Source organism: Streptomyces sp. NPDC044003 (assembly GCF_056435185.1).
Window position 1 is genome coordinate 1 of the sequence record NZ_JBWKFA010000011.1, and the last position, 57,671, is coordinate 57,671.

48 protein-coding genes and 2 pseudogenes are annotated in these 57,671 nt (G+C 69.6%); 17 read left to right on the top strand and 33 right to left on the bottom strand.

What is annotated here, in order from left to right:
• Positions 1-308: pseudogene (locus AC07AW_RS33140) on the bottom strand (hypothetical protein); the annotation flags it as partial.
• 80 nt (positions 309-388) lie between these two features.
• Here AC07AW_RS33140 and AC07AW_RS33145 point away from each other — a divergent pair.
• A complete protein-coding gene (locus tag AC07AW_RS33145) occupies positions 389-727 on the top strand; it encodes a tyrosine-type recombinase/integrase (protein ID WP_478819175.1) in 339 nt (112 codons plus the stop codon).
• Positions 728-815: 88 nt separating this feature from the next.
• Here the strand turns inward: AC07AW_RS33145 and AC07AW_RS33150 are convergent, their stop codons facing one another.
• Positions 816-1,115 (bottom strand): hypothetical protein, encoded by a 300-nt coding sequence (locus AC07AW_RS33150; protein WP_478819176.1) that lies wholly within the window; start codon positions 1,113-1,115, stop codon positions 816-818.
• Between the two features lie 89 nt (positions 1,116-1,204).
• Here AC07AW_RS33150 and AC07AW_RS33155 point away from each other — a divergent pair.
• Positions 1,205-1,655: pseudogene (locus AC07AW_RS33155) on the top strand (helix-turn-helix domain-containing protein).
• 121 nt (positions 1,656-1,776) lie between these two features.
• On the opposite strand, the gene AC07AW_RS33160 reads toward AC07AW_RS33155, so the two are convergent.
• From AC07AW_RS33160 to AC07AW_RS33170, 3 genes are read right to left on the bottom strand one after another with little or no spacing between them, the layout of a single operon-like run.
• Complete coding sequence (locus tag AC07AW_RS33160) at positions 1,777-2,175, bottom strand: hypothetical protein (protein WP_478819177.1); 399 nt, start codon at positions 2,173-2,175, stop codon at positions 1,777-1,779.
• An 18-nt stretch (positions 2,176-2,193) separates the two neighbouring features.
• On the bottom strand, positions 2,194-2,562 hold the full coding sequence (locus AC07AW_RS33165) for a hypothetical protein (RefSeq protein ID WP_478819178.1): 369 nt from the start codon (positions 2,560-2,562) through the stop codon (positions 2,194-2,196).
• A gap of 58 nt (positions 2,563-2,620) precedes the next feature.
• On the bottom strand, positions 2,621-5,470 hold the full coding sequence (locus AC07AW_RS33170; RefSeq protein WP_478819179.1) for a glycosyl hydrolase family 95 catalytic domain-containing protein: 2,850 nt from the start codon (positions 5,468-5,470) through the stop codon (positions 2,621-2,623).
• Positions 5,471-5,809: 339 nt separating this feature from the next.
• Here AC07AW_RS33170 and AC07AW_RS33175 point away from each other — a divergent pair, with 339 nt between their 5' ends.
• From AC07AW_RS33175 to AC07AW_RS33195, 5 genes are all read left to right on the top strand, one after another.
• On the top strand, positions 5,810-6,553 hold the full coding sequence (locus AC07AW_RS33175; protein WP_478819180.1) for a FadR/GntR family transcriptional regulator: 744 nt from the start codon (positions 5,810-5,812) through the stop codon (positions 6,551-6,553).
• Between the two features lie 166 nt (positions 6,554-6,719).
• Positions 6,720-7,487: a (Fe-S)-binding protein gene (locus AC07AW_RS33180; RefSeq protein ID WP_478819181.1), complete on the top strand. Its 768-nt coding sequence runs from the start codon at positions 6,720-6,722 to the stop codon at positions 7,485-7,487.
• Positions 7,484-9,064 carry a lactate utilization protein B gene (locus AC07AW_RS33185; RefSeq protein ID WP_478819182.1) on the top strand — a complete coding sequence of 527 codons (1,581 nt, stop codon included), beginning with the start codon at positions 7,484-7,486 and terminating at the stop codon, positions 9,062-9,064. The genes AC07AW_RS33180 and AC07AW_RS33185 overlap by 4 nt, the downstream gene beginning before the upstream one ends.
• Positions 9,061-9,693 carry a LutC/YkgG family protein gene (locus tag AC07AW_RS33190; RefSeq protein ID WP_478819183.1) on the top strand — a complete coding sequence of 211 codons (633 nt, stop codon included), beginning with the start codon at positions 9,061-9,063 and terminating at the stop codon, positions 9,691-9,693. The genes AC07AW_RS33185 and AC07AW_RS33190 overlap by 4 nt, the downstream gene beginning before the upstream one ends.
• 184 nt (positions 9,694-9,877) lie before the next feature.
• Positions 9,878-10,483 carry a GntR family transcriptional regulator gene (locus AC07AW_RS33195; RefSeq protein ID WP_478819352.1) on the top strand — a complete coding sequence of 202 codons (606 nt, stop codon included), beginning with the start codon at positions 9,878-9,880 and terminating at the stop codon, positions 10,481-10,483.
• Positions 10,484-10,523: 40 nt separating this feature from the next.
• Here the strand turns inward: AC07AW_RS33195 and AC07AW_RS33200 are convergent, their stop codons facing one another.
• From AC07AW_RS33200 to AC07AW_RS33250, 11 genes are all read right to left on the bottom strand, one after another.
• Positions 10,524-11,384 (bottom strand): amidohydrolase family protein, encoded by an 861-nt coding sequence (locus tag AC07AW_RS33200; RefSeq protein WP_478819184.1) that lies wholly within the window; start codon positions 11,382-11,384, stop codon positions 10,524-10,526.
• A complete protein-coding gene (locus AC07AW_RS33205) occupies positions 11,381-12,397 on the bottom strand; it encodes an aldo/keto reductase (protein WP_478819353.1) in 1,017 nt (338 codons plus the stop codon). Before AC07AW_RS33205 ends, AC07AW_RS33200 begins: the two co-directional genes overlap by 4 nt.
• A 65-nt stretch (positions 12,398-12,462) precedes the next feature.
• Entirely contained in the window at positions 12,463-13,224 is a 762-nt protein-coding gene (locus tag AC07AW_RS33210; RefSeq protein ID WP_478819185.1) for an SDR family NAD(P)-dependent oxidoreductase, read from the bottom strand.
• Positions 13,221-14,561: an enolase C-terminal domain-like protein gene (locus tag AC07AW_RS33215; RefSeq protein WP_478819186.1), complete on the bottom strand. Its 1,341-nt coding sequence runs from the start codon at positions 14,559-14,561 to the stop codon at positions 13,221-13,223. The genes AC07AW_RS33210 and AC07AW_RS33215 overlap by 4 nt, the downstream gene beginning before the upstream one ends.
• A 7-nt stretch (positions 14,562-14,568) precedes the next feature.
• Positions 14,569-15,429 (bottom strand): fumarylacetoacetate hydrolase family protein, encoded by an 861-nt coding sequence (locus AC07AW_RS33220; RefSeq protein WP_478819187.1) that lies wholly within the window; start codon positions 15,427-15,429, stop codon positions 14,569-14,571.
• A gap of 82 nt (positions 15,430-15,511) precedes the next feature.
• Complete coding sequence (locus AC07AW_RS33225) at positions 15,512-15,835, bottom strand: L-rhamnose mutarotase (protein WP_478819188.1); 324 nt, start codon at positions 15,833-15,835, stop codon at positions 15,512-15,514.
• Positions 15,832-17,385, bottom strand: a complete 1,554-nt coding sequence (locus tag AC07AW_RS33230; protein ID WP_478819189.1) for a sugar ABC transporter ATP-binding protein — start codon at positions 17,383-17,385, stop codon at positions 15,832-15,834. The genes AC07AW_RS33225 and AC07AW_RS33230 overlap by 4 nt, the downstream gene beginning before the upstream one ends.
• Positions 17,382-18,467: an ABC transporter permease gene (locus AC07AW_RS33235; RefSeq protein ID WP_478819190.1), complete on the bottom strand. Its 1,086-nt coding sequence runs from the start codon at positions 18,465-18,467 to the stop codon at positions 17,382-17,384. The genes AC07AW_RS33230 and AC07AW_RS33235 overlap by 4 nt, the downstream gene beginning before the upstream one ends.
• Positions 18,464-19,543: an ABC transporter permease gene (locus AC07AW_RS33240; protein WP_478819191.1), complete on the bottom strand. Its 1,080-nt coding sequence runs from the start codon at positions 19,541-19,543 to the stop codon at positions 18,464-18,466. Before AC07AW_RS33240 ends, AC07AW_RS33235 begins: the two co-directional genes overlap by 4 nt.
• The gene (locus tag AC07AW_RS33245) at positions 19,540-20,628 is read right to left on the bottom strand and encodes a mandelate racemase/muconate lactonizing enzyme family protein (RefSeq protein WP_478819192.1); all 1,089 of its coding nucleotides are present in this window, start codon (positions 20,626-20,628) and stop codon (positions 19,540-19,542) included. The genes AC07AW_RS33240 and AC07AW_RS33245 overlap by 4 nt, the downstream gene beginning before the upstream one ends.
• Before the next feature lie 53 nt (positions 20,629-20,681).
• Positions 20,682-21,770: a substrate-binding domain-containing protein gene (locus AC07AW_RS33250; RefSeq protein ID WP_478819193.1), complete on the bottom strand. Its 1,089-nt coding sequence runs from the start codon at positions 21,768-21,770 to the stop codon at positions 20,682-20,684.
• Between the two features lie 217 nt (positions 21,771-21,987).
• On the opposite strand from AC07AW_RS33250, the gene AC07AW_RS33255 reads away from it, so the two are divergent.
• Positions 21,988-22,632 carry a GntR family transcriptional regulator gene (locus AC07AW_RS33255; protein ID WP_478819194.1) on the top strand — a complete coding sequence of 215 codons (645 nt, stop codon included), beginning with the start codon at positions 21,988-21,990 and terminating at the stop codon, positions 22,630-22,632.
• Positions 22,633-22,852: 220 nt separating this feature from the next.
• Here the strand turns inward: AC07AW_RS33255 and AC07AW_RS33260 are convergent, their stop codons facing one another.
• Positions 22,853-23,884 carry a hypothetical protein gene (locus AC07AW_RS33260; protein WP_478819195.1) on the bottom strand — a complete coding sequence of 344 codons (1,032 nt, stop codon included), beginning with the start codon at positions 23,882-23,884 and terminating at the stop codon, positions 22,853-22,855.
• Positions 23,885-25,694: 1,810 nt separating this feature from the next.
• Here AC07AW_RS33260 and AC07AW_RS33265 point away from each other — a divergent pair.
• Positions 25,695-26,807 (top strand): tyrosine-type recombinase/integrase, encoded by a 1,113-nt coding sequence (locus AC07AW_RS33265; protein WP_478819354.1) that lies wholly within the window; start codon positions 25,695-25,697, stop codon positions 26,805-26,807.
• Between the two features lie 51 nt (positions 26,808-26,858).
• On the opposite strand, the gene AC07AW_RS33270 is transcribed toward AC07AW_RS33265, so the two are convergent.
• The gene (locus tag AC07AW_RS33270; RefSeq protein WP_478819196.1) at positions 26,859-28,091 is read right to left on the bottom strand and encodes a PucR family transcriptional regulator; all 1,233 of its coding nucleotides are present in this window, start codon (positions 28,089-28,091) and stop codon (positions 26,859-26,861) included.
• Positions 28,092-28,638: 547 nt separating this feature from the next.
• Between AC07AW_RS33270 and AC07AW_RS33275 the strand changes: the two genes are divergently transcribed.
• The 6 genes from AC07AW_RS33275 (at position 28,639) to AC07AW_RS33300 (ending at position 35,829) form a co-directional block, all read left to right on the top strand.
• The gene (locus AC07AW_RS33275; protein WP_478819197.1) at positions 28,639-29,526 is read left to right on the top strand and encodes an FAD-dependent oxidoreductase; all 888 of its coding nucleotides are present in this window, start codon (positions 28,639-28,641) and stop codon (positions 29,524-29,526) included.
• Positions 29,527-29,823: 297 nt separating this feature from the next.
• The gene (locus tag AC07AW_RS33280) at positions 29,824-31,197 is read left to right on the top strand and encodes an MFS transporter (RefSeq protein WP_478819198.1); all 1,374 of its coding nucleotides are present in this window, start codon (positions 29,824-29,826) and stop codon (positions 31,195-31,197) included.
• A 168-nt stretch (positions 31,198-31,365) separates the two neighbouring features.
• Complete coding sequence (locus tag AC07AW_RS33285) at positions 31,366-32,190, top strand: hypothetical protein (protein WP_478819199.1); 825 nt, start codon at positions 31,366-31,368, stop codon at positions 32,188-32,190.
• Between the two features lie 157 nt (positions 32,191-32,347).
• Positions 32,348-34,819 carry a SpoIIE family protein phosphatase gene (locus AC07AW_RS33290; RefSeq protein WP_478819200.1) on the top strand — a complete coding sequence of 824 codons (2,472 nt, stop codon included), beginning with the start codon at positions 32,348-32,350 and terminating at the stop codon, positions 34,817-34,819.
• A gap of 201 nt (positions 34,820-35,020) precedes the next feature.
• On the top strand, positions 35,021-35,182 hold the full coding sequence (locus AC07AW_RS33295) for a hypothetical protein (RefSeq protein WP_469534069.1): 162 nt from the start codon (positions 35,021-35,023) through the stop codon (positions 35,180-35,182).
• Positions 35,183-35,190: 8 nt separating this feature from the next.
• Positions 35,191-35,829: an HAD family hydrolase gene (locus AC07AW_RS33300; RefSeq protein WP_478819201.1), complete on the top strand. Its 639-nt coding sequence runs from the start codon at positions 35,191-35,193 to the stop codon at positions 35,827-35,829.
• 105 nt (positions 35,830-35,934) lie between these two features.
• Here AC07AW_RS33300 and AC07AW_RS33305 read toward each other — a convergent pair whose 3' ends face one another.
• The 15 genes from AC07AW_RS33305 to AC07AW_RS33375 form a co-directional block, all read right to left on the bottom strand.
• Positions 35,935-36,969 (bottom strand): phosphotransferase family protein, encoded by a 1,035-nt coding sequence (locus tag AC07AW_RS33305; protein ID WP_478819202.1) that lies wholly within the window; start codon positions 36,967-36,969, stop codon positions 35,935-35,937.
• The gene (locus tag AC07AW_RS33310) at positions 36,966-38,183 is read right to left on the bottom strand and encodes an acyl-CoA dehydrogenase family protein (protein ID WP_478819203.1); all 1,218 of its coding nucleotides are present in this window, start codon (positions 38,181-38,183) and stop codon (positions 36,966-36,968) included. The genes AC07AW_RS33305 and AC07AW_RS33310 overlap by 4 nt, the downstream gene beginning before the upstream one ends.
• 146 nt (positions 38,184-38,329) lie before the next feature.
• Entirely contained in the window at positions 38,330-38,692 is a 363-nt protein-coding gene (locus AC07AW_RS33315) for a cupin domain-containing protein (protein WP_478819204.1), read from the bottom strand.
• Positions 38,693-38,745: 53 nt separating this feature from the next.
• The gene (locus tag AC07AW_RS33320) at positions 38,746-39,546 is read right to left on the bottom strand and encodes an SDR family NAD(P)-dependent oxidoreductase (protein ID WP_478819205.1); all 801 of its coding nucleotides are present in this window, start codon (positions 39,544-39,546) and stop codon (positions 38,746-38,748) included.
• Between the two features lie 32 nt (positions 39,547-39,578).
• On the bottom strand, positions 39,579-40,337 hold the full coding sequence (locus AC07AW_RS33325; RefSeq protein WP_391816240.1) for an enoyl-CoA hydratase/isomerase family protein: 759 nt from the start codon (positions 40,335-40,337) through the stop codon (positions 39,579-39,581).
• Positions 40,334-41,221: an amidohydrolase family protein gene (locus tag AC07AW_RS33330; RefSeq protein ID WP_478819206.1), complete on the bottom strand. Its 888-nt coding sequence runs from the start codon at positions 41,219-41,221 to the stop codon at positions 40,334-40,336. The genes AC07AW_RS33325 and AC07AW_RS33330 overlap by 4 nt, the downstream gene beginning before the upstream one ends.
• Entirely contained in the window at positions 41,218-42,762 is a 1,545-nt protein-coding gene (locus AC07AW_RS33335; RefSeq protein ID WP_478819207.1) for a class I adenylate-forming enzyme family protein, read from the bottom strand. Before AC07AW_RS33335 ends, AC07AW_RS33330 begins: the two co-directional genes overlap by 4 nt.
• Before the next feature lie 70 nt (positions 42,763-42,832).
• Positions 42,833-44,842, bottom strand: a complete 2,010-nt coding sequence (locus AC07AW_RS33340) for an oxidoreductase (protein ID WP_478819208.1) — start codon at positions 44,840-44,842, stop codon at positions 42,833-42,835.
• A 121-nt stretch (positions 44,843-44,963) separates the two neighbouring features.
• Positions 44,964-46,067: a Zn-dependent alcohol dehydrogenase gene (locus AC07AW_RS33345; protein ID WP_478819209.1), complete on the bottom strand. Its 1,104-nt coding sequence runs from the start codon at positions 46,065-46,067 to the stop codon at positions 44,964-44,966.
• A 62-nt stretch (positions 46,068-46,129) separates the two neighbouring features.
• Positions 46,130-47,620, bottom strand: coding sequence for an aminobutyraldehyde dehydrogenase (locus AC07AW_RS33350; protein ID WP_478819210.1), 1,491 nt, complete (start codon positions 47,618-47,620; stop codon positions 46,130-46,132).
• 12 nt (positions 47,621-47,632) lie between these two features.
• The gene (locus AC07AW_RS33355) at positions 47,633-49,075 is read right to left on the bottom strand and encodes an APC family permease (protein ID WP_478819211.1); all 1,443 of its coding nucleotides are present in this window, start codon (positions 49,073-49,075) and stop codon (positions 47,633-47,635) included.
• 211 nt (positions 49,076-49,286) lie between these two features.
• Positions 49,287-50,441, bottom strand: coding sequence for an NAD(P)/FAD-dependent oxidoreductase (locus tag AC07AW_RS33360; RefSeq protein ID WP_391816226.1), 1,155 nt, complete (start codon positions 50,439-50,441; stop codon positions 49,287-49,289).
• Between the two features lie 146 nt (positions 50,442-50,587).
• Entirely contained in the window at positions 50,588-51,604 is a 1,017-nt protein-coding gene (locus tag AC07AW_RS33365; protein ID WP_478819212.1) for an alpha/beta hydrolase, read from the bottom strand.
• 47 nt (positions 51,605-51,651) lie between these two features.
• The gene (locus AC07AW_RS33370; RefSeq protein WP_478819213.1) at positions 51,652-53,208 is read right to left on the bottom strand and encodes a flavin-containing monooxygenase; all 1,557 of its coding nucleotides are present in this window, start codon (positions 53,206-53,208) and stop codon (positions 51,652-51,654) included.
• 228 nt (positions 53,209-53,436) lie between these two features.
• Positions 53,437-54,675: a PucR family transcriptional regulator gene (locus AC07AW_RS33375; RefSeq protein WP_392158980.1), complete on the bottom strand. Its 1,239-nt coding sequence runs from the start codon at positions 54,673-54,675 to the stop codon at positions 53,437-53,439.
• Positions 54,676-55,543: 868 nt separating this feature from the next.
• Between AC07AW_RS33375 and AC07AW_RS33380 the strand changes: the two genes are divergently transcribed.
• Together AC07AW_RS33380 and AC07AW_RS33385 are read left to right on the top strand one after the other, a co-directional pair.
• The gene (locus tag AC07AW_RS33380) at positions 55,544-55,924 is read left to right on the top strand and encodes a hypothetical protein (protein WP_478819214.1); all 381 of its coding nucleotides are present in this window, start codon (positions 55,544-55,546) and stop codon (positions 55,922-55,924) included.
• 4 nt (positions 55,925-55,928) lie between these two features.
• Positions 55,929-57,545 (top strand): sodium/solute symporter, encoded by a 1,617-nt coding sequence (locus AC07AW_RS33385; protein ID WP_478819215.1) that lies wholly within the window; start codon positions 55,929-55,931, stop codon positions 57,543-57,545.
• Positions 57,546-57,671 lie beyond the last annotated feature (126 nt).

The window sequence follows — 57,671 nt, forward strand, 5'->3', positions numbered from 1 at the left end:
GCGCCCGTCCGTTCGGTCATTTCTGGGGAGTGCGGTCCTGGGGTGTTGTGGGCCAGGAGGGCCAGGACGCGCCCCTGAGGCGCTCCAGGGGGATCCGCCGCGGCGCGCGGGTCGTCGGCCCGGGAGAGGTGCGCGGCGAGCGTGTCGACGGCGTCGGGACGGCGACTGCGCACGGCGTCCGCGTAGGAGGCGTGCAGCACCCGGCGGCGGGTGGCGGAGAGCCGCTCGTAGCAGGTCAGCCGGATAAGGGGGTGACGGAAGGCGATCGCCGGCGTCTGGTCCGACTCCGACCCGGCGCTGCCGCTCATGGAGCGCCTGGGCTGGCAGGCCGTCACGGCCGCCCTGTCCGCCGGGATGATCCGGGGCGTCGTCGTCAGCGGCCCGGCGCATGTCGCGTCTGACGCGGCCCAGTTCGCGGCTCTCGGCGTTCACGGAGAAGAAGACGACGGCGCCGTCGGTGGCGGCGGCCCGTCGGGAGTTGGGTCAGCTGACGGTCGAGGAGTACGCGAAGCAGTGGCGGCCCCGGCAGCGCAAGATGACGGATTACTCCACGGGCGAGCATGTCGACAGCTCGATCAATGCGCACATCATTCCGCGCCTCGGATCGCGGAAGCTGAACTCGGTCACACCGATCGTGGTCGAGCGCTTCCTGGACGAGATGGAGAGCGACGGGGTCGGCCGCGGAAACCAGATGAACATATTCCGGGTCCAGTGGAAACGGCCATGATTCGGCCAGGCCGCAGGTGGCTGGTCCGCGTATGGCCCGGATCTTGGTCGGCTCGGAGCGGGCTCCTTGGCCGATAGCCCGCGGCGGTTCACACAGGCAGCCAGTCCGGCCACCACGGCGGGGCATTGTCCGGAGAGCAGGCGCTGACTCCGACCGGATAGTCGGCGGGAGCATTCAGCGTCGCCATGAGCACCCAGTAGACGCACAGCGTGGCGAGCACGGCCACCCCGGCGGCGAGCAGCAGACCCCTTCCGCCGAGCACCCCGAACGCGATGGCCCAGATCAGCGCGACGACGACCCAGACGGCGAAGAAGACGGGAATCAGGGACCAGAAATTCGCTGCTGCGTTGATTCCTATTTCGCACTCGTCCCAAGCTCTTGCAAGCATCGTCATCCCGCCATAGCCGGCTATGGCCCCTATTACGGGACCGAGCACGCAACCGACGAGACGGCGGGCAGCCTGCGCATCTCCGGACAATTTCCGATTCCCCATTCCGAACGGGCTCGCTGGGCGTGAGGCGTCCCCGCGTCTTCGGCAGTTTGGTGACCGCGCTGCGTCGCGAGGGTGCCGACTCCCCGGGCCGAGGCCGGCCGTGGAGCCTGTCGTTGGAGGACCGGGTGCTGCTGGTCGCCGCTTACTGGCGGACGAACTTGACGATGCGACAACTGGCCCTGCTGTTCAAGGTGTCGAAGTCGGCCGTGGACCGGGTGATCAACGACCTCGGCCCGAGGTTTGCGCTGCGTCCCCCGGGCCATGAGGTGGCCGAGCAGTCGAAGAAGATCGCTATTCCACCAACCATCCGTCGAGCACGCCTTCGCCCGGATGAAGACCTGGAAGATCCTGCGCGACTGCCGCCTGAGGGGCGATGGAGTGCAGCACGCGATGCACGGCATCGCCCGCCTGCACAACCTCGCCCTCACCGGATAGCCCCACCTTGCAGGGGAGCGGTTCGCGGGTGGACCGTCTTGCTCGAATGGCGTCTCACGGTAGCTGTCCTCAGACAGTGAACTTGGACCGATTGTCATCGGAGTCGGATCCCGGGCTCTTGTCAGTCGAGTGCGCTTTCCTGTCCTCCATGGAGTTCACTCATTCGATGCTCAACAACCTGCTGGACCGGATCCCCCGGCCGAGCGGGGTTCTGTACCTCTCGCAGGACACCGACCCGCACGCGCTGGTCGAGAAGCTGGCTTCCCGTCACGGGGAACCACGGGCCCTGGTCCTGGACGGCATCACGGCCCCGGGCGTAAGCGAGGTTCATGGTATAAACCTCCTCGACCTCCTCGAAGACCGTGCACTGGATGCGCAGGGCGACATCGTGCCGGTGCTGGCGGTCACCCCGCGGCAGATCCAAGCACTGCCCGCGGGGATCGCCGGCCAGGACGAAGACTGGGTCGAGCGGCTCATCGGCATCACCGGCTGGATCCTGCCGTGGCCGGCGGCGCGACACCGGCGTCCTTTACGGCCTTCACGGCCTGTGGCCGACCGCCGGGTCCGGCACCACGACGCTGAGCCCGTTGCTCTGCTGCGTGATCGCCGACTGGATGTCGGTCACGGTCTTGTTGGCGTCGTTGCCCAGGTTCACCACCTTGAGGTCGATGCCGAGCTCCGCCGCCTTGACCTTGGCGCCGGCCGCCGCCCCACCGACGAAGTACCCCTGGTCGCCCTGCTTCTGGAGGTACGTGAGCGAGATCTTTCCGGTCACCTTTCCATCCGCCGGACCGGTGATGGAGCCGCCCTCCTCCTTGCCGGAAGAACAGCCGGTGAGACCGAGGGCCACGGCGGCGAGGACAGGGGCCGCCGCCGTGGCGATGAATCTGTGGTGGGACGTGCGCATGCGTGGCTCTCCCTTGCGCCAGGGCATGAGGGAGCCGACGTACGGCGGGTGCGGACGGTCAGATACCGACGCGGCGCCACTGCTGGCCGAGGTCGCCGCCGGGTGTGCGCTGCTCGATCGCCGTGCCGTCGGTGGTGGCCGCCAGAGCCTTGCCGCTGTGCGCGCAGGTGAGGGTGACGTATCCGCCGCCGGCGTCGGTGAGCCGGAACCGCTGGTTGGCGGAGTGCGCGAGCTGCCACTGGATCAGCCGGGCGCCGTCGGCCGTCGAGCCCCCGTTGATGTCCCAGGCCAGAGGGGTCGTGCCGTGGGTGGTGTGGATCTCGTACAGGCCGTCGCCCACGGGCACGAAGCGGAACTGCTGGCTCGCCGCGGAACCGGGTGCGGCCAGGGTGAGCCCCGTCCCTGCCGACGTGGCGCCGCCGGGCACCGTCGCGGCGGTACCGGTCCCGCGGTTGACCAGCTGGAAGACGGTGTACTGGGTCGGCGGAGCCACGGTGACGGAGCCGCTCGCCGGGACGGTCACCGCCTGGGACCAGTCGCCGAAGACGACCGTGGTGGAACGGCCGGCGGCGCCGTGCAGGGTGGCGCCGGTGACCTGGCCGGACGCCCAGGACAGGTCGAGCGTGAAGCCGCCCCGTACACCGACGCCCGTCACCGAGCCCGAGCCGGCCCACGCCTTCGGCAGCGCCGGCAACAGCTCGACACGGCCGGGACGGGACTGGACGAGCATCTCCAACATCGCCACCGGCGTACCGAAGTTGGCGTCGATCTGGAAGACCGAGCCGCCGGCCGAGAGCGAGTAGAAGTCGAACATGTTGATGGCGGAGCCGTTGCTGTGGTTGACGGTCGGCCGCATCACGTCGGTCACCAGCTGGTAGGCATTCTCCGCGTACTTGAGCCGGGCCCAGCACATCGCCCGCCAGGCGCTCGCCCAGCCGAAGCTCGCCATGCCCCGGGCTTCGAGGAGCTTGGTGGCGCCGGCGACGAGCGTGGCGGGTGAGTCCTGGAGGTTGATCCGGTCTCCGGGGAAGAGTCCGACGTGGGCGGAGAGGTGGCGGTGGGTGGTCTCGCCGAGGTTGGCGTCGGTCATCCATTCCTCGAGCCAGCCGCTGGTGGAACTGACCTGAGGCAGGTACAGCTTGCTCTGGAGGCCCGCGATGGTCGACGCGTACGAGGCGTCCACGCCGAGCGTGGCGGCGGCGGACCGGTAGTTCTGGAACAGCTGCCAGACCAGCTCCTGGGCGTAGGTGATGCCCTGGGCGTTGGCGGGTCCGTGCTCGGGCGACCAGTCGTGGTCGTCGATCAGCACCTGGCGCCGGGCGCCTGTGACGGGGTCGGTCACGGTCGTCGTGATCAGGCGGGCCTCCCAGAACTGGCAGGCGCCTTTTAGCAGGGGATAGATCTTCGCCAGGTGGGCGGCGTCCCGCGTGTAGTCGTAGTGCTCGTAGAGCGAGTTGCACATCCAGGCGTTGCCGGCCGGGTGCCACCACCAGCCGTTGCCGCCCCAGATGTTGGTGGAGATCGCCAGCGTCCAGCCGGCCGCCTTGGACTTGGAGTTGCGGAAGCCGTTGCGGGGGTCCTGGAAGAGGCTCTTGGTGGCCGCTTCCCAGCCGGGAAGCTGGGCGACGCAGTAGTCCGTGAACGCGTCGAAGCACTCGGCGAGGCCGGCCCGGTCGGGCAGCCAGTAGTTCATCTGGACGTTGATGTCGGTGTGGTAGTCGCTCATCCACTCGGGGGTGTTGGTGTCGACCCACAGTCCCTGGAGGTTGGTCGGCATCGCGTCGCGCGAGCCGCAGATCGTCAGGTAGCGGGCGAACTGGAGGTAGGAGGACTCCAGTTCGGGGTCGGGCGTGGCACCCGCCGCGCGTGCCGCGAGCCGGGAGGGGGTGTCCAGGGCCTTCTGCGCGGCCGTGGACGTGCCGAGGGCGAGGGTCATCGTGCCGTGGAGTCGCTGGTAGTCGGCGGTGTGGGTGGCGAGCAGCGAAGAGCCGGAGACCGCCGTGGCCGCCGCGGCCCTGGTGCGGGCGACGGTCAGCGGGACGAGGGAGGTGTCCTTGTACGCGACGGACGCGTCGGCCTTGTAGTTGGTGCCGCCCGAGACGACCAGGACCACCTCGCTGCATCCGGTGAAGGTGACCTGCGTGCCGGTCGCGGAGAGGGTGCCGCCGACGCCGGTGGCCTTCACCACGGTGGCGTACCTGAGTGTGTTGGGGAGCGTCGCGGAGAACGACACCTCGGCGGCGCTCGCGTCGGCGGTCACGGTCTCGCCACGGGTGCCGGCCAGGCTCATCGAGCCCGTGTGGGAGCCGCCACCGCTCTGGGTCAGGCGGACGAGGATGACGTCGTCGGGGTGGCTCGCGAAGACCTCGCGCCGGTAGGTGACCCCGTTGAGCCGGTAGGTGACGGTGGCCAGGCCGTTGCTCAGGTCGAGTGTGCGCCGGTAGTCGGTGATGGCGGAGGCGGTGTGCGCGGGCAGGTCGAGGTAGACCTTGGCGAGCATGCCGAACGCGCCGAAGTTGGCCGTGTCGTACGAGAACTGGCCGTCGGAGCCGAGGGACGTGTTGGCGTTGCCGGTCCACAAGGTGCCGTCGGTGACGATCAGCGTGTCGTGGCTCGGGTCGCCGCTCGTCATGGCGCCGAGCCTGCCGTTTCCGACGGGGAGGCCCTCGTTCATGATCAGGCTCGCTCTGCCCGGCTGGGTGTACCAGAGCGTCACGGCCTCGGCCTCCGGCACCAGGGACAGGGTGCCGGGGCGGGTCACCGCGCCGGCGGGCGAGGTGAACTCGGGCAGCGAGGAGAGGGCCAAGAGGGCGCCGACGGACGCGGCGGCGCGCAGCAGGCCTCGGCGAGACACCCCCATCGGGGCGTCGGCGGAGGCGGGCGGCAGGGAGGCGGAACGTTCGGACATGGACTGCTGGCTCCTTCGAGGTGGGATTGCCGGCGCCCCGGCGACAAGCCAGCAGTGCAGCGGTGCTCGCACGGGCTGTCAAGGGATTGCGCACGAAATTCCTATAGGAATTGCTTCTTTGTGATGGTGAGCGCTCTCAATGGTTGAACCTATCGGGCTACGGGGTGGGTCGTATCTGCCCGCTTTGATGGGGTTATGCGGCGCTGTCCAGGGAGGGGAGTGATCGCGGGTCGGCTTTGAGGGTTGGCTGTTTCCTATCTGATTCTGATGTTCGGGTACGTGGCGAGCGGAAGGTCGGTAGAGTTTGGTCGGACCACAGTGAGGACGTCGGGAGGCGCCGTGACCGCCGAGTGGCGGCCCGTGCAGCAGTCACGGACCCATGAGCTCGTACTGGAGAGCATCGAGCGGCAGGTGATGGCCGGTGACCTCAAGGCCGGTGACCGCCTACCGCCCGAGCGTGAGCTCGCGGCGGCGCTCGGCGTGAGCAGATCCGCCCTCCGCGAGGCGCTGCGTGTGCTGGAGAGCAGCGGGGTGCTCGTCGCCAACGTCGGACGTGGCCCGGACGCCGGGGCCAGGATCGTCCGCCACCCCGACGACGCGCTCGGACGGTTGCTGCGCATCCATCTCGCCCTCGGGAGTTACGGCATCGGCGACGTCGTCGAGGCCCGGGTCGTCCTGGAGCGCTCCAGCTTCGAGGCCGCCGCCCGTTCGGCGACCGCCGAGGAGCTGGCCGAGGCGGACGTGCTGGTCCGCAGGATGCGGGCGGCCGGCTCGGACGTGGCGCTCTACAACGAGCTGGACACCGCCTTCCATGTGCTCATCGCCCGCGCCTCGGGCAACCCGCTGATCTCGACGCTCACCTCAGCCGTCCGCGAGTCCGTACGCACGCTGATCCTCCGGGCGGAGCGGGAGGCCGAGGACTGGCGAGCCGTCGCCGAGGGGCTCGACGCCGAGCATGCCGAGCTGCTGCGCCTGCTCCGGGCCGGAGATGGCGCGTCGGCCGCCGACCTCGTCGAACGGCACATCCGCGGCTTCCACGGCGCCCTTGCCGAAGGGGGTCAGGGGCCCGCCGTCGGCGCCTGAGCTCCCCAGGTTCGCCCTGCCCTACGGTTCCCGCCCGACGGTGTGAAGGGCACGGTCTGGCCAACCGGCCGCCTTGGCAGTATGGTCCGACCATACTTAGGTTGGTCCTTTATCTGGCTTCCCTCTTTCCATACGGTCGGACCACACCCCGACCGTGGAGGTCCTCATGCGCATCGGACTCTTCGCCACCTGCCTGGGAGACTCGCTCTTCCCCGAAGCAGTGAAGGCGACCGCGCTGCTGCTCACCCGCCTCGGCCACGAGATCGTCTTCCCGCCCGGCCAGACCTGCTGCGGCCAAATGCACGTCAACACCGGCTATCAGCGCGAACCCGCGCCCCTCGTCCGCAACTTCGCCGAACAGTTCGGCGACCCGGACATCGACGCCGTCGTAATGTCCTCCGGCTCGTGCGCCGGCTGTGTGCGCCACCAGCACCGGATCGTCGCCGAACGGTACGGCGACCCCGCCCTGCGCGCCGGCGTCGCCGCTGTCGAGACCAAGACGTACGAGCTCTCCGAGTTCCTGGTCGACGTCGCCGGCACTGTCGACGTCGGCGCGTACTTCCCGCACCGGGTCACCTACCACCCGACCTGCCACTCGCTGCGGATGCTGCGCGTCGGCGACAAGCCACTGCGGTTGCTGCGTGCCGTCGAGGGCATCGACCTGGTCGAACTGCCCGAGGCCGACTCCTGCTGCGGTTTCGGCGGCACCTTCGCCGTCAAGAACGCCGCGACCTCCTCGGCCATGCTCGCCGACAAGATCGACCGGGTGACCTCCACCGGCGCCGCCGTGTGCACCGCCGGCGACTCCTCCTGCCTCATGCACATCGGAGGCGGACTCTCCCGCCTCCGTTCCGGGACGCGCACCCTCCACCTCGCCCAGATCCTCGCCGCCACCCGCACCGAGCCCTACTCCCTGACGGAGGCCGCACGTTGAGCAGCACCTTCCTCGGCCTGCCCGGCGTCCCGCCCCGCTCCCCGTATGGTGAGGGGCATCTGCGCGGCGAGGAGAAGTTCCCCGCGGCGGCTCGCACCGGACTGGGCAACGGCCAACAGCGAGAGACCCTTCGCAACGCCACCCACACCATCCGCGCCAAGCGCCTCGCCGTCACCGCCGAGCTGCCCGACTGGGAGGAACTGCGGACGGCCGGGGCGGCGATCAAGACCGACACCATGAACCGGCTGCCCGAGCTGCTCGAACAGCTGGAGGCGAAGGTCACCGAGGCCGGCGGCACCGTCCACTGGGCGCGCGACGCCGCCGAGGCCAACGCGATCGTCACCCGGCTCGTCGCCGCCACCGGCAGCCGCGAGGTCATCAAGGTCAAGTCCATGGCCACCCAGGAGATCGGCCTCAACGAACACCTGGAGATCCAGGGCATCGCCGCCTTGGAGACCGACCTCGCCGAGCTCATCGTCCAGCTCGCGCACGACCGGCCCTCGCACATCCTCGTCCCGGCCATCCACCGCAACCGGGAGGAGATCCGCCGGATCTTCCTCGACGAGATCCCCGGCGTCGACCCGGACCTCACGTCCGTCCCCGCCGAACTCGCCGCCGCCGCCCGCGCGTACCTCCGCGAGAAGTTCATGACCGTCCCGGTCGCCGTCTCCGGCGCCAACTTCGGCATCGCCGAGACCGGGACCCTCTCCGTGGTCGAGTCCGAGGGCAACGGCCGGATGTGCCTGACCCTTCCCCACACCCTGATCACCGTCATGGGCATCGAGAAGGTCCTGCCGCTCCATTCCGACCTGGAGGTCTTCCTTCAACTGCTGCCGCGCTCGTCCACCGGCGAGCGTATGAACCCGTACACCTCGCTGTGGACGGGCGTCACGCCCGGCGACGGGCCGCAGGAGTTCCACCTCGTCCTGCTCGACAACGGGCGCACGGCCGCCCTCGCCGACGCCGTCGGCCGCCAGGCCCTCCACTGCATCCGCTGCTCGGCCTGCCTGAACGTCTGCCCCGTGTACGAACGGGTCGGCGGCCACGCCTACGGATCCACCTACCCCGGACCGATCGGCGCCGTCCTCACCCCGCAGCTCGCCGGCATGCACGAAGCCACGGGCGACCCCAACTCCACGCTGCCCTACGCCTCCACGCTCTGCGGCGCCTGCTACGACGCCTGCCCCGTGAAGATCGACATTCCCTCGCTCCTCGTCGAACTGCGCCACCAGAACACCGAGCAGAGCGGACGGACCGCCGAACGGCTCGCCATGAAGGCCGCCGCCGCCGTCATGAGCCGCCCGGCGCTGTACACCGGCGCCCAGAAGCTCTCCCGGATCGGCCGCGTCGCGGCCGGCCGCGACGGCCGGATCTCCCACCTGCCCCCGCCCTTCGACGGCTGGAGCGACAGCCGCGACACGCCCGCTCCGCCCCGGCACACCTTCCGCGAGTGGTACGCCTCCGACGAGGGCCGCCTCGCCCTCGCCGAAGCCGCCCGCGCCGGGGCGGCATCCGGCGACACCCCCGACACCCAGGGCACCCCCGACACCCCCACCACCCCCAAGGAGGAGCGATGACCGCTCGCGAGACGGTTCTGGCCCGCGTACGGGACGCGCTGGCCCTCGCCCCGCAGCCCGCCGCCGCACCCGTGCCGCGCGCCTACCGCACGGGCCGGATCCTGCCCGACGGCGAGCGCCTGGAGCTGTTCACCGACCGGCTCCTCGACTACAAGGCCCAGGTCCACACCTGCACTGCGGCCACCACGGCCGTCACCCTCGCCGACATCCTCACCGGACTCGGCGCCCGGCGGGTCGGCGTGCCCGCCGGCCTCGACCGCGACTGGCTCGCCGACTGGGACGGCACCGTGGAGGCGGACGCCACCGAGGTGCCCGCGCCGAGCCTGGAGGCGCTCGACGCGGTCGTGACCGCCTCGGCGGTGAGCTGCGCCGAGACCGGGACGATCTTCCTCGACGGCTCGCCGGACCAGGGGCGGCGTGCGCTCTCCCTCGTCCCCGACGTCCATGTGTGCGTCGTCGACCTGTCCACGGTCGAGGCCGGAGTCCCGGAGACCCTCGCCCGGCTGGTGCCCGGCCGGCCCACAACGCTGATCAGCGGCCCCTCCGCCACCTCCGACATCGAACTGGAGCGGGTGGAGGGCGTCCACGGCCCCCGCACCCTCGTCGTGATCGTCCGCAAGGACGTCTGAGGCGCCCCGTCCTCGATAGACTTCCCGTACCCCCCACGTCGTCGAGTTCGGAGGAGAGATCCGGATGCCGGTACGCGAGCCCTCCGAGGACGTGGCGGGAGCGGACGGGGAGGGGACGGACGGGGCTGCCGCGCCCCCGGCCCGGCAGGCGCTGTCCGACAGCGTCTACGAGGACATCAAGGCCATGGTCATGGACCATGCGATCGCCCCGGGCGCCCGCGTCGGCATCGAGGCCCTGGCCCGTACGCTCGACGTGTCGCCCACCCCCGTACGGGAGGCGCTGGCCCGGCTCGAATCCGACGGCCTCGTCGTCAAACGGTCCCTCTCGGGCTACCGGGCCACCGAACTCCTCACCCGGCAGGGCGTGGAGGAGCTGTTCGAGATGCGGCTGCTCCTGGAGCCCCGCGCGGCCGAGCTGGCCGCGCTGCACGCCGACGACGCCCAGCTCGACGCCATCGAGAGCATCCTGGATGCCATGGAGTCCCACCCGGGACCCGAAGGGCCGTACGCCTCCTACCGCGACTTCGCGGCCCTCGACCAGCGCTTCCACGACGCCATCGCCCAGGCAGCCCACCGGCCGCTGCTCGCCGACGCGGTGGAACGGCTCCACTCGCACCTCCACATCTTCCGGCTGAGTAGCCATCAGGGCGAGGACGATCCCACGGTGGCGGAGCACGAGAAGGTGGTGCGCGCGATCCTGCGCCGCAAGGCCGAGCGCGCGGCCGAAGCGATGGCGGACCACCTCACCCGCAGCATGGAGCGGCAGCTCGGCCGGTTCTCCGAGGAGTGACCGGCCGGGCCGCCGCCCGGGTACCGCCCGTGCCCGGCGCTCAGTCGGCGCCGGGGCTCGGGATGCGGTAGACGCGCCGAGCCGTACCGGCCCATACCGCCGCACGCTCGACCGCACTCAGCGACGAGAGCAGCTCGCCGGTGGCCGCCACGACGTCCCCGTACCCCGCCGCGAGCGTGCACACCGGCCAGTCGGAGCCGAACATGAGCCGCTCGGGGCCGAAGGCGTCGAGGACGGTGTCCGCGTAGGGGCGGAGGCCGTCCACCGTCCACGACCGCCAGTCCGCCTCGGTCACCATGCCGGAGAGCTTGCACACCGTGTTCGGCAGGGCCGCCAGCTCCCGGACCAGCCGGGTCCAGGGCTCGCGGTCCCCGGACGCGATGGGCGGCTTGCCGAGGTGGTCGAGGACGAAGGTGAGGCCGGGCAGCGCGGCGGCGGCTCGGGCCGCCGCCGTCAACTGGTGTGGCAGGACGACGAGGTCGTAGACGAGCCCGGCCTCCTCGACCGCGCGCAGCCCGCGCAGCACGTCGGGTCTGGTCAGCCAGTCGGGGTCCGGTTCGCCCTGTACCTGGTGCCGGACGCCGCGCAGGAACCCGCCACCGGGCAGCGAGGCGAGCCGGGCCAGTTCCTCGGCGACACCCGGCGAGGTCAGGTCGGTCCAGCCGACCACGGCGGCGATCAGCTCGCTGCCCGCCGCCACGGTGAGGAACTCGGGCGTCTCCTCCGCGACGGTGACCGTCTGCACGAGCACCGTCGCCGAAACCCCGGCCTCGCGCGCCCGCGTCTCCAGCTCGGGAGGCGCGAACGTACGGCGCAGGGGCGCTAGTTCGGGGCCGGTGATCCACTCCTGGTCGCGCACGGAGAGGTCCCACAGATGGTGGTGCGCGTCGATGATGCTCAAGGGAGCCTGCTTTCGGATGCGGTCACGTCGCCGGGCACGGGCACCCCTGCCGACAGCAGATTCCGCGCCCGCAGAGCCTCCCACACCGAGCCCGGTACGGGCCTGTCGACCAGCCCGGCCGCGTCGCGGACCTGTGCGGCCGACCGGGCCCCCAGGAGGACCGAGGCGACCGCCGGATGCCCGAAAGGGAAGTGCAGCGCGGCGGCACGCAGCGGCACGCCGTGCTCCTCCGTGACCTCCCGCATCCGCAGGGCGCGGTCCAGCATGTCCGCCGGGGCGGCCGCGTAGTCGTACATCGCGCCCGGTACGGGGTCGGCGAGCAGACCGGAGTTGAACACGCCGCCGACGATCACGCTCTTGCCGGCCGCCTCCGCAGCGGGCAACAGGGCCTCCAGCGCGCCCTGTTCCAGCAGTGTGTAGCGCCCCGCGCAGAGGACGGCGTCCACGTCCGTGTCGGTCAGGAACCGGGTGAGCATGCGGCTCTGGTTCATTCCGGCGCCGATCGCCCGGACCATGCCCTGCGCGCGCAGCTCCTCAAGGGCCGGATACGCCTCCCGGAACGCCTGCTCCTCGTGGTCGTCGGGGTCGTGCAGTAGCACCAGGTCGACGTGGTCGACGCCGAGCCGGGTGAGACTGTCCTCCAGCGAGCGCCGCACCCCGTCCGCGCTGAAGTCCCAGCGACGGCGGTGGGTGGCGGGCACGGCGAAGCCGTTCGCGAGATCGTCGCCGCCCACGGAGGGCTCGTACGGTTCGAGGACCCGGCCCACCTTGGTGCAGAGGGTGTACGACTCCCGGGGCCGGCCCCGCAGCGCGGCGCCGAGCCGGCGCTCGGACAGGCCCAGACCGTAGTGCGGCGCGGTGTCGAAGGAGCGGATGCCCACGTCCCAGGCAGCCGCGACGGCGGCTGCCGCCGCCTCCTCGCCGTCGTCCTGGAAGAGCCCGCCGATGGCGGCGGCACCGAAGCCGAGCGAGGTGACGGGTACCCCGCTGCGTCCGAGGGTACGGCGGGGCAGTGCCGGTCGGGCGTTTGCCTCCCGCAGCGGGTTCACCTCCGGCCCGCCGCCCTCCCGCTGCCTGCTCACCGCTCCTCCGGCCGCAGCCGCAGTCCCTGCATGCCGCCGTCCACGGCGAGCGCGGTGCCGGTGACGGACGCCGCGGCGGGCGAGGCGAGGTAGACGATGGCGGCGGCGACCTCGTCGGCGGTCACCAGCCGACCCATCGGCTGCCGGGCGTCGAGCGCTGCCCGCTCGGCTGCCGGGTCGCCGGCCTGGTCGAGGAGTCGGCCGACCCATGGGGTGTCGGCGGTGCCGGGGTTGACGCAGTTGACGCGGATGCCCTCGCGGACGTGGTCCGCAGCCATGGCCAGGGTCAGGGAGAGGACCGCCCCCTTGCTGGCGCTGTACAGCGCGCGCTGCGGAAGCCCTGCCGTGGCCGCGATCGAGCAGGTGTTGACGACGGCGGCGTGCGCGGAGGCCCGCAGGTGGGGGAGGGCCGCGCGGGTGGTGCGGACGATGCCGAGGACGTTGACGTCCAGGACGCGGTGCCACTGGTCGTCGTCGTTGTCCTCGACGGTGCCGATCGCGCCGATGCCCGCGTTGTTGACCAGGATGTCGAGGCCGCCGAGCTCGGCGGCGGCCGCCGCGACGGCGGAGCGTACGGAGGCGTCGTCGGAGACGTCGGCCGTGTGGCCGCGCAGCGGCTTGTCGACGGCCGACCCGGCGAGGTCGAGCACGGCGACGTCCGCACCGCGCTCGGTGAGCAGTCGCGCGGTCGCGAGGCCGATGCCGGAGGCGCCGCCGGTCACCAGGGCCCGCAGGCCGGAGAGTTCGCTCGTGGTCACGTCGTCAGCTCCTGTTCGGCGAGGTCGGCGGCCCAGAAGGTGCCGTCGGGGTAGCGGTAGGCGGCGATCGAGGCGGGGCGCATCTCCGCGGAGAAGCCGGGCGTGGTGGGCGCCGTGTAGCGCCCGTCGGCGATCGTCACCGGGTCCTCGAAGTGCTCGTGGAGATGATCGACGTACTCGATCACCCGGTCCTCGGTGGTCCCGGACAGCGCCACGAAGTCGAACATCGACAGGTGACGGACCAGTTCGCACAGGCCGACACCGCCGGCGTGCGGGCAGACCGGCACACCGAACCTCGCGGCGAGCAGCAGGATCGCCAGGTTCTCGTTGACACCGCCCACCCGGGCCGCGTCGATCTGCACGATGTCGACCGCGCCTGCCTGGAGCAGCTGCTTGAACACGATCCGGTTCTGCACGTGCTCACCGGTGGCGACCTTGACGGGCGCCACGCCCTGACGCACCCTCGCGTGCCCGAGGATGTCGTCCGGGCTGGTCGGCTCCTCGATCCAGTACGGGTCGGCGTCGGCGAGGGAGTTGGTCCACTCGACGGCCTCGGCCACGTTCCAACGCTGGTTGGCGTCGACGGCGATCCGGATGTCCGGGCCGACGGCCGCGCGGGCGGCCCGCAGCCGCCGGACGTCGTCCGCCAGATCGGCGCCGACCTTCAGCTTGATCTGGGTGAAGCCGTCGGCGACCGCCTGCCGGGCGAGCCGGGTGAGCTTCTCGTCGGAGTATCCGAGCCAGCCGGGCGAGGTGGTGTACGCCGGGTATCCCCGCTCACGCAGCCGCGCCTCGCGCTCCTTCGCACCTTCCTTGCCCGAGCGCAGCAGCTCTACCGCCTGCGTACGGTCGAGGGCGTCCTCGATGTAGCGGTAGTCGACCTGGTCGGCGAGCCACTCCGGGTCGGCGTCGGCGAGCAGCTGCCAGACGGGCTTCCCCGCGCGCTTGGCGGCCAGGTCCCACACGGCGTTGACCACGGCACCGATCGCCATGTGCATCACGCCCTTCTCCGGGCCCAGCCAGCGCAGCTGGCTGTCGCCGTTGAGGGCCCGGCTGACGGAGCCTGGGTCGGCGCACACCGCGTCGACCGGCAGGCCCACCACGTGCTCGCGCAGCGCGGCGATCGCCGCGGCCTGCACTTCGTTGCCGCGCCCGATGGTGAAGGTGAAGCCGTGGCCTTCGAGATCGTCGCCCGCGTCGGTGCGCAGGATCACGTAGGCGGCGGAGTAGTCGGGGTCGGGGTTCATCGCGTCGGAGCCGTCGAGCTCGCGCGAGGTGGGGAAGCGGATGTCGATCACGTCGAGTCCGGTGAGGACGGCCGCAAGGTGCTGGGTCATGTCGTCCTCACGCGTTCTCGAACGTCTGGCGCTGGGATCCGAGTCCGTCGATCTCCAGCTCCACCGCGTCACCGGCGCGGAGATACGGGGTGCCCGGCAGGCCCAGGGCCACGCCGGCCGGGGTGCCGGTGTTGATGACGTCGCCGGGCTCCAGAACCATGTACTGGCTCAGGTACCAGACGAGGTACGGCACAGGGAAGACCATGTCCTTGGAAGTGCCGTTCTGCCGGCGCACGCCGTTGACGGCGAGCCGCAGGCCCAGGCCCTGCGGGTCGGGGATCTCGTCGGCCGTCACCAGCCACGGGCCGAGCGGGTTGAAGGTCTCGCAGGACTTGCCGAGGTCCCATTGAGGGGACAGCTCCAGCTGGAAGGCCCGCTCGGAGACGTCGTTGCTGATCGCGTATCCGGCGACGTACTCGGCCGCGTCGTCGGGACCGGCGAGGTAGCGGGCCCGGCGTCCGATGACGACGGCGAGCTCCACCTCCCAGTCGGTCTTCTCCGAGCCGCGCGGGACGAGCACGGTGTCGTACGGTCCGACGACCGTGCCGGGGTCCTTCATGAACACCACCGGCCGCTCGGGCACCTGGGCTCCGGTCTCCGCCGCGTGGTCGCGGTAGTTGAGGCCGATGCACACCACCTTGCCGGGGCGGGCGACGGGCGCGCCGACACGCAGTCCCGCGGCGTCCGGCTCGGGCAGCTCGGGCAGAGAGCCGTCCCGCAGGGCGGCGCGGACACGGTCGACGCCGCCGGAGGCGAGGAAAGCGCCGTCGATGTCGGCGGTGAGGCCGGTCAGATCGAGGGTGCGGCCGTCATCGGCGAGAACGGCCGGCCGCTCGTGGCCGGGGGCGCCGAGGCGCAGCAGTTTCACGTGCTTCTCCTTGGGGCGCGGTGCTCGGGCACCGCGGAGGTGGTGGGTGGTTTCCGCGCGGGGCGGCGGGTGGGGCGGTGGGCTACTCCATGAGGAAGACCTGCTCCATGGAGGCCCACCACTCGCCGGGCGCGGCCTCGACGACCGGCTTCTGGCAGGGGGAGGTCAGCTGCCACCACGCCTCGGTGGCCGGGTCGGCCGCCATCGCGGCCAGGTCGGCCGACAGGTCGTCGCCGTGATACTCGAAGTAGCCGAACAGCCGGTCGCCGAGCAGGTGGATGGAATAGTTGGCGATGTGGGAGCAGCGCAGCCGGTCGAGGACCGGCTCGGGCACCTCGCGGTGCAGCAGGCGGTACGTCTCCAGCCGCTCGGGGCGGACGTGGATGACCTGGGCGACGCGCCTCATGCGAGGTTTCCCTGTGAGGGGACCGCGGGACCGGCCGGCACGGGGCGGTCGTGGATGAGCCGGATGATCCGTTCGCTCATCCGGTCATAGTCGTGGTCGTTGTCGACCTCGCCGCGGACGCGGTGGTCGGCCATGACCAGGACCCGGTCGGCCAGCGTGATCATCTCGGCCAGGTCGCTGCTGATCAGCAGGATCGGCAGCCCGTCCCCCGCCAGTTCCCAGAGCAGTTCGTGGAAGGCGTGCTTGGTGCGCACGTCCACACCGACGGTCGGTTCGTCGACGACCAGGAGCCGCGTCTCGGCGGCGAGCCACTTCGCCAGGCTGACCTTCTGCTGGTTGCCGCCCGACAGTTCACCCGCGTTCTGGTCGAGACCGGCGATGCGGATGCCCAGGCGGGCCACGAGGTCCTCGGAAAGTGCCCGCTCCTCGCGGGAGGAGACCCACCCGATGGCCCTGGCGAGTCGCTTCCACACCGTGACGGTGATGTTCCGGACGATGGGCTGTTCGAGGAAGACGCCCTCCTCCTTGCGGTTCTCGGTCAGATAGCCGATGCCGTACCGGTGCAGCGCCTCCCTCGGAGAGCGGATCGTCGCGAGCTTGCCGCCGACGCGGATCTCGCCCCCGGTGACCCGGTCAAGGCCGAGCACGGCCTTGACCAGCTCGCTGCGGCCGGCGCCGACGAGCCCGTACAGGCCGACGATCTCCCCGGGGCGGACGTCGAGCGAGACGTCCTCATGGCCCGCGGCCGTCGAAAGACCGAGCAGCGAGAGCGCCGGTGTGGCGGAGCGGTCCACGGGGCGCGAGGGCATCGCGGTCACCGCGTGCGCCCGGCCGACCATGAGGGTGACCACGTCGTCCTGGGTGTGCTCGGCGAGCGGGGCCGATTCCAACACCGTCCGGCCGTCCCGCAGCACGGTGACGGTGTCGCAGAGCGCGAAGACCTCGTCCAGCTTGTGGCTGACGAAGACGACGCAGGTGCCGCGTGCGGTGAGCCGCCTGACCACGTCGAAGAGCCGCTCGGCCTCCTGCGGGGACAGGGAGGCGGTGGGCTCGTCGAGCAGCAGCACCCGGCTCTCGGTGTAGAGCGCCTTGGCGATCTCCACCAACTGCTGCTGGGCGACCGAGAGTTCACGTACGGGCAGCTCTGGGTCGATGTCCAGGCCCAGCTCGGCCAGGCAGCGGCGGGCCGGAGCGGCCATCGCCTCGCGGTCGACCAGCCCCCTCCGTGACGGCGGGTCCTGCAGGGTGATGTTCTCCGCCACGGAGAACCCGGGGATGAGGTTGCGTTCCTGGTGGACGACGCCGATCCCGGCGCGGGTGGCGTCCAGCGGGGAGCGCAGGTCGAGGCGCTCGCCCTGCCGGGTGAGCCGTCCGCCGTCCGGTGCGTGCACGCCGGTGATCACCTTGATCAGCGTGGACTTGCCCGCGCCGTTCTCGCCGAGCAGAGCGTGTACGGAGCCGGCGGTGAGCCGCAGGCCCACTCCGTCGAGGGCGCGGACGCCGGGGAAGACCTTGACGATGTCCTCGCAGGCCAGCAGGACTTCGCTCATCGGGCACCTCCCGGAGTGACGGCGGAGCCGGTGACGGGGACGGACTCTCCTGGCGGTGCCGGCGGTGCCGGCGGTGTCCGTCCGGGTGCGCGACCCTTCTTGTCGAGCCGGGTCTGGTGGATACGGCCGCCGACGACGGTGCCGAGGACGACGAGACCGATGAGGAAGTTGACCCAGCTGGGGTCGAGGGAGAACTGGGCCCGCGCCGTGTCGATGAGTCGCATCACGAAGGCGGCGAGCACGGTGCCGAGGACCGCGACGGACCCGCCGGTCAGCGCGACGCCGCCGATGATGGGAGCGGCGAAGCTGGGCAGCAGCCAGTCGCCGCCGACACTGCGGTTGACGCCGGGCAGGGAGGCGGTCGCGGTCACCGCGGCGATGCCGACGAGCAGACCCGACAGGGTGTGTGCCACCACGATCTGACGGTTCGTCGAGATGCCGGACAGCCGGGCGGCGAGCGGGTTGCCGCCCGCCGCGAGCAGCCGCCGGCCGGCCACCGTGCGGTACAGGAATGCGGCGAGCAGCCCCGCCGCCGTCAGCGCGGTGAGGAAGACCAGCGGTACGTTCAGCGGCGCGGCCCGGCCCAGGTCGCGCAGCGTGGCCGAGTAGCCGTCGACGGTACGGGTCCCGGCGAGCCGGTACTGCGCCCCCAGCAGGATCGTCATCGTGCCGAGCGTGACGATGAAGCCGTTGATCTGCGTGGCGACGATGCACAGGCCCGTCACCAGGCCGACCAGCGTCGCCGTCGCCAGTCCCACTGGCACGGCGAGGTAGGCGGGCACCCCGCTGTCGGCCATCAGCACGCCCATCAGACAGGCGGTGAAGCCGCCGAGCGCGCCGACGGCCAGATTGAGCTGGCCGACGCAGAGGGCGACCATCTGGGCGAGGCCGATGAGGATCGGGGTGGCGAGGTACTGCAGGAAGGTCCGTACGGAAGGCCCCTCGAAGAAGGAGCCGGACGAGGCGATCCCCAGAGCCAGGTAGCCCAGCAGGACCACGCCGAACAGGGACGCCGTCGTGGAGCGGGTCAGGCGGCGCAGGGCGGGCAGGGCGCCGGCCCCCCGGTCGCGGAGCATGGTCATGTCGAGCGCACCACCTTGCGGTAGGACAGCACGGTGCGCACCCGGTCCGCGGACAGGGCGAGGAGCAGGACGCAGCCGAGGTAGATGTTGAGGCTTTCGAGGCCGATGCCGAGCAGGTCGAGGCCCTTGCGGATCACGCCGACCAGCGTGGTGCCGAGCAGGGCGCCGACGACCGAGACGACACCGCCGGTGAGCAGCGTCCCGCCGAGGACCGCGCCGAGGAACGACGGCAGCATGAAGTCCTCGCCGATGGAGGCGCGGAAGGTGCCCGTGCCCACGGCGGCCATGAATCCGGCAAGGGCGGCGAGCAGCCCGGACAGAGCATGGGCCAGGACGATCCGGCGCCCGGTCGGGATGCCGGAGAGCTCGGCGGCGGTCGGGTTCGCGCCGGTGAGCAGAAGCTCGCGGCCCATCCGGGTGCGGGCGTACAGGAAACCCAGGCCGAGCAGGGCGAGCAGGGTGAACTGCGCGACCTGGGGGACGGCGGGCGAGCCGCAGACCGGTCCGAGGCAGATGTCGCCGAGCGAGGCCGAGCGCAGGTCGTCGAGTCCGGCGGGCCGGGTGGTGAAGGCGGCGTTCTCGGTGAAGGCCGAGTACAGCAGCGAGACCAGACCGAGCAGGGCGAAGTCCATCGCCAGGGTCACGACGAAGGAGTTGACCCCGGTACGGGCGATGATCCAGCCGCTCAGGGCGCCGACGGCGCAGCCGGCCAGCAGGCAGAGCAGCAGCCCGAGCGGGAGCGGCAGACCGAGCCGGTCGTAGCCGAATCCTGCGAAGAAGGCACCGAAGGCGGCCATCCGGCCGACGGCGAGGTTCATGTGCCCGATGGAGAGCACCACCATCTGGGCGAGCGCCACCACCGTCAGCGTCGCGATGTCCCGCAGCAGGGGGAAGAGGACCAGACGCTCGTCGAAGAACGCCGGGCGCAGCGTGCCGAAGACGGCGGCGAGCAGCACGATGAGCACGAGCAGGCCCGCCCGCTGGTCGAGCCGGAACGGCAGCCGCCGTGCGGGCCGGGCCGCGGACTCGTCGGGGGGTTCGGTCGCCGTGTCGGGCGTGGTGACGGCGGTCTTCATCCCACCCTCCGGTCGTCGATCGCGTCCAGGTCCCAGTCGATGCCGATGCCCGGCTCGTCCGGGGCGACGGCCCTGCCGTCGCGCAGGGTGAGTCCGGTGCGGGTGACGGCCCGCAACTGCGGGATGTGCTCCACGTACGCGCCGTTGGGCACCGCCGCGACCAGGCTGATGTGCAGCTCCATCAGGAAGTGCGGGCACACCATGACGTTGAAGGTCTCCGCGAGATGGGCGACCTTGAGCCACGGGGTGATCCCGCCGACGCGGGCGACGTCGACCTGGACGACGGAGGCGGCACCCTGCTCCAGGTAGGTGCGGAACTGCATCGGCGCGTACATCGACTCGCCGACCGCGACCGGGATGCGGGTGGCGCGGGCGAGCGTGGCGTGGCCGCTGACGTCGTCGGCGGGCAGCGGCTCCTCGAACCAGTACGGGTCGTACGGTTCGAGCGCCGCGGCCAGCCGTACGGCGGAGGACAGTGTCTGGGACTGGTTGGCGTCGGTCATGATGTGCAGGTACGGGCCGACGGCCTCGCGTACGGCGCGCATCCGCTCGGCGTCCTCGGCGGGGTTCGGCTTGCCCACCTTGATCTTGACGCCGGCCCATCCCGCCTTCTTGGCGGTGAGGGCCGAGGCGACGAGCTCGTCGGTGCCGAGGTGGAGCCAGCCGCCCTCGGTGTCGTACACGGGCACGTCCTGGCGATGGCCGCCGGCGAGCCGCCAGAGCGGCTCCCCGGCCCGCTTGCAGCGCAGGTCCCAGAGGGCCGTGTCCACTGCGGCGAGGGCGAGGGAGGTGATGGCCCCGGTGGTGGTCGCGCGGGTGACGGAGAAGAGCTCACGCCACAGGGCCTCGACGTTCCGGGCGTCCTTCCCGTCGAGGAGCGGCAGGAGGTGGTCGCGCAGCAGGGCCAGGACGGAGCTGCCGCCGGTACCGATGGTGTAGGCGTAGCCGATGCCCTCGATGCCGTCGGTGGTGGTCAGGCGGACGAGGACCGTCTCCTGTTTGACGAAGGACTGCACGGCGTCCGTGCGGTCGGTCTCGACGGCGATGTCGGCGAGCAGGGCTGTCGCCCGGGTGATGATCGTCATGTCGTGTGCCGGTTCCGTGTGGGGTTCCCAGGGGCGATGGCGGGCGGCGGCGGTCAGCCGCAGCGGAGGAACTCGTCGGCGAACTGCTTCTTCAGCTCGGCGGTCTTGGCCTTGCGGTCCGCGTCGTAGGTGTCGACGCTCTGCTTCGTGACGACGAAGGAGCCGGAGTCGACGATCTTGCCGGGCTCCTTCATCGCGCACTGCTTGGCCTGGAGCAGGGCGAGGGCCCAGGTGCCGATCTCCGCCTGGCCGACCGGGTTCTGCACGACCGTGGCGCTGACGGAGCCGTCCTTGATCGCGGAGAGGATCTTGGCGTCGTCGTCGACGGCCACGACCTTGGCCTTGGAACCGGTCTGCGCCACGGCCTCGGCGGCGGCGACGGCCGGGTTGTACGCGGTGGTGACGATGCCCTGGATCTGGCCGCCCTTGGCGGCGAGCAGGTCGGAGACCGCCTTCTGCGCGGTCTGGAGGTCCTTGTCGATGTCGGTGACGGTCTGGAGCAGGGTGACCTTGCCGCCGGTCTCCTTCACCGCCTTCTCGACGCCCTTCATGCGCAGTTGGGTGTTGGCGTCGACGTTGTTGCCGGTGAGGTGGACGAGGGTGCCCTTGCCGCCCATGGCCTCGATGGCGGCCTGCGCGGCCTTGTACGCGGCGAGTTCGACGTCGGTGGAGAGGCAGAAGTCGGCCTCGTTGGTGCCGCCGGCCGGGCAGGAGGCGAGCGAGGCGACGGCGAAGCCCTGCTTCTTGAGGTCGGCGAACGTGGTGTTGATGTCGGTCGGGGAGACGCCGAACACCCCGAAGGCGTTGTATCCGCGGGCGGCGAGCGTGGAGAGCAGGTTGTTCTGCTTCTGCTGATCCCACTCCGCGGTCTCGTCGAAGGTGACGTCGCCCAGCTTCAGGCTGCTCTTCGCGCCCTCGCCGGCCTGCTTCCAGGGCTGGAAGTAGGGGTGGGCGCCGCCCGGGACAAGGGCGACCTTGACCGACGAACCGTCGGCGAGCTCGGCCTTGCCTCCGCTCGACGCGGCCTGGGTGGTGCGGCCGGGGCCGGGCTCGTCCGAGCTCTTGACGGTGCAGGCCGCGGAGGCGGTCCCGAGAAGTGCGAGGGCGACAGCGGCGGACGCGGCGGATCTACGACGAAGCATGACTGGAGCTCCACTCGAATCAAATAGGATTTTGCTTCGGGTGATGCTGTGGGATGGGTGGATCCCTCGTCAATACCCATGCAAGCCCGTCTCGATGGATAGATCCGATAGGATTCTTGGAAGGTAGGGTGCCGTCGTGCCACCAAGGAGGAACGCCATGGGTGGGATTCCGTCGCAGAGTCCGACGCCTCGCACCGGAGCGTCCCCTCGGCGAGAGGTGCTGACCGACAGCGTCTACGAAGCGGTCAAGGCCATGGTCATGGATCATGTCATCCAGCCCGGGGCCCGCGTCGGCATCGAGGCGCTCTCGCGCTCACTGAGTGTTTCGCCCACCCCGGTCCGCGAGGCGCTGGCCCGGCTGGAGGCCGACGGGCTCGTCGTGAAGCGCTCGCTCGCCGGCTATCGGGCGACCGAACTGCTCACGGCCCAGGGGGTGCAGGAGCTCTTCGAGATGCGGTTGCTCCTCGAACCCAGGGCGGCGGCCCTGGCCGCCGAACGTGTCGGCGACACCGACCTCGACCGGATCGAGTCCCTGGTGGACGAGATGCAAGGGCTGCCCGACAAGGGCGACAGCTACACCGACTACGCCCGGTTCGTCGTACTGGACCAGCGGTTCCACGACGCCGTCGCCGCCGCGTCGGGCCGGACCATGCTCGCCGCCGCCGTCGAGCGGCTCCACACCCACCTGCACCTGTTCCGGCTGAGCGCCGTCACCGGCGGCAGCCCGGCCACGGCCCGCGAGCACGGCCGCATCCTGCGAGCCGTGCTCCGCCGCGACCCCGCCCGCGCGTCGGAGGCCATGCGCGAACACCTGGAACTCAGCCTGAGCCGCCAACTCCACCGCTACGGCACGGATGGCTGAACCGCCCGCAGACCGTGTCGTGCCGTTTCATGCGGCCGATTCTCCCCGGCCCTGCGGCGGTAGGCGAGGTTGGGGGAGATCGAATCCGGCGCGCGGGGCGGCTCCTTGCCGTGCAGGTTGTAGCGCGCCAACTGCCGGGGGCTGCCGAGGTGGTGACCTCCTCGGGAGGTCGAAGTCACGGACGTCGGGCGCCGGCAGTCCCGCGACGAGCCGCGCCGGGTCACCGAGGACGCGAGCTGCGGACCTGGTGCGTAGCCTCAGCAAGGAATCCGGCGACCTCGCGCTCCCGGGGCGAGAGCTCGTTGCCGTAGCCCCGGCTGCTGGGGTGTCCGCGGTGTCGAGGCCGTGGTTGCGCAGGGCGTGCCGGCAACGGGCTGCGTCGGCGGTGGCGTCGAGGCGGTCGTAGGTGTCGAGGGCCGTGGTGAACTGTGCCCCGGCGCCTCGCGGATCCACGGAGGCAAGCACGGCGCCGAGCCGCTCGGCGGCGCGGGCGGTCGCGGCTCCCTCCGTTGTGGACGTTGGAGTAGGCGGGGGTACTCGCGCGGCCGCATGTGGTGCAGCGGCAGTGCCAGGGGGTCTGACTCGTGCGGTAGGGCTCCAAGGGTTCGAACCCGGCCGCGCGCGTCACTCCCTCGGCCTTGGGGGCGAGCGCCGCGGCACGCTTGGCCTGCGCTGCTCTCGTGCGGCAGATACGGCAGCCCTGGCCGCCGTTGCGTACGGCGTTGAAGGTGGGTCGGCCCTCGTGCCCGCATGTGGTGCACGGGGAGGGCCGGGTGGCGTTCGTGCGGCCCGGGTGGGGCACGAGCGGCTCGTACCCGCGGGCGCGCATCTCCTCGGCGGCGGCATCGGCGTCGAAGAGGAAGGCGGCGCGGGGCCGGGCGCCGGCCCGGGGAGCGTAGGCGCTGGGTGCGCGGCGAGTCTCCTCCTCGACCACGGCCCACACCTCGTCCTCGGTGACGCGGTCCGTGGAGCAGGTCTCGCTCCATCCGTTCGACATGACGTCCTTGGTGAGGAACGGACACAGCTTGCCTCCGCGCAGACGGTCCAGTACGGCCTGCTCGACGTCGTACGCGGCAGCGCCGGTCGTGAAGTCGCCGGCCCGGTACAGCTCCCACCTCTGGCGCTCATGCTGCAAGAGGCGGGAGGTGTAGCCGGTGCAGGCGCCGATGCCGACCATGACCGCGTTCCACTCCCGGTGGGTGATGACGTAGAGCTCGCCGGCCCGGCCAGGTCGATCCCGTGGGTGGCGCACATCCGGCATCCCTTTCCGGTACGGACACCGGCCGGCCGAAGATGCACTTCGTGGCCCGCAGGGCAGAGGCACAGCCACCGCTTGTCACTCCCGGGGTACGGCTCCAGCGGCTCGAAGCCGTGCGCCCGCATCAGGGCGGTGGCCTCGGCCGGGTCGGTACGGCGGGCAGCGGCACGCTGCTTGTACACCTCCGCCCGGCAGACCGGACACGGGTCGTGGCCGCTGCGGACGCTCGACGCCTTCACCTGGACCACCTCGCCGCACACCGCATGACGGCAGCTCCATGGCGCCGCGGCGGACAGAAACGGCTCCAGCGGCTCCAGACCGACCGACCGCAGATCCGCCTCGGCCCGCTCAGCCCGCCGGCGCGCTCCTGGAAGATCGCCCGGCGGCTCTCCTTCGCGCATTCCGTGCACCCGACCTTGCCGACGCTGAGGTACGCCGGTCTCGGGGAGACGACGCTTCCACACGCAAGGTGCCGGGACCGCCAGGGCTTCCCGGTCCCGGGACAGGGGCTCCAGCGGCTCACATCCGCCGCCGCATCGTGGCGGTGTGCTTGGCCTCGGCTGCTTGACTGCGCAGGCGCCCTGCATCCTCGCGGTCGGAAACAGGGCTGCGGAAGAACGAGCGAACCATGCGGCGATTCTTGCGCTTCAGCGCAGCCAACGGTCCCTGTCTTGTGATGTTCTTCGAGAGTCGACTTGCGCCGGCGCCAGCTGTCGTCCGGGGCGCCTCATCGCAAGCGCCGATGGGCTGCCGCGACTTGAACCATGGTGTTGAACTGGACCAAGAGCCTGTTGCAGGAAGGCTGATTTCGGACGCGCTTCCGTTCCGCGTTTTGTCATCTCAAGGGCCAATGGGGGGCCGTCACTTGTCGTCGGCGGCGCTTGCGGTGGCGCGCCCGGTTGTCCTGTTCCATGGTGACCCCGCTGGGGAAGATCCTGCTGCTCTGCGTGATCGCGTCGCGCACTGGCCGCGTGCTGATGGGTCCTGCGGATCACGGAATAGACATGCGCATCCAAGGCGCTCAGTGCTGCTGCATCGGCCCGCGCTTGCAGCAAAGTCAGTAGCCAGGCCCGTACACGCTTCCACTCCAGCGCCGAAGCGGCCTGCGCCGCCGCCGGCCTGGGTCGGTTCGTACTGCACCTCCGGCTCGCGGGGCCGCCGGGTGCGGAGCCGTCGCTCGCCAGTTCCACGCTGCCGAGGGGCCTCGGGCGGGCGGCAGGCAGCGAGCCGGCTTCTGGGGCGGTCGAGCGTTGACTGGCCGATGGCCAAAGGGACCGTTTTCCATGAACCAGAGCGATGTCGGTGCCCGACAGGTGGGTGGTGCGTGGCTGCACGTCGGCAGTGTGTGCGGAGTGGTCTCCCCATGTTTGATGGATCGTCAGGTAAGTCAGCGTTCGGTCAGCGTGAGTCGCCGGGCGCTCCCGGAGGATTGCCTGAACAGGCGTCGGTGACGGCACGAAAGTCCAGGTGGGGAACCGTATCGCTTGACCGGGGCGATGTTCCTCACAAACATCGTTCGGCGCGTGCCGGTGTACAGTCGGGACCGCCCTTGACCTGCACAAAGTAGGCAGGGAGCCGTCTCAGAGGAGTCCAAAGTGCTGCGTACTCTGTTCAAGTCCAAGATCTGACTATTTGGCGTTGCCGCAGGTCAGGGGCATCATGTGCCCCCCTCAGGTCAGCAAACGGTCAGCATGCGTCCCGGACGTGTCCCCGCTTGCTGTCCTGCGACCGACAGTGCGGCGCCTGAGCAGGTTCTTGGGCTGGAACGGATGGTGCGTACATGGCCCGACAGCTCGCCCGCGGCATGGGGTCCTTCTTCAAGGACTGCGGCTGCGCGAAGCCCACCCGCTGCCCTCACCCTTACTCGATCCGTTTCCGGGACGCGCTCGGTAAGCAGCGCGAGGAGTCGGGTTTCGGTACGCAGGACGAGGCGATCGAGCGCCTCACGCAGCTGTATGCGGAGAAGAAGACCACGGCGCCGTCCGTGGCGGCGGCCCGCCGGGAGCTGGGCCAGCAGACGGTCGAGGAGTATGCGAAGCAGTGGCGGCCTCGGCAGCGCAAGATGACGGATTACTCCACGGGCGAGCACGTCGACAGCTCGATCAACGTGCACATCGTCCCGCGCCTGGGATCGCGGAAGCTGAACTCGGTCACCCCGATTGTGGTCGAGCGTTTCCTGGACGAGATGGAGAGCGACGGGGTCGGCCGCGGGAACCAGATGAACATATTCCGCACCCTCAAGACGATCCTGAGAGACGCCTATGGCAAGGGGGCCATGGCAGATGATCCGGTGAAGGGCGTTCAGGAGCCGGAATATGTGCGGGGAATGGTGGTCATCCCGTCCCTCGACTATGTGAAGAAGGCACTGGCCGTTGCCGATGAGGACCTTGCTCTGGAGATCGTGATGATGGTGGGATGCGGCCTGCGGAACGGTGAGGCACGGGCGGTGAACGTGAACAATGTCGTGGCGGATGACGTCTACCGGGTGGGTGAGCAGATCCACTCCAACACGCTGAAGCCGGCGAAGCTGAAGCACCGCAAGGTGGGGGAGTTCCGGGAGGTTCCCCTGCCCCGGTCGGTACGGGAGGCGATCGAGCGCTACGAGGAGAAGTACGGCACCACGAAGGACGGCTATCTGCTGCGAGGCCCGGGCGGCTACTTCACCGAAGGCATGGAGCGGCGTCGGGTGAAGAGGCTTTTCAAGATCCTTCCGCCGGAGGAAGGCGTCGGGATGTACGGCTTCCGGCACTACTTCGCCTCGAACGCTCTCGGGCAGGGCATCCCGATCACCGACGTGGCGGAGTGGATGGGCCACAAGTCCATCGAGGAGACGTACCGGACCTACCGGCACCTGATGCCGGGCAGCATCACCACGGCTGCCCGGATCCTGGACGCCGGCCTCTGGGAAGCAGCCTGATTTCCGGATTCGAGGAAAAGCGGGTCGGCGCTGGGGTCTCCGCGCAGCCGATCAACAACCAGACCGCAGGTCCTGTCGCAGCTCCACCAGCATCAGCGCGACCGCAACGCTCGTCGGATCGTGGCCGAGCGGCCTCGGCAGCATCGTGCAGGCCTTGGCGAGGCGCCGGTCGATGGTGTTGCGGTGGGCGAACAACCGGTCTGCGGTGTTCGAAATGCTGTACCCCTCCGCGACGTAGGTGCGAACCGTGCGCTGCAGGACCGGGTCGGCTGTCGCCAGATCGCCCAGAGTGCCGGCTACGAAGTGCTCAGCCTGGCTCAGGTCGGCCGTGAGCAGGTCGACGAGATGCACGTCCTCGTAGCGGACGACCTGCCGCGGCGATCCGATCCGGGCCAGAAGGCGCTGTGCGGCGGCGGCATCCAGATGGCTCTGCCGGAAACCCGGGAGATCGGCTCCGGGCCGGCCGAGCGTCACGCGTACGTTGGGTGTCTTCTCCAAGACGTGCAGAACTGCGGCCGTCGGCGGAGCCGCGTGCACAGGGACCCAGAGCCAGAGCGCCGATGTGCTCGGCGGCAGGGTCAGACGGCGGGTCGCACGGCACGCCCGCATGACGTGCTCGGCGGCTCGCTCGAGTTCATGCACATCGGCGGGGGAATCGACCCACAGGATCGCCGCGACGTGATGCCCGGCCAGCGGATAACCGAGCTGCTCCTCCGCGCGGCCGCGGCTGATGCGCGCGCCCTGCAGCAACAGCTGCACCGTCGTGTGCCGTTGCGCTTGGGCGCCGAGGCCCATCTCCTCGCGGACTTCGTCGACGTAGGTTCCGACTGCGGCGATGGAGTCGTCGATGTAGGTCGTCAGCGAGTTGGCGGACACCTCGATCAGCTCGCGCAGCTCGTCACGGTCCGTGGTGGCGGCAAAGCACTGCTCGACCCACAACCCCCACCCCACCCGCTGGGCAGCACGCCAGGACCCGAGCTCGTTCACGTCCATCCCGCGCAGCACAAGGTCCCGGGCGAAGATCAGCATCTCGCTGCCCTTGGCCGGAGTCACCCGGCGCCCCGGCTCCTGCAGGTTGGACACCAGCCAGTGCGTCATGTTGGCCTTGTTGAGGCGCCGGTCCGCTTCCGACAGCACGGGATCGTCGACGTACTCGCGCTGCCGCGTCTCGCGTTGCGAGGCCCGCCACAACTGGTCGGCGACCTCGTCCGGCACCGGCAGCTGGCTTTCGGCGATTTGTCGGATCAGCTCGCACACCCGGTCGGACGGGTTCGGCCACAACATCTACATGCACCGCCATCGTAGGCGTGGAACGGGACTCTGGGGCAGAGTGCCTCGTCCACCGCGGTGCTGCGCAAGGTGCAGAGTGCATCGAGTCCGCCTCGATCCTGCACCGACGTGCCCTGGGAAGACGCCGGTCCCAGCGGCCACTGTCGACGCGGCAGGGAACGAGTTCGGTCCTGCCGGCCGATGTGCGACCGAGGAGCGCGATGACGAGCACCAGCGATCGGACCCGAGTATCACTCCGCGCAACCAGGACCCGCTGAATCCCCCCGTCTCCGGGCACCTCGGCATCGTGCAGCGGGTGGTGATCACCGGCTGGCAACGGTCACGGAGCACCGACGGCTTACCTCGCCGCATCGGTCATGGCCGGCTTGCTGTCTGGCACCAGCCCGTCGCGCCCGCACTCGCCTCCATCGGAGTCGTCGTGACCCAAGTTCCGGCAACGCCGACCGCACGCACTGCGCTCCGCCGAGAACCACCTGGGGTGTATGCCCGCATCGGCCGCCGGTGACGAGCGACGCGGCACATCATCGAAAGGAATGCATTCATGAGCAGCACGAAGAGGTACGACGTCGTGGTCATCGGCTGTGGGCTCATGGGAGCCGCACTCGCGAGAACCCTCGCCAGGCAGGGCTATTCGGTGGCCGCGTGGAACCGCTCGCCGGAACGGGCTCTCGGGCTTGCCGACTCGGGGGTCTCTCCTGTGGCTTCCCTCGACGAAGCCGTGCGGGCGTCGCGGATCTCCATCGCCTGCACCGACAGCTACGAGAGCACGAGAGCGGCTCTCCAGCCAGTCACTGACTGGGACACCACCACGTTGGTCAATCTGGTCAGCGGATCGCCCGACGAAGCCGAGGACATGGCGCGATGGGCCGATGAGCGAGGCGCTGCCTACCTCGACGGGTTCATCGCCTGCTACCCCAACGACATCGGCTCCCCCCGCGGCATGGTCGTACTGTCCGGCCCAACTGCTCTCTGGGAAGAGCACAAGGACATCTTCGTGAGCCTCGGCGGCGCGTCACAGCATGTCTCCGACGAGGTGCGCGGCGCCGGGGTGCTGGGGGCGGGCATGCTCGGCGCGTTCTTCATCGCTGCGCTGAGCGCCTACGTCGAGGCGGCGACCTATGCGATTGAACAGGGGTTGTCCCCGCAGGCGTTGGCTTCGACGGCAGCGCAGGCCATCGCCCTGCTCGAGGCAGTGACGCCGGAGACGGCGACTGCGATCGCGCACGACGCCCACCAGACAGATCAAGCGACGGTGAAGACCTTCGGCGAGGCCGCCCGGGCCACGCTGACCGCACTGCGCGCCGCGGGACACTCTGGCCGCATGATCGGGGCGGCTGTCGAGAATCTCGACCTCGCCGAGCGGGCGGGGCTCGCCGAACTCGCGTTCTCCGCACAGAGCCTGGTCCTCACCAGGCGGGACGCGCAGTGACAGGTCGGCAGGCGCGCGTCGGGCCGGAGCCCTGACCGACGCGCCCACGCACAGCGGCGCGGCGATGTGGTGCACGGTGCACCGCGGACACCCGCATGTCGGTCGGCACTGTCGTAGCCGCGGCGAGGCCCCGTCGCGAACCTTGAGACCCACGTCACACGTCGGCGCGGCCGGGCTCAGCCGGTGGCGACGGCACCCCATTCCGAACGGGAGTGAATCCGCATGGCGGGAACGAACGACACAGCGCTCAGCGCAGGAACAGGTGTCGCAGCCCAAGCAACGCGCAAGCGAGGACCGTTGATCAGCGTCTCCGCGCTGCTGTGCACGGTGACCATCGCGGTCAACTTCATGCTGGGGCCCCTGCTGCCGCTGATGCAGAGCCATTTCGCCGTTGGCGTCTCGGCGGCGACCTGGGTCCTCACCGCGATGCTCCTGGGCAGCGGCGCTGGCTTCGTGCTCATTCCGCGCCTGCAGGACATCGTCGACGACCGCACGATGCTGCTGTGGTCCGGCGTCATCCTGACGGCGGGCGCGCTGATCCCCGCCATCGGCGACACGTACCCGGCGCTGATCGTCGGGTCGGCCCTGCTCGGCTTCGGCAGCGCGGCACAGATGCTCCCGGTCGGCTTCCTGCGCCGCCATCTCTCCGGCGCCTCGGTGGCCACCGCGGTCAGCGTCCTGATCATCTCCACCGGAACCGGGGTCGTGGCCGGCATGGTGGGCGGCGGCCTGGCGGTGAAGTACCTGTCGTTGTCGACGTTCTTCCTCATACTGGCAGCGGCGTTCGCGGTGACCACGGCGGCACTTCTGGCGGTCGTTCCGCGCTCGCGCCCCGCCTCCTCGGCGCGGATCGGCGTGTGGGGAACGGTGTGGATGATCGCCTGGGTGACGCTGGTGCTGCTCGCGATGGCGCAGATCAGCGTCTGGGGCAACGTGTGCTACCTGCTCCTTGCCGTCGGAGTCGTCGCCGGTGTCGCCTGGGTTCTGGCACAGCGCCGGTCGACCGCCCCGGTCTTCGACCTCGCGATGCTGAAGCGGCCGTACGCCACGACAGCCTGCGTGGCCTCCTGTCTGTTCGGCGCGGTCGACGCGGCCTTCGTGCTGCTGGTCACCTATTACACCCAGACCCCGGCCGAGGTCGGATACGGCCTCGGCACCGACGCGCTCGGGACGAGTCTCCTCTTGCTGCCGTTCGCGCTGACCATGTTCATCAGCGGCAAGGCGGCGGAACGCATGGTGCAGCAGGGACGACCCGGCGTCATCCTGGCCGCCGGCGCGGCACTGTGTGGTCTCGGCCTCGTGTGGCTCGCGTTCGCCCACGACCACTCGTGGCAGTACCTCGTCGGCTCGGCCGTCGTCGGTCTCGGAAGCCGCGCCGGCTACAGCGGCTCGTTCGCGATTCCGCAACTGGTGGTGGACGAGGACCAGGCCGGGATGGCCGCGGGCATCCCGGCAACGGTGATGATGATCGGCGCCGCTTTCGGCGCCGCCGTCACGACGATCGTCCTGTCCCTCGCCTACGTCCCCGAGATCCCCGGAGTTCCGGAGCCCCACCTCTACACATGGGGATACCTCGTCGCCGCCGTCTTCCCGGTCGGCATTCTCGCCGCGACATCCGTGTCCTCCGCCCGCCACCCGGGGGCGTTCAAAGCCCTGATGGCGCAGGCGTAAGCCACCCCGACGGCGCCATGGACCACACCCCGGCCGGCGTATCCGCCGGCCCCGTGCAACCCGCGCACCGACGCAGGTGATCTCGATGCAGGCCTCGTCCGCCTGTGCGCCGGGGCGGCGTACGTCGCCCACCCCGCCCCGGCCGACTTCCGACGAAGGACCACCCCGATGCACACAGCCACACAGCTGAAGCCTTCGAGCTTCCAGTACCTCATCGGTGGAGAGAACACGGACCTGACGGGGCTCTTCCCCCGTTGGACACCGGCCGACCGGTTCGGCATCCTCATCGACTGTCCGCTGGGCGCACTCGGTGCCAGCCTGCTGATCCAGGCCGCCATCGCGGCGTTCTACGACGTGCGACCGGAAAGGCGGGGCGAGGCACCCACGTACCCCGAGGTCTACGCACTCCACGTCGGGGGGCCCTTCGGCGACCACAGCGCCTTCGACTTCTGGCCGCCCCGCAAGGAGGTGGTCATTCCTACACGAAATCCGATCGACATCCTGACCGCGGTGAACACGCACGCCGTCACCCGACTGGCCGTGCCCGACGTCTCGGTCGGGGACGTTGCCAGGCTCAAGGAAGGTCCCAGTACCTGGGCGGAGCAGCAGAGCGCTCATGACCGGATCGCCTCGTGCTTCGCATACGACCCCAGCGGTTGCGTACCGGCGGCTGACGTCGTACTCCGCTCGCTCGAACCGCGGGTCGAAGAGAACGCCGGTTTCACGCTGAACCCTCTGGCCGGCGCGCAGCAGGTGCTGGCACTCGGTGTGGAGGAGCTGGCTGGAATCAGGGTCGGCTTCGACCGTCCCGAGGACACCTCCCGTTGGGTCGAGCGGGTCAGAGCGCGCGCGGGCGAGGTGCCCGAGCAGACGAGGGTCGAGCTCGCCCGCGCGCGTGCCCAGGCGGGGGGTGCCGACAGCGCCGTACGCACGGAGAGCTTCCGGCGGCTGTCGGTGGACGAGGCACTGGCTTGTATCGCGGGACTGGCCTGACCCGGCTCGCAGCGTTCCTTGCGCCTCGACGTAGCGGTACGGGCCCGGGGTGCGGTGCGCGCCCGGACGGCACCCCGACCGGCTGCTCCAGGAACGGGAGCAGGCGTGTCCTGGTCACCCATCTGCCGACGTCCCGGGGTGCGGTCGGGTGTCGCGTATGTCCGTCCTCCAGCGCGCCTCGGCGTCCGGGCGTAGCCTGAATTTCGGACATCCGAGTACTGGGCAGAGGTGCAGGGTGGCGATCCGGGCATCACACGAGGCAGGTCGTCGGAACCCCTTCGACACGACCACCACAGCCGTGGTCGTGGTTGACGCGCACGGGCGGTTGACCGGCTGGAATCCCGCAGCCCGCAGTCTGTACGGTGCGGACGCCCCGGACGTGCTCGGCCGCCCGGTGAACGAGGTACTCCGGGACGTCCGGTCCCAGGGGGAATCGCTGCAGCCCTTCACGGCCGCGGCAGCACCAGGGGCGCCCACGGGAGGCTGGATCGAGAACCGTACCGTTCGGCGCCCCGACGGATCGTCGGTGGAGACGATCCTGCGTGTCTTCCCGGTGGAGCAGGACGGGGAAGAGCCCGCCTGGGTCGTGATGGCGGTGGCCGGCGACCGTTATCGGGAGTGGATGACGGACCAGTCGATGCTGTCGGGGCTCTTCACGCAGTTTCCGGTGGCGCTGACTGTCTACGGAACGGATGCCCGCCTGAGGTGGGTCAACGATGCGTTGCGGGAAGGAATGGGTTGGCACGCCGGCGAGTGGGTGGGACAGCCCATCAGTGCGCTGTTCCCGCACGGCGAGGTCCTGTCCCCTCCGGGCTACCACGTCATGGAGGAAGTGCTGGAGGAGGTGTTGCGTAGCGGAGAGCCGGTACTGGACATCCATTGGCGGGGACAAGTCCCCGAGGGCTCGGCGCACTATCGGGTCTTCTCGTGCTCGTACTTCCGCCTGCAGGACGACGCGGGTCACCCTCTGGGTGTCTGCGAGACGGCCGTCGAGATCACCGAACGCTACGAGGCGCAGGCCCGCCTGGCATTGCTCAGCCGGGCAAGCGGGGTCGGCACGACGCTCGACGTCCGGCAGACGGCGGAGGAGCTCGCGGAGCTCGTGGTTCCGGATCTGGCCGACTCTGTACGAGTCGAGGTCGCGGAGTCGGTCCTGGCCGGCGAGGAGGCCCCGCTCGCGGCTTTGGGCGCACCGGGCGGCCTGCGCCTCATGGTGGAGCGCACTATGAGTGATTCGTCCATCGCACACGGTGATCAGGTACTGGGTGTCATCGGCAGTGGATCGACGAGCGCGGACCACCTGCTGGCTCTGCCTCTGCTCCTCGGCGACACCCTGCTCGGCGAGGTCACCCTCCGTCGGCAGCCGCCCCGCGCGCCCTTCAACGAGGCAGACCGCGCCCTTGCCGAAGAACTGGCGTCGCGCACCGCGGTGTGCGTGGACAACGCGCGCCGCTACATCCGCGAGCGCGCCACCGCGCTGAAACTGCAGCACGAACTCCTCCCGCAAGCGCTTCCGCAACCGAACGGAATGGCGTTCGCGCACCGCTACGTCCCCGCCACCGGCCCTCTGGGCGTCGGGGGCGACTGGTACGACGTGATTCCGCTGTCCGGCGCCCGGGTAGGACTGGTGGTCGGCGACGTGGTGGGGCGCGGAGTGGACGCCGCTGCCACCATGGGGCGGTTGCGTACGAGCGTGAGGGCGCTGGCAGCCCTGGACCTGCCGCCGGACGAACTCCTCACCCGGCTGGACGACCTGGTGGGACAGGCGCGGATCGGAATCCACCGGACGCCCGGCGACGAGCGGGATGACCGAGCGCTGGGGGCGACCTGCCTGTACGCCGTGTATGACCCCACGTCCCGCACGTGCATCATGGCCAGTGCGGGCCATCTCCCGCCGGTTGCCACCGGGCGGGGGCCAGGGGCCCGGCGGGCTGAACCGCTCAAGGTGCCCGTAGGCCCCCCGCTGGGCATCGGTGGCCTGCCTTTTGAAAGCGTGGAGTTCGAGTTCGCCGAGGGAACGCTGCTCGCCCTGTTCACCGACGGAATGGTCGAAGCGCGCAGTCGGGACGTGGACGAGGGGATGGCGGACCTGTGCCGGGTCCTGGAGGCTTCGACGGGCTCCTTGCAGGGAATGTGCGACGAGGTCGTCTCTCTGCGTTCCCAGGGATCCGTAGAGGACGATGCCGCACTGCTGTTGGTACGCCTGCACGCCCTCCCCGAAACCAGCATGGCGTCCTGGCATGTCACCTCGGACCCGGCCGAAGTGGCCGCTGCCCGCGCACACGTCCGGGAGAAGTTGGAGGAGTGGGGGCTGGACGATGCCGCGTTCGTCGCGGAACTGGTCGTCAGCGAACTCGTCACCAACGCGATCCGCTACGGCAGCCCCCCTGTCCGTCTGCGCCTGCTCCGTGACGTCGACCGAACGCTGATCTGCGAAGTCTCGGACGGGGGGCACACCTCTCCGCATCTGCGCCGCGCCGGCAACGAGGACGAAGGAGGCCGGGGGTTGTTCCTCGTGGCTCAGCTGACCCGCATGTGGGGCACGCGGTACGGCCGCCGGGGCAAGACGATCTGGGCCGAGACCGGACCGGGTCAGGAAGTACCACTGGAGTTGTTTTCGATGGAGTGACGGGATGCTGCCGTCACTACCCGTGGACACGTACGTCGTGGTGCCGGTTCGCCCGCACGCTGCTCGGCGTTGGGCCGCGTCCGCCCCCGTGGCCGGGGCGAAGCTCTTCACCAGCCTGGCTGATCGCAGGTTCACCTTCGATCAGGGGAGTCCTATACTGCCCCTTGAAAGCAAGCGCTTAGTCAGTCGGGAGGAGTGTCCATGCCTGAGGTCGTCATGGTGGCGGCTGCCCTCTCGCCGATCAGGGCCACATGTCCGAACGCGTCCGGCTTCAGCACGGCCTGCGCCGACCCGCGCACCGGGGGCGCTCCGGCCGACGTCGCCACCACGATGGGCCGGACCGCGCAGGGGGCACGGCGGTGACTGCACGCGTGGACGCGGTGGTCTTTGACTACGGCGGTGTCCTCACCAATCCCGTCCGCGACTCGATCGCGGCATGGATCGAAGCCGACGGCATCGATCCGGATTCGTTCTCGCGCACGCTGAAGGCCTGGCTGTCCCGGCGAGCGCAGGCCGGCACCCCCATCCACCGGCTGGAGACCGGTGAGCTGACCGTCGCGGAGTTCGACACCCTGATCGCCGCCGAGCTGGACACGGTGGACGGCCGCGCGGTCGACCCGGTAGGCCTGCTGGCCCGGCTGTTCGCCGGGATGCACCCCGACCAAGCGATGTTCGAGCTGGCCGGCGAACTGCGCGGCCTCGGCATCCGCGTGGCCCTGCTGTCCAACAGCTGGGGCGACATCTACCCGCGCGAACTGATCGACCCCGTCTGCGATCCCGTGGTGATCTCCGGTGAGGTCGGCCTGCGCAAGCCGCTGGCCCCCATCTACCAGCTCATTCTGGACCGGCTCGGCATGCCGGCCCACCGAGTGCTCTTCGTCGACGACGCGGAGCCGAATGTGCTCGGCGCACGCGCCGTCGGCATGCAGGCGCTGCTGCACACCGACGCGGAGACTACCCGTGCCATGCTCGCCGGCCTGATCCCCGGCCTGTCCTACCGACCGGTCTGAGCCGCACCTCGGTGCCGCCGCGGACTCAACCGCTGACGATCGTGCTTTTGCGTGGCAGTGGCAGCGAGATCACCCGCGATGCCCACCCCGACATCGCGGTCCCGCTCACGCGCCGTTCGCGAGTGCGCGGAGCCCGGCAGCGGCGAGGGGGCCGGGCGCCTCGCCGACGGCGTCGAAGCCGTCGCCTCGGGTCAGACCCTGGAGGTGGCGGGCGTGGATGCCCTCCGCAATGACCGCGATCTTGAAGTATCCGAGTCCCAGGTAGAAGTCCAGGCGGTCCAGGTCGCGCCCGCTCGCCTCGGCGTAGCGGGCCGCGAGTTCGCGCCTCGTGGGCAAGCGCTCGCTGGTCGATGCTGCCGCGCCGCCCAGCACCGGGGCGAAAGCGGGATCGGTGTACACAAGGTGCAGCCCCAGGTCGGCCAGGGGATCGCCGAGTGTCGCCATCTCCCAGTCCACCAGGGCCCGCACCTCCGACGGGTCGTGCGGGGCGAGGATGGCGTTGTCGATGCGGAAGTCGCCGTGCACGATCGACGCCCCGGCTTCGGATGGGCAGGCAGCGGAGAGCCGTGCGTGCAAGGCGTCGATGTCGGGCAGGTCGCGGGTGCGGACACGGGTCCACTGGTCGTACCAGCGCTCGATCTGCCGGGAGAGATAGCCCACGGGACGGCCGAACCCCGTGAGCCCGACGGCGCCGGGATCGACGGCGTGCAGGCCGGCGAGGACATCGACCAGGGCGTGGGCACAGGCGGCGATCTGCTGGTCCGTCAGTGTGTGAAGCTGCTCGGGGGTGCGGATGACCCTGCCCCCCACGTACTCGACCAGAGAGAACGGCACCCCTATGACGGACGCGTCGCCGCAGACGACTGCACGGGGCACCGGAACGCCGCTGCCGGCGAGCGCGGAGATCACCCGGAACTCGCGCCCCATGTCGTGCGCGGAGGGGGTGAGGCCGCCCAGGGGCGGGCGGCGCAAGACCCAGATGGCGTGGCCGTCCGTGAGCCGGTAGGTGAGGTTGGAGCGGCCTCCCTGGATCAAGGACGCCGAGAGGTTGCCGCGAAAGCCGGGGACATGGTCGTGGAAGAAGGAGTTCAGCGCGGCCAGGTCGAGGCCGTCCACGGTGCTCCGGGCTGCGGCGCTCATGCCGCATCACCCTTCCCGCCCTGACTGCCGGCCCCGGTCTCGTACCGACGTACGACCCGGCGGGCGATGGCCCAGCGGTGCGTCTCGGAGGGACCGTCGTAGATGCGGAACGGCCGCACCTCCCGCAGGAAACGACCGAGCAGCGCGTCCCCGGACACCCCGAGGGAACCGCAGATCTGCAGCGATCGGTCGACCACACGCCAGATGGCCTCGGCACTGAACGTCTTGGCGATGGAGGTCGACTGCGCGGCCGAGCCGCCCTGGTCGAGTTCCCAGCACGCCTGCAGGATCAGACCGCGCGTGGCGGCGATGTCGATCTCGTTGTCGGCGATCATCTGCTGGACCATGCCGAGATCGGCCAGCCGCGAACCGAAGAGCTCCCGCTCCGCGGCACGGGCCACCGCGATGTCCTGCGCGTGGCGGGCGATCCCCAGCCAGCGCATGCAGTGCGTCATCCGAGCCGGGCCCAGCCGGACCTGGGCATACCGGAAGCCCTCGTCCACCGCTCCCAGGACGGCGTCCTCGGACACGAAGCAGTCGTCGAAGAGCAGCTCGATGTGACCGCCGAAGAGGCTCTCGTCGAGGGTCTCGATGTGCCGGACGGTCTTCATCCCCGGGTTGTCGGAGTCGACGAGGAACATGGTCGCACCGCCACGGTCGCCCGGTGCGCCGGACGTCCGTGCCATGACGATCGCGAAACCGGCGCCATCGGCCCCGGTGATGAACCACTTGCGGCCGTCGATGCGCCAGCCGCCGGGGACGCGTTCGGCGCGTGTCGTCAGCGCGTTCGGGTCGGATCCGGCGCCGGGGGCCGGCTCGGTCATCGCGAAGCACGACCGGATTTCCCCGGCGGCGAGCGGCCGCAGGTACCGCTCGCGCTGCTCGGCGGTCGCGACGGCCTCCAGCAGGTGCATGTTGCCCTCGTCGGGGGCGGCGATGTTCAGTGCCAGCGGGCCGAGCAGCGAGTAGCCCGCTTCTTCGAACACCGCTGCTCTGCCACGCATGTCCAGTCCGTGACCGCCGAGTTCGGCGGCGACGTGGGGCGCGAAGACCCCGGCCTCCTTCGCCGCGCGTTGCAGTTCCAGCCGTATGGCCTCGGTGTGGACGACGCCCTTGTGTTGCTTCTCCAGGGGCAGCACGGTCTCGCGGATGAAGCGTGCGGTGCGCTGGGCGAGCTCCGCGACGCTGGGGTCGGGCGAAAAGTCGACAGTCATGAATACCTCAGTGGCCTAAGAGTGTTGTGTCGTGTAAGGGGTGCTGGGAGACGGTCCTGGGGCGGCACGGCCCGACGTTCGCCGTGCCGCCCCCAGGCGGCTGATGGCCTCCGGCCTCACCGGATCAGTACATCCTGATGCGCCGATCAGAGGCCGTTCGGGAACTCGCGGTACCAGTCGGCCGGCGTGAGCGCGTAGAACGCGGACGTCCCGGCCTCACCCTCGTAGATGACCTCGGCCCCCCTCGGAATGGTCACCACATCGCCGGGGCGCGCTTCGACCACCTCGCCGCCGAAGGTGAGCCTGAGGGTCCCGGTGACAACGCAGAGGATCTCCTCGTACGGCAGCTTCCAGGGGTCGGTCGCCCCACCCTTGTCGAAGCGGGCGAAACCGCCACCGAGCTGGGACAGACCCTTGCCTTGAGTACGCATCTCGACGGTCATCGGACCGTTCTCGATGACGTACTTCTCGACGCGCGGCGCGAGCTGGGGCTTCAGTTCTTCACTCATCTCATTCTCCTTGCTGTGCGATCGGGTTGCTCACCGCTGTGGGATTCGGTTGCTCACTGCGCGATCCAGCCGCCGTCGACGACCATCGACTGGCCGGTCATGAAGTCGGAGGCCCGGGAGGCGAGGAACACGGCCGCGCCCACGAAGTCGGTGGTCTGTCCCCAGCGACCCAGCGGCGTCCGCTGGACGACCCAGCGGCTGGAGGCCTCGTCGTTGTACGCGCCGGCGGTCATGTCCGTGACCACGAACCCGGGGCACAGGGCGTTCACCTGGACGCCCTTGCGCGCCCACTCCAGGGCGAGGGCCTTCGTCAGGCCGACGAGGGCGTGCTTGGACATGATGTACGCGGTGTTGTCGCGGATGCCGACGCTGCCGAGGATCGAGGCGATGTTGATCACCTTTCCGTAGCCGCCGGAGTTCTGGAGGTGCGGCCCCGCGGCCTGGCAGAGCAGGAACACCGAGCGGCTGTTGAGGTCGGTGATCCGCTGCCAGGTCTCGCGGGAGGTGTCCTCGATCGGGGAGTCGTGGTCGTCAGCAGCGTTGTTGACGAGGACGTCGATCCCGCCGAGGTCCTCCGCGACCGAAGCGACGGTCGCGGTGATGGACTCGGGGTCGGAGAGATCCGTGGGATAGACGAAGGCGGTGCCGCCGGCGGCTTCGACGAGAGCCTTCGTCTTCTTCAGTCCGTCCTCGCTTCGCGCCACGCATGCAACCGTGGCGCCGAATGAGGCGAACCCGACGGCCAGTTGTTGGCCGAGGCCCTTGGACGCTCCCGTCACAAGGATCCGTCGACCCCTGAGGCCGAACATTCCGGTGCCGATCTCGTCGGGCTGCAGGGCGTTGCTGACTGGCATTGATCTCGCTCCTTCTCGTGGGGGATTGGTGGTCAGGTGCGTGCGAAGGACTGCGCGCCGGATTCGGCGTCGGCGCCCAGCTCCGCTTCGATCGCGGCCCCGATCTCCAGATCGATCGTGGCCTCGAAGCTCGCCTGGAGGCCGCGGTTGACCAGGCTCTTGGCGGCGCCGACTGCCCAGGCGGACTGTTCGCCGAGCACCTGGATCGCACTGTTCACAGCGAGCTCCAGGCCGGCTTCGGGAACTGCCTCCGTGACCAGACCCCACGACGCGGCCTCCGCACCGCTCAGGGGACGTCCCATCAGCAGGAGGGACTTGGCGCGCACCGGACCGACGGTCTTGGGCAGCAGGTTGGTGAAGCCGTTGGTGACGACGCGCCCGACCGACGCCTCGGTGAACTGGAAGACGCACTCCTCGGCGACGATCACGATGTCACCGCTGAGCGCGATCTCGGCCCCGCCGCCGATCGCGTAGCCGTGCACCTGCGTGATGATCGGCACCCTGCACTCCCGCATCGCGTGTGCCACGCGCTGCATGCGCTGGGCCACGGCTCGGGCGCTGACGGTGTTGAGGGGTCCCTGAGCGGCGGCGTGCTTGAGGTCGTGTCCGCTGCAGAAGGCACGTCCGGCACCGCGGATGATGACGGCGACGGTGTCCTGCTCGACCGTCCGAAGCTGCTCGACGAGCCCGTCGAGCATGTCGTCGCTGAGCGCGTTGAGCCGCTCCGGCCGGTTCAGCGTGAGGGTCAGCACTCCCTCGGCGCTCTCCGCTATCAGGTCACGTGCGGTCATGAGGTGGCTCCTGTCTTGAGGTGATCCACGAGGCGGGTGCCCCAGATCGAGTCGATGAGGCGGGCGGCGTTTGTGCGCGTGTACTTGTCGTACGACTCTTCGCCCAGCTGGAGGTGGTCGAGTTCGGCGATCAGGCGCTCGTGCCGGATCATGGGCCAGTCGCTGGCCAGGAGGACCTGGTCGGAGACCATGGTGTTCATCCAGTGGGCGACCGGCTCCCAGCCGCCCTTCGGTCCGACCATCCGCTTCGGGGCCACGGCCCCGAAGTCGGCGTAGACGTTGCGGTGTTTCCACAGCACGGCCAGCGTCTCCGTGACCCACGGCCAGCCGCCGTGGTTCGCGACGATCACGAGTCCCGGGTAGGCGCACGCGACCTCGCACAGCGCCGCCGGATGCCCGAACGAAATCGGCCCGGTCTCACTGAAGTTGATGCCGCTGTGCACCGTGACGGGGTGCCCGTTCTCCTGGCAGTACTTCAGCAGCGGCGCCACGACCGGATCGTTCGCGGCGACCTTGAGGAAGCCCGGCTGGAAGTTCCAACCACGGAGACCGAGATCGTCGTGAGCGTGCTTCAGGATCTCGAGCGCGTCGGGAAGCCGGGGATCGGTGGTCGCGATGCCGGCCACCAGGCGATCGGGGTGCGCGGTGACGGCGCGGTGGACCTGTTCGTTGACGGCGACGGGGTCGCCTTCTTCCCATTCCGCCTGCATGACGCCGATGACGTCGTGCTTCTCCATTTCGTCGATCAGGTGGGACAGGGACCGACCGCCCGTGAACTCGTTTCCGTAGACACGGGTATAGCCCTCGCTGTCCGTGCCCTCGAGGTCGACGCTCGTCGCGTCGTCTGCGGGGCGGATTCGGAAGTCGACATAGCGTGCGGTCATTGCTGATCGGCTCCTTGTCCGGTGTCGGCGCCGATCTGCTTGCGCAGTTCGAACTTCTGGATTTTTCCGGTGGGCGTGACAGGGAACTCGGTGACGAAGCGCACGTGGTCGGGCACCAGGAACTTCGGCGCGCGCTCGGCCACGTGCGCTCTGATCTCGTCCGCCGTGACCCGGTGTCCGGGAGCGGTCTGGACGAATGCCACGACCTCCTGCTCGGAGAAATCGGAGGCGACACCGACCACGGCACACTCCAAAACCGCGGGGTGGGAACGGATTTCGCGCTCCACCTCGAAGGACGAGATGTTCTCGCCGCGCTTGCGGAGCGCGTCCTTGGTCCTGTCGACGAAATGGAGGTTTCCCCGGGCGTCCTGCCTGAGGACGTCGCCGGTGTGCAGCCAGCCGTCCCGCAGAGCGGCCTGGGTGGCTTCCGCGTTGCCGTGGTAGCGACGCAGGACCAGGCCGTCCTCGTCGGTGGCGAGGAGCATTTCGCCGGGCGCGCCCGGCCGGACGTCGTGCCCCTGGTCGTCGACGAGCCGGATCCGGTATCCGGGGCGCAGCCTGCCGAGGCCGGTCCGCAGGCTCGCGTCCCAGGACGAAGCGATGGGGACGTTCGCCTCGGTCGACCCGAAGCAGGTGGTGACGCGGACGTCGAAGCGCGAGCGGAACTCGTCGACGCCTTCGATCAGCGGCACCATGAGAACACGGTCGAGCGGGTTGTCCGCGTCGCCGGACCGCACCGGTTGGTTGAGCACGAACTGGGCCATGGCACCGAGCAGGAACGTCGCGGTGACACCGTGCGCCCGGACGTCGCTCCAGAAGGAGCTGATGCTGAAGCGCCTGACCAGGACGGTGCACGCGCCCCGTTGCAGGGCGCTGTAGACGACCCCCCATCGGCCGGCGATGTGGAAGAGCGGCAGCGGAGCGTAATAGACGTCCCCGGGAGCGAGATCGAGCAGGTCGGCCACCGCGGAGGCGTACTCGTAGGCGTGACGTTCGGCGATGACCGCGCCCTTGGACAGCCCCGTTGTCCCGGACGTGTACATCACCGCCGTATCGGCCAGTTCGTCCCGGCGGACCGCTTCACCGCGGCCGGCAGTGGCCGGCAGCGGGCGTCCCGTGGCGCCTGTCTTGGCGTCATGCGCATCGACCACCAGGATCGATGCCGGCACCTCGCTGCCGGCCGCGGCGAGCCGATCCGTGTACTGCGACTCGGTGATGACCGTACGGGCGCCGGAGTCGCGCACGATGTGGGCGAGTGTCTCGCCGATGTAGGCCGTGTTCACGGGGACTTCCACGAAGCCGCCCAGTGCGAGCGCGAGCCAGGTGATGACCGACTGCTCGGAGTTGCCGAGCATCACCAGGACCGGTTCGCCTGCGGGAAGTCCCTGCTCCTGCAGCGCACCCAGACGGTCGAGCGCGGCGTTCCTGAGTTCCGAGAAGGTGAGGGTCGTGCCTTCGAAGACGAGTGCCGGCGCGTCCGGCCAGGCCGCCACCGCGTGGTCGAGGGCGGCGTGGATCGTCCTGTGTGTTGCGCTTTCCAAAGAGGTGCCTCACTTACCTGTTGCGGCAATGACCGGATGGACCGCGCTCTGCCCGCGTGAACGACGGGGGCTAGAGCTCGACTGCGAGATCGAATGCCGCATGCACAGCTCCCTCGATGCGATGCGGGTGGAGAACGTCGCCGACCGCACGGACGTCGAGCGACGCGGGCAGGTCCTCGAAGAGTTCGACGCGTGGTTCGGTCCAGGTGTGCACGACGTGGTCCGCGGCGATCGTGAGGTCCTGGCGAGCCCGCTCGACCGGCCGGCCCTGCGCGTCCACGTCGCGGTACGTCATCGTGGCGAGTCCTCCGACTCCACAGTGGAGAACACCCTCCGCGACGTCGTACGCGCGGACCTGCGTCGAGCAACGGATCACGACGCCGGCGGCTGTCAGCCTCGTCAGGAAGTCGTGGCGGACCTCTGGTTCGACCAGCTCCCCGGGCCCGGGGCGTGTGGTCAGCAACTGGACGTCGCACCCACGGGCCGCGGCCGCGAGCGCAGCCGACATCCCCGAGGTGCGATCGGACTCGTCGACGACCACGACCCTGCCGGAGAGCTTCGGCCGGCCCGCGACCACGTCCGCCGCGGCGAGGAGTCGTCGGTCGTCCCGTGGTGCCCACTGCGGCAACGTCTCGGACGCACCCGTGGCCAGGACCACGACATCCGGCTCCAGGGCGACGACGTCCGAGGCCTCGGCGGTCCTGCGCAACCGCACGTCGACGCCGAGCCGGCGCACCTCGTTGCCCAGCCAGTCCACCGCGTCGACCAGTCCGTCACGTCCGTCCGTCTTGGCGGCGACACGTACGACCCCGCCCAGCTCCGGACGCTCGTCGAACAGGGTCACCCGATGCCCCCGCAAGGCGCTGACGCGTGCGGTCTCGAGACCGGCCGGGCCACCGCCGACGACGACCACATGGCGGCTCGTCGGCGCCGGAGTGGTCTCCAGGTCGCGCACCAGGCGCTCCCGCCCCGTCACCGGGTTGTAGACGCACTTCACGTTGCGGTGTCGCTCCAGCTCTCCCAGACACATCTGGATGCATCCGATGCACGGACGGATCTCGTCGGTCCGTCCTGCCCTCACCTTGTTGACCAGGTGGGGATCGGCGATGTGCGCACGCGTCATCCCGACGAAGTCCGCGTCGCCGTCCTCGATGGCCTGGGCCGCCATCGACGGATCGGTGATCCGGCCGACCGCGCACACCGGCACGTCCACCCGCTCCCGCACCTTCCGCGCGTAGTGCAGGTAGCAGCCGCGCGGGGCGGCCATGGTGGGAACGACGGAGCCGTCGAAGTTCGCCGAGACGTTGATCGCGTCGACCAGTCCCGTCTCGGCGATGCGCTGGTCGATCTCCAGCCAGGCTTCCTGGCCGAGCGAACCGGGCACCTCGTCGGCCCCGTTGACCCGGACCACGAGGATCGCGTCCCCGATCGCCTCGCGCACCGTCTCCAGGACCTGCCGACAGAACCGGAACCTCCGCTCGTCGTCACCGCCGTACTCGTCCTCCCGCTGATTCGTCAACGGGGAGAGGAACTGGTTGATCAGCAGGCCGTGGCCGGCCGAGATCTCGACGCCGTCCATGCCGCCGCGAACGGACCTCTCTGCGGCCCCAGCGAAGGCGTCGACGATCGTCCGCACGTCCGAGCGGCTCATGGCGTACGGCACGCTTCCCCACGAGTGGTGGGAGACCTGCGAGGGTGCCCACGCCGGCCCGGTCACACCGTCCGTGCGGGCTCCCATGTGCCCCAGCTGCGTCAGGATGAGCCCGCCGTAGTCGTGGACGGCGGTGCTCAGCTGCTCGTAGCGCGGCACGATCCGGTCGTCGAAGTTGCGGTAGATCCCGTAGGGCGTGGGCGAGCTCGGGTGCACCGCGGCCAGCCCCATCGTGACCATGGCGGCCCCACCCCGAGCACGCTCTGCGAGGTAGGCGACGTCGTCGGCGTTGGGCAGTCCCTCGGAGTCGATGTTGTGCGTCGCGTGCGCGGTGACGACGACCCGGTTGCGCAGCGTTCGATCGCCGAGCGCCAGGGGCTCCAGGAGCGCGGCGAGGCTGCCCCCGACAGTGGTTTTACGGATGCTCACTTGATCTCCATGGTTGAGGGGACCTGTCACCGGGCCGGGCGACGGTGCGGGTCGGTGCGTTCTCACACGTCGCCGCACCTCGCCGGCCACGGAACCCTCGGAAGCGCTGAAGTCCGGTGCGTCAGTAGGTGATGACGGTCCGGCCGCCGTCGCCCTTGCCCATCGCGGCGAAGGACTCGTTGATGTCGTCGATCGACACGGTGCGGCCGACCAACCGGTCCAGGTCGAGCTTGCCCTGCATGTACAGGTCCACCAGGCGCGGGAAGTCCAGCGCGGGGTGGCAGCTTCCGTAGTTGCTGCCGATCAGCGACTTCTCACGGTCCGACATGACCATGGGGTCGATCTCGATCGTCACGCCCTCGGCCGCCTGCCCCACCACCACGGCGGTGCCGCCCGGCCGGATGAGCTCGTAGGCGGCCTCGATGGTCGGCTTCAGGCCGATCGCCTCGAAGGCCCAGTCGACGCCGTCCTCACCGACGAGTTCGCGGACCGCCTCGGCGAGGTCGGACTGCCGGGGGTTGATCACTGCCGTGGCGCCCAGCGACCGGGCGCGCTCCAGCGAACCCTCGTTGACGTCCACGGCGATGATCTGACCGGCCGAGACCAGGGTGGCGCCCATGATGACCGAGAGGCCGACGCCGCCGCAGCCGATGACGAGCACCGTGTCGCCCGGCTGGACGCCCGCGGTGTTGATGACGGCGCCGACACCGGTGGCCACGGCGCAGCCGACCAGCGCCGCCTTGTCCAGCGGTGCGTCCTTGCGAACAGGGATGGCACTGGACTCCCGGACGACCACGTGGTCGGCGAACGCGCCTGTGGCGAGATAGCTGGGCACAGCCTGGCCGTCCCGGGACAGACGCGAGGTGCCGTCGAACATGACGTTCTGGTAGGCGGTCTCCACGACCTTCGGACACAGCGCCGGCCGACCGGAGTTGCAGTACGTGCAGACACCGCAGTACGGCACCCACGACAGCACGACGTGGTCACCGACGGCCACATTGGTCACACCCGGGCCCACCTTCTCGACGATCCCTGCGCCTTCGTGGCCGAGCACCACCGGGCCCTCGGACGACCACTCGCCCTTGACCACGTGGTAGTCGCTGTGACAGAGGCCGCTGGCGGCCAGCTTGACGAGGACCTCGCCCTCCTTCGGGTCCTCGAGGTCGAGTTCCTCGACCGTCATCGGCTTCCCGACGGACTCGAACACTGCGGCGGTGACCTTCATGGCACGTCCTTTCGTGAGAAACAGGGTGAGTGGTGGCCGGGCGGTGAGCGGCCGGGACCGGGTCAGTCGCGGGCGGCGCCCATGGCCAACATCACGTGCTTGGTGCGGGTGTAGTCGTCGAGCGCGTAGGTGCCGTTGTCCCGGCCGTAGCCGGAGTGGCCGAAGCCCACCCAGGGCATCTCGGTGGCCACCGCAAGGTGGGAGTTCGCCCAGACGGTGCCGAAGTCGAGCTGCTCGACGACGCGCAGCATGCGGCCCGGGTCGGCGGTCCACACGGAAGCGGCGAGCCCGTACACGACGTCGTTGGCCTTGGCGATCGCCTCGGACTCGGTGGCGAACCTCTCCACGGAGATGACCGGACCGAACACCTCTTCCCGGGCCATCTCGGAGCCCGCGGCGACATCGGTGATGACCGTAGGCGGGTAGAAGTACCCGGCGCGGTCCGGGACCTGGCCACCGGTGAGGACCTTGGCACCGTCGCGCCGGGCCCGGTCGACCATGGCGGCGATGCGGTCGCGCTGCGCGGCGCTGATCACCGGTCCGAGCTCGATGGACTCCCCTTCGGCGGGGTCACCGATCGTCAGGGCCTCCGCCGCGCGGACCAGCTTCTCGACGAACGCGTCGTGGACGTCCTCGTGACAGATGACCCGGGTGGCCGCGCCGCACTCCTGGCCGGCGTTGACGTAGCCCGCCACGGCCAGGGTCTCCACCGCGGAGTCGAGGTCGGCGTCGTCGAAGATGACGACCGGGGCCTTGCCGCCCAGCTCCAGGTGGACGCGCTTGACCGTGGCAGCCGCGGCTTCCGCGACGCTCTGGCCGGAGCGAACGCTTCCGGTGAGCGCCATCATGTCGACGCCGGGGTGGTGGCTCATGGCATCGCCGACGATCGACCCGGTGCCCAGGACGACATTGAGCACGCCGGCCGGAAGGATGTCGGCGGCCAGCTCCATCAGGACGAGCGTGGTCAGAGGCGTCAGCTGGGAAGGCTTCAGCACCATCGTGTTGCCTGCCGCCAGGACGGGGGCGATCTTCCAGGCGGCCATCATCAGCGGGTAGTTCCACGGTGTGATGGCACCGACGACGCCGACCGGTTCACGCCGGATGTACGAGAGGTGCCCCTCGGCGTACTGCCCGGCCGCCGGGGCCTGCGCCGTGCGGGCCGCGCCGGCCATGAAGCGCAGTGAGTCCGAGACGACCGGGATCTCGTCGCTCGCGGCGGCCAGTGGCTTGCCGCCGTTGATCGCTTCGATCGCGGCGAGCAGATCGACGTTGGCGTCGACCACGTCGGCCAGCGCGTGGAGCACCTCCGCGCGGTCCGCGGGCGTACGGCCGGCCCAGCCGGGCAGGGCCCGTCGCGCCGCGGCCACCGCCGCGTCGACGTGCGCGGGGGTGCCGCTGGGGATGGTGCCCAGTGACGCCTCATTGGCCGGGTTGATCAGTGCGATGGTGCCGGCGTCGCCGCCGACCGTGGTGAACGCGCCGTCGATGAAGTGTGCCCTCGGCACCCGTGCGATGCGGTCCGCGGCCTCGGTCAGAGTGTCCTTGGTGATCATGGTGTCCGACTCCTAGCTGTCGACAGATGCGGTTTCGGTAGGGGCGGTCGGTACGGAGTTCCGACCGGCATCGCCGCGTTCGGCGACTTCGAGTGCGTCGCCGGAGGGGGCGGTCGAGCCTCGCCAGGGGCGCGCCAGGGCCATGTAGAGCGCACCACTGACCAGGACCACGCCGAGGCCGATCAGAACGCTCCAGCGATCGACGAAGGCCAGCGAGGCGTCACCGGGTCGAATCAGGACGAGCATCGCGGAGACACCGAAGAGCAGGGCGGCGATGTTGACGGCCAGACCGGCACGTCCGAGGCTCCACGGGCCGCCGGGCCGCCAGCCCTTGAGCCGCATCCGCAGGGCGGCGAGGACGACCATCTGGAAGCACAGGTAGATGCCGCACACCGCGAAGGCGGTGACCCGGGGGAGGCTGTCGGGTTGCGCGAGCACCCAGACGCAGAGGACGGTCGGGGCCGCGCACGACACCACCATGGCGGCGCGTGGGGAGCCTTGCTCGGTCAGCGTCGACAGCTTCCTGCTGCCGGGCAGCATGCCGTCCCGGGCGAAGGCGAAGACCAGCCGGCTCAGTGCGGCCTCCAGCGACAGCGCGCACGAGATGAATGCGGTCAGCGCCACCACCAGGAAGATCTTGGTGCCCACCGGTCCGACGGTGTCCTGCAGGACCGCCGAGACGGGATCCGCGACCTCGCCGTTGACGATGGCCGGCAGGTTCGGGGCCGCCAGGATGAAGCCGATGAACGCCAGACCCGCCGAGAACAGCCCGGTCACGACGGTCAGGATCATCGCCTTCGGAATGGCACGACCCGGGTTCTTCACCTCTTCTGCGACGTCCCCGCAGGCTTCGAACCCGTAGAAGAGGAACAGCCCGGTGAGCGCGGCCAGGAGGAACGTCTCGTAGTACGGTGCGTCGCCGCCGGCGCCCATCGCGTCGAAGAAGACGCCGAACGAATTGCGGCGTTCGAAGATCAGCAGGTAGAGGCCGCAGAAGACCACACCCACGATCTCCGCGTAGAAGCCGATGCGGACGACGGTACCGAGTGTGCGGGTGCCGCTGAGGTTGAACACCATCGCAAGGAGCAGCAGACCGACGGCTATCAGGAAGGTCTGGACGGGGGTGGGCGCGAAGCCGAAGAGGCTGCCGACGAACGGGACGGCGTAGTGGACCAACGCTGTGATCGTGACGATCAGCGCGCACAGGTAGATCCACGCGGCGAACCAGGCGTAGCGCGGTCCCCACAGGCGACGGGCCCAGGGATAGATGCCTCCGGTGATCGGATACTGGGAGACGATCTCTCCGAACACGAGGGCCACGAGCAGCTGGCCGGCGGCGACGATGGGCAGCCACCAGATCGACGGCGGTCCGGCCGTGGTCAACCCCAGCGGCATCAGGGCGGCCACAGCGCCCAGCGGCGACAGGTAGGTGAAGCCCAGGGACAGTGTCTCCACGACGCCCATGGAGCGGGTGAACTGCCCTGATTCAACGGCACGTTCAGACGTACCGGGCGATGACGTGGAAGGGGTCACCAGAGGGTCTCCTCAGCATGTTCGGTGGCCGGTTCGGCCGTACGGCGGTCGGTGCGGTAGGTCGCCATCGGCACCGGGATTCGGCTTGTGCATCGGTCCGGCATGGCCGTGAAGGCCGGGGTGCCGGTCGCGGTCAGCCTGACTTCGCGTTCCACTCGTGGTCTGCCGACAGGCTCGACGGAAGCCCGAGCAGCGCCTGCGCCGCCTGTCGTCCGATGGCCGGCGCCAGCTGGATCCCGGAGGCTCCCGCGCCGACCGCGTTGATGACGTTCTCGCGCGCCGGATGGCGACCGACCACGGGCAGTCCGTCGCGGGTCATCGCGCAGACGCCGGACCAGGTTCTGCCGACGGTCGCTTCGTCGGCGCCCTTCACACGCTGCGAGAGGAGTTCGACGACCAGCATCATGTCGTCCTCGTCGAGCGGCTTGGGGCGCAGACTGGGCGTCGCTTCCCTGAGGTTGCCGTCCTCGCTGTGCAGACCGGCGATGAGTTGGGTGGCGCCCTCCTGGCGGAAGTACACCCCCGGCACGCCCGATCCCGGGATGTAGTCCATGACGAAGGGCAGCGAACGGATGGGCCATTCCTTCAAGTTCGCCACGACGACGCCGTACAGCTGGTTCGACACCGCTACCGGGGCGTCGAGGAGAGCGGCGATGTCCGGTGCCCACGGCCCCGCCGCGTTCACGACCCAGTTCGCGACCAGTCGATGGGTGGTCGTCACCAGGATCCATTCGCCCGAGGCGGCCCGGTCGGCTGCGACAAGAGGCGACGTGGAGAGGACGCGCACGCCTGCGGCTCGTAGCCGCTCGGTCATCCTCGCGCAGAACTCGTATGCGTCGATGTATCCGTCGGAGCGGCCGATGAGGCCACCGACAAGGTCATCGCCCGTCATCAGGTCCGGCCACGAGGAGGCGATCCGGTCCCGGTCCAGGATCTCGGCGTCGACGATCCCGAACTCCTGCTGGAGCGCGCGCGACGCATGGAAGCCGGCCATGTCACCTTCGGTCCGCGCGAGGCGGAGATATCCCGAGCGGGTGAAGGTAAGACCTGTCTCCTCGCTGAAGGCATCGAAGAACCGGCGGCCGTACGCCCTGACCTCGATTGCGTCGGCGGTCGAGAACTGCGTCTCCACCATTCCGACGGAGAGACCCGACGTACCCTCGCCCGGGTGGGCCATGTCCAGCACCGTGATCTCGAGCGGCGAGGGAGCGAGTTCCACGAGGTGCCATGCGGTGCTCAGGCCCAGGACCCCTGCACCGACGATGACGACTTTCTGGGAGACCGGCATTACGCGCCCTCGCGAACTGCCGTAAGTGCATGACGGTAAATCAACGTACGTTCCTTGCCGTTCGCCCTCCGAGGGCTCTCGCTGATACAGAATTCACGCAGGCGGCCCACGCTCGAACCGACGCCCGTCGCGTCGGGACGCAGTGCTCAGAGACGGCCCGGCGCCGGGGCCAGTCCCTTCGGGGACACCGCCTGGGCGATGGCCGCCGCGACTCGCTCGGTGGCCGCACGGCTGGTCCGGCTGAGGGCCGTGAGCTGGATGAAGCCGTGCACGAGCCCACCTTCGCGGAAGATGCGGGTCGGTACGCCGTTCTCGAGGAGCCCGGCAGCGTAATCGAGCGCTTCGTCCCGCAGCGGATCGAATCCGGCGACCGACACCACTGCGGGCGGCAGGCCGTCCAGGTTCCCGAGGAGCGGGGAGACCCGCGGATCCCTCACATCGGCACCGGCCGGCAGGTAGTTGTTGCTGAACCACTTGATCTGCTTGGCCGACAGAGCCGGGGAACCGGCGAACTCGTGGTGTGAGGGCCGCTCGGTCGACAGGTCCACGACCGGGTACATCAGGACCTGCAGACAGGGCTGGACATCGCGGCCGCGCAGCTGCTGGCACAGCACTGCGGCAAGGTTGGCACCGGCGCTGTCCCCGGCGACGACGATGCGGTGCGGATCGAGAGCCCACTGCTCCGCGCGCTTGACGGCGTAGTCCCATGCGGTCAACGCGTCCTCGTGCGCGGCCGGGAACGGATGCTCCGGAGCGAGCCGGTACTCGACGGAGAGCACGTCGACGCCGGCCTTGAGAGCCAGCAGCTTCGCCGGAGCGTCGTAGTCGGCTCGACTGTGGACGACGAACCCGCCGCCGTGGAAGAACAGGAGGAGACCCCGCGACGCGGATCCCGCCCGGTATCGGGTGGCCTGCAGTCCGCCGGGCAGCCGGAGTTCTTCCTGGATCGCGAAGGACGGCATCCGGTCGGCGAACATCCGGCACTCCGCTGCGATCACTTCACGAGCGCGCACCGGGTCGAGATCGCTGTAGTCGTCCGCCTTTTCGGTCATCTGCATCAGGAGGGCGATCTCGGGCGCCATTTCCTCGCCGTCGGCATTGACGGGCACGTCCGCCAACCGGCGGAGGACCGGCTGGGGAAGGCGACAGGTGAGGATGCCCATCGTCCGCTGGATCCGCTCCGCCAGGGTGAGCTTGGCAGGGGTCGAGGTCATCGTGTCCCTCCCTGCTGCTGAGAGGCGGTGGTCTGCAGGTTCCCGTACTCGGATCCCGCCGGCGCCGAGGTCCTGGCGCTGAATTGCAGATGCCTGTCGAACAGGGCGCCCTTGAGGAGCTTGGCATCCTGGCTGTACGAGGTCAGCATCCGCCAGGGCAGCCCGGTGCCCTGGCGCGGGAGCGTGTCCATGGACCTCGCGACATAGCCGGCGGTGAGATCGAGCAGCGGCCGCGTGGGCATGCCCGCGTCGGGCACCGGGACGGCGATCTCGTGTCCGTGGGCGTCCATGTACTTGATCAGGTCGCAGATGTAGCGGCTCGTGAGGCCCACCTTCAGAGTCCACGATGACGACTTGGTGTATCCGAGTGCCACGACCCAGTTGGGCACACCGGAGAGCAGCATCCCCCGGTACGTCACGGTGTCGGAGAGTACGATCGGCTTTCCGTCCACGCTCTGCTGGACTCCGCCAAAGAACCGCATGTTCAGACCGGTCGCCGTCACGATGACATCGGCCTTCAGCTCGCGTCCCGAGGCCAGCAGGATGCCGTCCTTCGTGAAGCGCACGATCCGGTCCGTGACAACGGATGCCTTCCCGTCGCTGATCGCCTGGAAGAAATCGCCGTCCGGGGTGGCGCACAGTCGCTGGTCCCACGGGTCGTACGGCGGATTGAAGTGGGTGTCGACGTCGAAGTCGGCCGGGAGGGCCTTCTTGGTGTAGTAGCGGATCATGGCCCGACCGAATCGCGGAAACGTCTGCACCAGCTTCACGAAGCCCTGGTCGCGCCAGACGTTCTTGCGCCTCGTCAGCGCGTATCCGCGCTCGGGGCCGAACAGTTTCGTCAGCTGCAGCGACAGTGTGTCGACCCGCGGCAACGCCATGATGTAACTCGGCGTGCGCTGGAGCATCGTGACGTGGCGTGCCGCTCCGGGGCCCGCCGTCATGGCCGGCAGGAGGGTGATCGCCGTGGCACCACTACCGATGACGACCACCTTCTTGCCGGAGTAGTCGTAGTTCTCCGGCCAGTGCTGGGGATGAAGGATGTCGCCGGCGAACGCGTCGCGACCCTCGAACTTGGGCGTGAAGCCCTCGTCGTAGCGGTAGTAGCCGGTGGCGCCGTACACCCAACGGGCCTTCATCGTCAGCTCGTTGACCGCCTCGTCGCCGGTGACCCGCACCGTCAAGGTCCACAGGGCCTCATCGCTCGACCAGTCCGCCGACACGACCTCGTGCCGGAGCCGGATGAGCCTCTCCAGGCCGTACTCCTCGACGGTTTCCCGCAGGTAGTCACGAATCAGGTGCCCGTCGGCGATGGCGGATTCGTGGCGCCACGGCTTGAACTCGTATCCGTAGGTGTGCAGATCGGAATCGGACCGGATGCCGGGATACCGGAAGAGGTCCCACGTGCCTCCGATGTTGTCGCGTCCCTCGAGCACCGCGATCTTCTTGCTCGGGAACTCCTTCGTCAGGTAGCAGGCGGCTCCGATTCCCGAAATACCCGCCCCGATGACGACGACGTCAAAACACTCTGCCGAAACGGTAGAGGTATCCATGCCACCACTCCCTTGCATCTGTGGTTCAGCGGCTGGACCTCATGGTGCCTAGGTTTGGTGTGGCGCTATACACACAGAACGCGCGAGTTCCGGTGGAGCGTGGTGCACGTTGCACACTGCCGGTGTCTGAGCGTCGAACGGGGGACGAATTCTGAGCGATGCCGATCACGCATCGGCCCCGCCGGCAGGTGCGGGCGGGGCCTCCGAGGATGGGGCAGAACCCCCGGGTCAGTCGCTCGGCTGCTGGTTCTGCTGGAGCTCCAAGAGCATCAGGGCTGCGTCGACCCCGGTCGGGTCCTGATCGAGAGGTCGCGGCAGCATGGCCTTTGCTCGGGCCAGCCGACGGTCGACCGTGTTCCGGTGCGCGAACATCCGGTCCGCGGTGCTCGAGATGTTGAACCGCTCACTCACGTACATGCGGACGGTGCGCTGGATGACCGGGTCGGCTGTCGCGAGCTCCCCCAGCGTGTTCGCGACGAACTGCTCCGCCTTGGCGAGATCGGCAGTCAGCAGATCGACGAGGTAGGCGTCCTCGTAGCGCACGACGACATGCGGGGACCGCAGTCGCGCGAGGAGCCGCTGCGCCGCGACGGCGTCCAGATGACTGGAGCGGAACCCCTCGACGTCCGTCGCCGGCCGTCCGAACGCCACCCTGACGCCTGGGGTCTTGGCGAGGACCTTCTGGATCCCCGCTACCGGCGGAACGACCCTGACCGGCATCCACAACCACTGGGAGGAGGTACTGACCACCAGCGTCAGACGACGCGTGGCACCGCACGCCCGCATGACGTGCTCAGCCGCTTCCTCCAGGTGGGGGGCAAGCTCTTCGGAATCGGCCCACACGATGGCCGCGACGTGAGGTCCGGTCAAGGCGTAACCGAGCTGCTCCTCCGCTCGTACGCGGCTGATGGGGGCGCCTTCCAGCAGGAGCTGCGCTGTGGCGAACCGCTGGGTGTGGGCGCCGCGCCCCAGCTCCGATCGAACGTCGTCGGTGTATGTCGCCACGGCGGCGATCGAGTCGTCGACGAACGTCGTCATCGAGTTGCCGGACACCTCCACCAGTTCGCGCAACTCGTCATGGTCCGTGGTGGCGGCGAAGCAGGCCTCGATCCACCACTGCCATCCGACCCGCTGCGCCGCCCTCCATGATTCGAGGTCGTCGATGTCCATGCCGCGCAGCACGAGGTCGCGGGCGTAGATGTACATCTCCGGGTCCCTGGACGGCTCCACTCGACGGCCCGGCTCGTGCAGGTTCGACACGAGCCAGTGCGTCATGTTCGCCTTGTTGAGGCGCCGGTCCGCTTCCGCCAGCACGGGATCTTCGACGAATCCTCGCTGGCGTGTACCCCGCTGCGAAGCAGCCCACAACCTGTCCAGCACGTCCTCCGACAGGGGCAGCATCTGCTCGGCGATCGCTCGGATCAGCTCGGATACCCGTGGGGATGGGGCTGGCCACAACTCTTCCATAGCATACACAGAGTACTCCCGGCGACCACGTGGGGTGAAGCGCCGAGCTGGGGCGGCCGGCCGCAGACCACGTCGGGGCGGCCAGGGCTGCCCGAGGGGCGCACGCCGGCATCCTTCCGGATATTTTTCTGTATAGGAACCGGCATCGATGCGTTCCTTGGCCGGCTGTCTCCCCGTTTCAGGCCCCGGATGAAGGAGCAGGTCGGCCTGCTGCTCCAGAAGAGCGACGAGGGATACCGGCGAGTAGGATCCTGCGTACCCGTCGCCCACCCCCATCCCCACCCCCGGGCTTGAGCGGGCGGACCCCCTTCGAGACCACCCAGTTCGACCTGCCGGTGGGCAGTCTCCTGGCGCCAGGGTCGAGCTGGTCCTCATGCCGGCGAGAGCCCCGGACGTGCCCCGTGGCCTCACCGGTGAATCAACCGTGAACGGGATGTCGCGGAGCCTCACCGTCGTTTGACAGGCCGTAGGGGGATCCGTGATCCTCCTGACCACTGCATGGCGTGCGCCGGCAACCGCGCTTGAGATGCACGCTGCCGCAAGGCCCTGTTGGGGCTCGTGGTCCGTTCCCGACCCTTTCACCCGCATTCGCTCGCCCGGCACCCGGCGCATCACGCCACGCCTCGGGTGGCGGCGGATGCGAGCGGCCGCCCTCGCACCAAGTGAGGACGCCGCTCACGACGATCCGCGGCGACGTTGCCGTGAGTACAGCACTCTGCCCCCTGCCGTACCTCGGCGGCGCGCGCGGCCTTGACGCGTCGTCTCTCGTCGTCAGCCCGGTCATCCGTCGCCCCTCCGGAACGTCTGCGCGGCGACAGGTCACGCGCTTCCACGCCCCAGCCACCCACCTCACCGTCCGGAGGTTTCCGTGCGCTCCTACACTCCTGCTCCGTCCGGCCGACCACCGACGCCCCACCTCTCCGCCGATACCCCGCAACAAGAACGCCTCTCCAAACTCCGCGAGGCCGCTCACAGCGGCGACCGCACATTCCTTGTCCTGAACGCGGTTCCTCTCGCGGTCGGCACCGTGCTGTCGTCGTTCACGGACGTGCCGTCGGTGCCTGTGTACGGGAAGCTCACGCTGGGCGTGGTGTGGGGCTTCCTGCAAGGCACCCTCCTCGTCGTCACCGCCTGGCTGCACGAGGACCGGTCCGCGCGTCTGCGCGATCCCCTCGAGCAGTCCCTGACCTCATGCCTTCCTCGGGTCGAGAGGCCCGTCACTCCTCCGGTCAACGAGCCCTGGCGGTGAAGCGGTGAACCTGCACATCCTCAGCTCCGGCCCGGCCGAACCGATCGGTTCGGACAGCCAGGGCCCTGTGATCATCGCCTTCCTGGTCTTCATCGGTGTTTCCCTCCTGTGGGTTCTCACGCTCGCCACACAGGAGGACAACCCGGAAAGGCTCTACACAGCGGACCGGTCGCTCTCATCGGTCTTCAACGGGATCGCCATGGCAGGCGAGCAGATGACTGTCATCAACCTGTTGGCAGTGCCTGGAGGCATCGCCCTTTTCGGCTACGACGCATTCACCGTCGCCATCGACTACGTCGTGGCGCTGGGCGTACTGCTCCTCCTTGCCCAGAAGATCCGCAACAGCGGTCTGTACACGCTTGGCGATCTCTTCTCCGTGCGCGTCTCAGGTCCGGGGCTGCGCATCGCCGGGGCCGTGGTGACACTGGTCATCGCCATTCCCCTTCTCATGGTGCAACTGAGGGCGGCCGGCATCGTCACGGCCCTCCTGATCGGCATTTCGAGCGACGAGGCTCAGGTCCTCTGCACGGTGGTGATGGGCTGCCTCGTCGCCGCCTTCGCCACGGTGGCAGATCTGAGAGGCACCAGCTTCATGCAGGTCGTCAAGGTGCCGCTCACCCTGGTGACGCTGGCCGTGGTCACGTTGCTGGCGGTGAACAAATTCGGGTGGGACCCCGGGAGTCTGCTCGACGCCGCGGTGGCCAACAGCCGGGAGCCGGACGCGTACCTGAGCCCGGGGCTCTGGACACAGCCAGGGAGCCTCGGCCCTCTCAGCACGATCAGCGACCACCTCGTGATGATCCTCGGTACGGCCGTGGCGCCTCACCTCATGCTGCGTATCAGTACCGCCCTGACCGGGCGAGGCGCACGCCGATCCATGAGCATCGCCGCGGGGCTGAACGGCGCGTTCTTCCTGCTCCTGACCATGACGGGTTTCGCGGCGGCGGCCGTGGTGGGAAGCAAGAGCATCGGGGCCGTCGACGCCAATGGACAGTCGTCCCCGATGCTGCTCGCTGCGGGCCTGCTGTCCGACAGCTCGGCGGCGAAGGTCACGCTCATCACCGTCATGGCCTGCGTCGCCTTCCTCGCCGCCCTCACGACCGTGACCAGCGTGACCTTCGCCGCCGCCGTGTCCATCGCGCACGACGTGTTCGCTCGAGGCAAGCGCCGGCACACCGACATCGGAGAAGTGCGGGCCCTGCGTCTGGCTGTGGCCCTTCTGTGCATGGGAGGCCTGTCGCTCGCCGCTGCGACCCATCGATACCCGATCGAATTTCTGGTCGTCTTCTCGCTGGGCGTCGCCGCATCATGCGTCTTCCCCGCACTGATCTACTCCTTCTTCTGGTCCGGATTCCGTCGCAGAGGGCTCCTGTGGTCCGTATACGGGGGGCTTCTGCTCTGCGCCGTCCTCACCTTCTTCTCCCCCGTCGTCTCCGGAACCGAATACGCACTGTGGCCGGGAGTGGATTTCCATTGGTTTCCTCTGAACAATCCGGCCGTGATTTCCGTACCGGTCTCATTCCTCCTCGGGTGGTACGGCAGCATCACCTCGCCAGAAAATACTGACAGCGACTTCGGGCGCTTCGAGTACAGGATCCTGACGGGAAGAAGTCCGGATTGAGCGGAGCCGGCTGCGGCGTCCTCCGAGCCCCCAGGTCGCGTCGCCGCCCGTCGGGCGAGGGGACGGCAGGGTGCCTCGCTTCGGACCTACCAACGCTTTTCAGCCATGCGAGGGGCGAAGAGATGC

Excerpts from the sequence above, each read along its gene's own strand:
- AC07AW_RS33150 (WP_478819176.1), bottom strand. The coding sequence starts at position 1,115 with ATGCTTGCAAGAGCTTGGGACGAGTGCGAAATAGGAATCAACGCAGCA.
- AC07AW_RS33270 (WP_478819196.1), bottom strand. The coding sequence starts at position 28,091 with ATGTTGTGGCCGAACCCGTCCGACCGGGTGTGCGAGCTGATCCGACAA.
- AC07AW_RS33265 (WP_478819354.1), top strand. The coding sequence starts at position 25,695 with ATGGGGTCCTTCTTCAAGGACTGCGGCTGCGCGAAGCCCACCCGCTGC.
- AC07AW_RS33245 (WP_478819192.1), bottom strand. The coding sequence starts at position 20,628 with ATGACGATCATCACCCGGGCGACAGCCCTGCTCGCCGACATCGCCGTC.
- AC07AW_RS33365 (WP_478819212.1), bottom strand. The coding sequence starts at position 51,604 with ATGGGCATCCTCACCTGTCGCCTTCCCCAGCCGGTCCTCCGCCGGTTG.
- AC07AW_RS33310 (WP_478819203.1), bottom strand. The coding sequence starts at position 38,183 with ATGACTGTCGACTTTTCGCCCGACCCCAGCGTCGCGGAGCTCGCCCAG.
- AC07AW_RS33195 (WP_478819352.1), top strand. The coding sequence starts at position 9,878 with ATGGTCATGGACCATGCGATCGCCCCGGGCGCCCGCGTCGGCATCGAG.
- AC07AW_RS33215 (WP_478819186.1), bottom strand. The coding sequence starts at position 14,561 with ATGACCCAGCACCTTGCGGCCGTCCTCACCGGACTCGACGTGATCGAC.
- AC07AW_RS33290 (WP_478819200.1), top strand. The coding sequence starts at position 32,348 with ATGTCCGTCCTCCAGCGCGCCTCGGCGTCCGGGCGTAGCCTGAATTTC.
- AC07AW_RS33190 (WP_478819183.1), top strand. The coding sequence starts at position 9,061 with ATGACCGCTCGCGAGACGGTTCTGGCCCGCGTACGGGACGCGCTGGCC.
- AC07AW_RS33285 (WP_478819199.1), top strand. The coding sequence starts at position 31,366 with ATGCACACAGCCACACAGCTGAAGCCTTCGAGCTTCCAGTACCTCATC.
- AC07AW_RS33320 (WP_478819205.1), bottom strand. The coding sequence starts at position 39,546 with ATGCCAGTCAGCAACGCCCTGCAGCCCGACGAGATCGGCACCGGAATG.
- AC07AW_RS33225 (WP_478819188.1), bottom strand. The coding sequence starts at position 15,835 with ATGAGGCGCGTCGCCCAGGTCATCCACGTCCGCCCCGAGCGGCTGGAG.
- AC07AW_RS33170 (WP_478819179.1), bottom strand. The coding sequence starts at position 5,470 with ATGTCCGAACGTTCCGCCTCCCTGCCGCCCGCCTCCGCCGACGCCCCG.
- AC07AW_RS33240 (WP_478819191.1), bottom strand. The coding sequence starts at position 19,543 with ATGAAGACCGCCGTCACCACGCCCGACACGGCGACCGAACCCCCCGAC.
- AC07AW_RS33165 (WP_478819178.1), bottom strand. The coding sequence starts at position 2,562 with ATGCGCACGTCCCACCACAGATTCATCGCCACGGCGGCGGCCCCTGTC.
- AC07AW_RS33230 (WP_478819189.1), bottom strand. The coding sequence starts at position 17,385 with ATGAGCGAAGTCCTGCTGGCCTGCGAGGACATCGTCAAGGTCTTCCCC.
- AC07AW_RS33315 (WP_478819204.1), bottom strand. The coding sequence starts at position 38,692 with ATGAGTGAAGAACTGAAGCCCCAGCTCGCGCCGCGCGTCGAGAAGTAC.
- AC07AW_RS33295 (WP_469534069.1), top strand. The coding sequence starts at position 35,021 with ATGCCTGAGGTCGTCATGGTGGCGGCTGCCCTCTCGCCGATCAGGGCC.
- AC07AW_RS33330 (WP_478819206.1), bottom strand. The coding sequence starts at position 41,221 with ATGACCGCACGCTATGTCGACTTCCGAATCCGCCCCGCAGACGACGCG.
- AC07AW_RS33145 (WP_478819175.1), top strand. The coding sequence starts at position 389 with ATGTCGCGTCTGACGCGGCCCAGTTCGCGGCTCTCGGCGTTCACGGAG.
- AC07AW_RS33375 (WP_392158980.1), bottom strand. The coding sequence starts at position 54,675 with ATGGAAGAGTTGTGGCCAGCCCCATCCCCACGGGTATCCGAGCTGATC.
- AC07AW_RS33370 (WP_478819213.1), bottom strand. The coding sequence starts at position 53,208 with ATGGATACCTCTACCGTTTCGGCAGAGTGTTTTGACGTCGTCGTCATC.
- AC07AW_RS33250 (WP_478819193.1), bottom strand. The coding sequence starts at position 21,770 with ATGCTTCGTCGTAGATCCGCCGCGTCCGCCGCTGTCGCCCTCGCACTT.
- AC07AW_RS33180 (WP_478819181.1), top strand. The coding sequence starts at position 6,720 with ATGCGCATCGGACTCTTCGCCACCTGCCTGGGAGACTCGCTCTTCCCC.
- AC07AW_RS33235 (WP_478819190.1), bottom strand. The coding sequence starts at position 18,467 with ATGACCATGCTCCGCGACCGGGGGGCCGGCGCCCTGCCCGCCCTGCGC.
- AC07AW_RS33360 (WP_391816226.1), bottom strand. The coding sequence starts at position 50,441 with ATGCCGGTCTCCCAGAAAGTCGTCATCGTCGGTGCAGGGGTCCTGGGC.
- AC07AW_RS33350 (WP_478819210.1), bottom strand. The coding sequence starts at position 47,620 with ATGATCACCAAGGACACTCTGACCGAGGCCGCGGACCGCATCGCACGG.
- AC07AW_RS33305 (WP_478819202.1), bottom strand. The coding sequence starts at position 36,969 with ATGAGCGCCGCAGCCCGGAGCACCGTGGACGGCCTCGACCTGGCCGCG.
- AC07AW_RS33345 (WP_478819209.1), bottom strand. The coding sequence starts at position 46,067 with ATGAAGGTCACCGCCGCAGTGTTCGAGTCCGTCGGGAAGCCGATGACG.
- AC07AW_RS33325 (WP_391816240.1), bottom strand. The coding sequence starts at position 40,337 with ATGACCGCACGTGACCTGATAGCGGAGAGCGCCGAGGGAGTGCTGACC.
- AC07AW_RS33275 (WP_478819197.1), top strand. The coding sequence starts at position 28,639 with ATGAGCAGCACGAAGAGGTACGACGTCGTGGTCATCGGCTGTGGGCTC.